The organism is Microcoleus sp. S13C4 (assembly GCF_036700865.1).
Lineage (GTDB): Bacteria > Cyanobacteriota > Cyanobacteriia > Cyanobacteriales > Microcoleaceae > Microcoleus.
On sequence record NZ_JAUBPS010000049.1, the window covers coordinates 1 to 50092 of the forward strand.

General features: G+C 46.3%; 41 protein-coding genes and 1 pseudogene. 27 read left to right on the plus strand and 15 right to left on the minus strand.

Translation table 11 applies throughout. The features are described 5' to 3' along the window. Both QT996_RS19635 and QT996_RS19640 read left to right on the plus strand, forming a co-directional pair. A pseudogene (locus QT996_RS19635) lies at positions 1-135 on the plus strand (photosystem II q(b) protein); the annotation flags it as partial. A 437-nt stretch (positions 136-572) separates the two neighbouring features. Further along, positions 573-1343 (plus strand): GerMN domain-containing protein, encoded by a 771-nt coding sequence (locus QT996_RS19640; RefSeq protein ID WP_333048443.1) that lies wholly within the window; start codon positions 573-575, stop codon positions 1341-1343. Between the two features lie 115 nt (positions 1344-1458). Here QT996_RS19640 and QT996_RS19645 read toward each other — a convergent pair whose 3' ends face one another. From QT996_RS19645 to efp, 3 genes are all read right to left on the minus strand, one after another. Then, on the minus strand, positions 1459-1851 hold the full coding sequence (locus tag QT996_RS19645; protein WP_242718113.1) for an ArsR/SmtB family transcription factor: 393 nt from the start codon (positions 1849-1851) through the stop codon (positions 1459-1461). A 30-nt stretch (positions 1852-1881) separates the two neighbouring features. Continuing rightward, positions 1882-2439, minus strand: coding sequence for an acetyl-CoA carboxylase biotin carboxyl carrier protein (accB, locus tag QT996_RS19650; protein ID WP_333048444.1), 558 nt, complete (start codon positions 2437-2439; stop codon positions 1882-1884). A 199-nt stretch (positions 2440-2638) separates the two neighbouring features. Next, positions 2639-3196, minus strand: coding sequence for an elongation factor P (efp, locus tag QT996_RS19655; protein ID WP_333048445.1), 558 nt, complete (start codon positions 3194-3196; stop codon positions 2639-2641). A gap of 433 nt (positions 3197-3629) precedes the next feature. Between efp and QT996_RS19660 the strand changes: the two genes are divergently transcribed. The 3 genes from QT996_RS19660 to thiL all read left to right on the plus strand — a co-directional run bounded on the left by QT996_RS19660 (position 3630) and on the right by thiL (position 6335). Continuing rightward, the gene (locus tag QT996_RS19660) at positions 3630-4754 is read left to right on the plus strand and encodes a peptidylprolyl isomerase (RefSeq protein WP_333048446.1); all 1125 of its coding nucleotides are present in this window, start codon (positions 3630-3632) and stop codon (positions 4752-4754) included. A 238-nt stretch (positions 4755-4992) separates the two neighbouring features. Further along, the gene (locus QT996_RS19665) at positions 4993-5307 is read left to right on the plus strand and encodes a hypothetical protein (protein WP_333048447.1); all 315 of its coding nucleotides are present in this window, start codon (positions 4993-4995) and stop codon (positions 5305-5307) included. Positions 5308-5339: 32 nt separating this feature from the next. Continuing rightward, positions 5340-6335, plus strand: a complete 996-nt coding sequence (gene thiL / locus QT996_RS19670; protein WP_333048448.1) for a thiamine-phosphate kinase — start codon at positions 5340-5342, stop codon at positions 6333-6335. 299 nt (positions 6336-6634) lie between these two features. On the opposite strand, the gene QT996_RS19675 is transcribed toward thiL, so the two are convergent. From QT996_RS19675 to QT996_RS19685, 3 genes are all read right to left on the minus strand, one after another. After that, positions 6635-7657: a tetratricopeptide repeat protein gene (locus QT996_RS19675; protein ID WP_333048449.1), complete on the minus strand. Its 1023-nt coding sequence runs from the start codon at positions 7655-7657 to the stop codon at positions 6635-6637. A 174-nt stretch (positions 7658-7831) separates the two neighbouring features. After that, positions 7832-9004, minus strand: a complete 1173-nt coding sequence (locus QT996_RS19680) for a cysteine desulfurase family protein (RefSeq protein WP_333048450.1) — start codon at positions 9002-9004, stop codon at positions 7832-7834. Between the two features lie 120 nt (positions 9005-9124). Then, a complete protein-coding gene (locus QT996_RS19685) occupies positions 9125-9526 on the minus strand; it encodes a DUF7682 family zinc-binding protein (RefSeq protein ID WP_006631653.1) in 402 nt (133 codons plus the stop codon). 191 nt (positions 9527-9717) lie between these two features. Here QT996_RS19685 and QT996_RS19690 point away from each other — a divergent pair, with 191 nt between their 5' ends. Together QT996_RS19690 and QT996_RS19695 are read left to right on the plus strand one after the other, a co-directional pair. Continuing rightward, positions 9718-11382, plus strand: a complete 1665-nt coding sequence (locus QT996_RS19690; protein WP_333048451.1) for a DUF655 domain-containing protein — start codon at positions 9718-9720, stop codon at positions 11380-11382. Positions 11383-11582: 200 nt separating this feature from the next. Beyond that, entirely contained in the window at positions 11583-12233 is a 651-nt protein-coding gene (locus tag QT996_RS19695) for a hypothetical protein (protein ID WP_333048452.1), read from the plus strand. 133 nt (positions 12234-12366) lie between these two features. On the opposite strand, the gene cax is transcribed toward QT996_RS19695, so the two are convergent. Next, a complete protein-coding gene (cax, locus tag QT996_RS19700; RefSeq protein WP_333048479.1) occupies positions 12367-13467 on the minus strand; it encodes a calcium/proton exchanger in 1101 nt (366 codons plus the stop codon). A gap of 194 nt (positions 13468-13661) precedes the next feature. Here cax and QT996_RS19705 point away from each other — a divergent pair, with 194 nt between their 5' ends. Further along, complete coding sequence (locus QT996_RS19705; protein WP_333048453.1) at positions 13662-14411, plus strand: Uma2 family endonuclease; 750 nt, start codon at positions 13662-13664, stop codon at positions 14409-14411. Positions 14412-14639: 228 nt separating this feature from the next. Here the strand turns inward: QT996_RS19705 and QT996_RS19710 are convergent, their stop codons facing one another. The 4 genes from QT996_RS19710 to QT996_RS19725 form a co-directional block, all read right to left on the minus strand. Next, positions 14640-15260 (minus strand): DUF6391 domain-containing protein, encoded by a 621-nt coding sequence (locus tag QT996_RS19710; RefSeq protein WP_333048454.1) that lies wholly within the window; start codon positions 15258-15260, stop codon positions 14640-14642. 177 nt (positions 15261-15437) lie between these two features. After that, positions 15438-16154 carry an MORN motif-containing protein gene (locus QT996_RS19715; protein WP_333048455.1) on the minus strand — a complete coding sequence of 239 codons (717 nt, stop codon included), beginning with the start codon at positions 16152-16154 and terminating at the stop codon, positions 15438-15440. 102 nt (positions 16155-16256) lie between these two features. Beyond that, complete coding sequence (locus QT996_RS19720; protein WP_333048456.1) at positions 16257-17021, minus strand: MORN motif-containing protein; 765 nt, start codon at positions 17019-17021, stop codon at positions 16257-16259. A 216-nt stretch (positions 17022-17237) separates the two neighbouring features. After that, positions 17238-19076 carry a hypothetical protein gene (locus QT996_RS19725; RefSeq protein ID WP_333048457.1) on the minus strand — a complete coding sequence of 613 codons (1839 nt, stop codon included), beginning with the start codon at positions 19074-19076 and terminating at the stop codon, positions 17238-17240. 364 nt (positions 19077-19440) lie between these two features. On the opposite strand from QT996_RS19725, the gene QT996_RS19730 reads away from it, so the two are divergent. The 6 genes from QT996_RS19730 to QT996_RS19755 all read left to right on the plus strand — a co-directional run bounded on the left by QT996_RS19730 (position 19441) and on the right by QT996_RS19755 (position 25721). Next, a complete protein-coding gene (locus tag QT996_RS19730) occupies positions 19441-20631 on the plus strand; it encodes a transposase (protein WP_333048458.1) in 1191 nt (396 codons plus the stop codon). A gap of 211 nt (positions 20632-20842) precedes the next feature. Continuing rightward, the gene (locus QT996_RS19735) at positions 20843-21514 is read left to right on the plus strand and encodes a retropepsin-like aspartic protease (protein ID WP_333048459.1); all 672 of its coding nucleotides are present in this window, start codon (positions 20843-20845) and stop codon (positions 21512-21514) included. A gap of 429 nt (positions 21515-21943) precedes the next feature. Next, positions 21944-23545, plus strand: coding sequence for a 2,3-bisphosphoglycerate-independent phosphoglycerate mutase (gene gpmI / locus QT996_RS19740; protein ID WP_333048460.1), 1602 nt, complete (start codon positions 21944-21946; stop codon positions 23543-23545). Positions 23546-24101: 556 nt separating this feature from the next. Continuing rightward, positions 24102-24341 carry a preprotein translocase subunit SecG gene (gene secG, locus QT996_RS19745; protein ID WP_006631642.1) on the plus strand — a complete coding sequence of 80 codons (240 nt, stop codon included), beginning with the start codon at positions 24102-24104 and terminating at the stop codon, positions 24339-24341. A gap of 91 nt (positions 24342-24432) precedes the next feature. After that, positions 24433-25164 (plus strand): peptidase, encoded by a 732-nt coding sequence (locus tag QT996_RS19750; RefSeq protein ID WP_333048461.1) that lies wholly within the window; start codon positions 24433-24435, stop codon positions 25162-25164. Between the two features lie 89 nt (positions 25165-25253). Next, positions 25254-25721: an NUDIX domain-containing protein gene (locus QT996_RS19755; protein ID WP_333048462.1), complete on the plus strand. Its 468-nt coding sequence runs from the start codon at positions 25254-25256 to the stop codon at positions 25719-25721. Positions 25722-26130: 409 nt separating this feature from the next. On the opposite strand, the gene QT996_RS19760 is transcribed toward QT996_RS19755, so the two are convergent. Next, positions 26131-26643 (minus strand): rhodanese-like domain-containing protein, encoded by a 513-nt coding sequence (locus QT996_RS19760; RefSeq protein WP_333048463.1) that lies wholly within the window; start codon positions 26641-26643, stop codon positions 26131-26133. 378 nt (positions 26644-27021) lie between these two features. On the opposite strand from QT996_RS19760, the gene QT996_RS19765 reads away from it, so the two are divergent. The 3 genes from QT996_RS19765 to QT996_RS19775 are packed head-to-tail and all read left to right on the plus strand — an operon-like array spanning position 27022 to position 31258. Further along, positions 27022-27741 (plus strand): hypothetical protein, encoded by a 720-nt coding sequence (locus tag QT996_RS19765; protein ID WP_333048464.1) that lies wholly within the window; start codon positions 27022-27024, stop codon positions 27739-27741. A gap of 54 nt (positions 27742-27795) precedes the next feature. Next, positions 27796-29781, plus strand: coding sequence for a hypothetical protein (locus QT996_RS19770; protein WP_333048465.1), 1986 nt, complete (start codon positions 27796-27798; stop codon positions 29779-29781). Positions 29782-29785: 4 nt separating this feature from the next. Beyond that, positions 29786-31258, plus strand: a complete 1473-nt coding sequence (locus QT996_RS19775; RefSeq protein ID WP_333048466.1) for a DUF1802 family protein — start codon at positions 29786-29788, stop codon at positions 31256-31258. Positions 31259-31317: 59 nt separating this feature from the next. Here the strand turns inward: QT996_RS19775 and QT996_RS19780 are convergent, their stop codons facing one another. From QT996_RS19780 to QT996_RS19790, 3 genes are all read right to left on the minus strand, one after another. After that, on the minus strand, positions 31318-32088 hold the full coding sequence (locus tag QT996_RS19780) for a Uma2 family endonuclease (protein ID WP_333048467.1): 771 nt from the start codon (positions 32086-32088) through the stop codon (positions 31318-31320). 133 nt (positions 32089-32221) lie between these two features. After that, positions 32222-35233 carry an EAL domain-containing protein gene (locus QT996_RS19785; RefSeq protein ID WP_333048468.1) on the minus strand — a complete coding sequence of 1004 codons (3012 nt, stop codon included), beginning with the start codon at positions 35231-35233 and terminating at the stop codon, positions 32222-32224. A gap of 269 nt (positions 35234-35502) precedes the next feature. Continuing rightward, positions 35503-36327, minus strand: a complete 825-nt coding sequence (locus QT996_RS19790) for a prohibitin family protein (RefSeq protein ID WP_333048469.1) — start codon at positions 36325-36327, stop codon at positions 35503-35505. A 742-nt stretch (positions 36328-37069) separates the two neighbouring features. Here QT996_RS19790 and nfi point away from each other — a divergent pair. The 10 genes from nfi (at position 37070) to QT996_RS19840 (ending at position 49946) form a co-directional block, all read left to right on the plus strand. Then, entirely contained in the window at positions 37070-37723 is a 654-nt protein-coding gene (gene nfi / locus QT996_RS19795; RefSeq protein WP_333048470.1) for a deoxyribonuclease V, read from the plus strand. 455 nt (positions 37724-38178) lie between these two features. Next, on the plus strand, positions 38179-38409 hold the full coding sequence (locus QT996_RS19800) for a KGG domain-containing protein (RefSeq protein ID WP_006631632.1): 231 nt from the start codon (positions 38179-38181) through the stop codon (positions 38407-38409). 761 nt (positions 38410-39170) lie between these two features. Next, a complete protein-coding gene (locus QT996_RS19805) occupies positions 39171-39701 on the plus strand; it encodes an FHA domain-containing protein (RefSeq protein WP_333048471.1) in 531 nt (176 codons plus the stop codon). Between the two features lie 106 nt (positions 39702-39807). Further along, the gene (locus tag QT996_RS19810) at positions 39808-41811 is read left to right on the plus strand and encodes an FHA domain-containing protein (protein ID WP_333048472.1); all 2004 of its coding nucleotides are present in this window, start codon (positions 39808-39810) and stop codon (positions 41809-41811) included. Between the two features lie 431 nt (positions 41812-42242). Continuing rightward, on the plus strand, positions 42243-42671 hold the full coding sequence (locus QT996_RS19815) for a hypothetical protein (RefSeq protein ID WP_333048473.1): 429 nt from the start codon (positions 42243-42245) through the stop codon (positions 42669-42671). 171 nt (positions 42672-42842) lie between these two features. Further along, a complete protein-coding gene (locus QT996_RS19820; RefSeq protein WP_333048474.1) occupies positions 42843-43982 on the plus strand; it encodes a DNA cytosine methyltransferase in 1140 nt (379 codons plus the stop codon). Between the two features lie 195 nt (positions 43983-44177). Beyond that, positions 44178-45518 (plus strand): tRNA (N6-isopentenyl adenosine(37)-C2)-methylthiotransferase MiaB, encoded by a 1341-nt coding sequence (miaB, locus tag QT996_RS19825; RefSeq protein ID WP_333048475.1) that lies wholly within the window; start codon positions 44178-44180, stop codon positions 45516-45518. 193 nt (positions 45519-45711) lie between these two features. Then, on the plus strand, positions 45712-46782 hold the full coding sequence (locus QT996_RS19830; protein ID WP_333048476.1) for a D-alanine--D-alanine ligase family protein: 1071 nt from the start codon (positions 45712-45714) through the stop codon (positions 46780-46782). Positions 46783-47043: 261 nt separating this feature from the next. Continuing rightward, the gene (locus tag QT996_RS19835; protein ID WP_333048477.1) at positions 47044-48126 is read left to right on the plus strand and encodes an AI-2E family transporter; all 1083 of its coding nucleotides are present in this window, start codon (positions 47044-47046) and stop codon (positions 48124-48126) included. A gap of 578 nt (positions 48127-48704) precedes the next feature. Then, positions 48705-49946, plus strand: a complete 1242-nt coding sequence (locus tag QT996_RS19840; protein ID WP_333048478.1) for an HhoA/HhoB/HtrA family serine endopeptidase — start codon at positions 48705-48707, stop codon at positions 49944-49946. Positions 49947-50092: the final 146 nt, after the last annotated feature.

The following is a 50092-nucleotide window of genomic DNA, read 5'->3' on the forward strand; positions in this document are numbered from 1 at the left end:
TGGGCTGATGTCATCAACCGCGCTAACTTGGGTATGGAAGTAATGCACGAGCGCAATGCTCACAACTTCCCGCTTGACTTGGCTGCAAGTGAAGTCACCCCAGTGGCAATGGTTGCTCCTTCTATCAATGGCTAAGTTTTAGTCTTTGATTACAAAAAGCGCTCCTAGTAATAGGGGCGCTTTTTGTTTGGGGCAAAATATTTTTATAGACCTGCTTCTATCCGCTAAATCCCTTAAATCCGTTACCCCCCTTACGGCCGTTACATCCATTCGTTGCTTTCCTTCTTCCTTTTTACTTATTTTTTCTTCCTTTATTCTTTAATTTTTTATGATTACTATAGAATATAGCCACTAGGCCGATCGAGATACTGTGACATACTCCAAGGGCGAAATCTTATATTATGGTCTAGGATTCCAATAGTCGGATTCAGAATATGTTGGGCTTGCTATAAAGTGTTCGCTAGCAGCAATGCAATTGTGTCAATTCCAGAATCTAACCATAGACAAATGTAGCTGATCAGGAGTCGCTCCTCACCGTCCCAAGCGCTCTATCTCTAAGGAGAATTTGTATTATGAAAGATGGACCAGAAGTACGCCGCGTCTCCACCGCAGTGATTGCCGGTGTTTGCGGGTTAGCTTTAGTGGCGGGAGGGGGCATTGCCTGGTGGACGGCGAATCATTCGCCAACTCCCGCAGAAACACAGTCTTCCGCTCCGACTAACGCTCCGGCGCTGTCCCCAAGTCCTGCGGAATCCCCTGTTGTAATTATCCCGGTGCCCCCTCCAACTCCTTTCCCAGCCCCTACTGCTCAGACGCCTAACGCTCAGACGCCTAACGCTCAGACGCCTAACGCTCAAACGCCTAACGCTCTGGTGCCAAAGTCGCCACAGCCAAAGCCTTTGCAGCAAACAGATGTCCAGACAGTGCAAGTTTACTGGGTTAAAGATGCCAGCGGCAAATTTGAGGGAGTTCCTACGAAAGTAGCTGTCAAACAAGCTGACAAGCCTGATGCAGCTTTACAAGCTGCTTTTAACAGTTTGTTGGCTGGGCCCAAGGATGGAACTGTTTCTAGCGAAATTCCTAATGGGACAAAACTTAGGGGTTTGAGTGTTAAGAATGACGGAGTTTATGTCGATTTGTCGGCCGAATTTACTTCGGGGGGAGGCAGCAATTCGATGACTGGTAGGTTAGGACAAGTTATCTATACGGCTACGAGTTTACAACCGAATACCAAGGTTTGGATTTCGGTGGAAGGGAAGCCTTTAGAACTTTTAGGCGGCGAAGGTTTGGAGGTGGCTCAGCCGAGTACCCGCCAAAGTTTTGACAAAAATTTTCCCCTTTAGTAATTATGAGTCATTAGTTACAAGTCATTAGCCATCGGTCTGAAGGCCGAGAATAGGAATTGATAACTGATGACTCATGACTGAGGATGGAGGATTGAGGACGGGCAACTAATTTTCAGTGCTTCGTAGTTAGGCTAAATGCCCGAAAGTGTAGGGCTTGCTGTTCGATCCTGCTGGCAAGCCGATCGCACACCATATTACACAGCTCAAAAATTAACTCGTCTTGCACCCTATAATAAGCTGAAGTCCCTTCACTCCGGCGAGTGAGGATACCAGCTTGGAGCATGAGTTTTAGGTGCTTAGAAACATTGGCTTGACTCGTTTGAGTAGCTTCCACCAATTCTTGCACGCATTTTTCGCCGTCGCGAAGCAAGTTCAAAATTCGTAAACGCATGGGTTCGCTCAAAATACTGAAATACTCAGCAACTTGTTGCACAACCTCTTGCGGGACAGGCTGGGATGACTTCATCAAACTCACCGGAGAGAAGTGATCGGGAAATATTAGCATTTATTCTGTCCATAACAATAAAGTAATCCTTCAATCCGGATTAATTCGCATCAACACTTGACCGTATTCGACAGGTTCGCCATTTTGAACTAAAATTTCCATCACTTGACCGGACACTTCATCAGCATCGATCTCGTTCATCAGCTTCATCGCTTCGATAATACAGACTGTCTGGCTGACCTTGATGCGATCGCCCACATTGACAAAAGGCGGCTCGTCAGGAGCAGCAGCGCGATAAAAGGTTCCTACCATCGGCGAGATAATTGGCACCCATTTCGTATCGACCGAAGCAGCTACGGCAGCAGGTACGGCGACAGGGGCGACGGGTACAGGGGCAGCCATATCCGCTGCTAAATTTTGGTCAACAGCCGGAGGTGACGCTAAGGTGGGGCTACTAACAGCGCCTAACGCGATCGGAGCCACAGTCGCCACGGCAGCAGGGATCGCAGCAGAGGTGCCTGGTGAACTTGCCAGACTGCCTTTGCGTACTGTCAGTTCAATATCCCCACTTTTTAACGTCAGTTCCGAAATGCCAGTTTTGTCTAATACAGTTAGCAGGTCACAAAGCTGGTTTAAGTCTAGTTGCACAGCAGATTCAAGGGTAATTGAGAATTGAAAATTGAAAATTGAAAATTGAAAATTCAGAATCAGGCGAAGCTAGGAGCATCAACGACTTTGAAGGCAAAAGGGATAGTTTTTAAGCTGTGAGCAATGAGTATTGAATTTGGACTTCTTTAACTCATAACTCAGAACTAAAAACTAAAAACTCCCTTTTTCTTCCTCGTTTCTACTCTCGGCCGAGGTACTTGTCTTCACGAGTATCAATCCGAATCCGTTCTCCAATGGAAATAAATAGAGGCACCATAACCTGAGCTCCGGTGGAGACGATCGCGGGTTTGCTGCCACCGGTGGCAGTATCTCCTTTGACTCCGGGATCGGTTTGCAACACTTCCAAGACGACAGAGTTGGGCAGTTCCACTTCCAGGATTTGGTCGTTCCAGCGAAGGATGTTGACTTCCATTCCTTCACTCAGGTACTTGACACGATCGCCTATTTGCTTAGCACTGAGGCGACCTTCCTCGTAAGTTTCCATATCCATAAAGACGAACTCGTCGCCTTCTTTATAGGTATGCTGCATCACACTCTTTTCCAGGTTGGCTTGAGGCATAGTCTCGCCCGCCCGGAAGGTTTGTTCTACTACGTTTCCGGTTTGGACGTTTTTTAATTTGGTCCGCACGAAAGCCGAGCCTTTTCCTGGCTTGACGTGGAGGAATTCGATAACCCGCCACACGCCGTTATTCCATTCAATTGAAACACCTGGTCGAAAGTCGTTACTAGAGATCATATAAATTTTTGCGGGCAATCCCGTCGCCTTGCGGGCACGGGGGAACTACAGTCAGTCGATTTTAGATTTTAGATTTTAGATTTTAGATTTACTCCACAGATGAATTTGGGAGATTGAACCTTGGTCTAAAATTTTGATCTCTCCACGACAGGAGTCTGGGGATTGTATCCGTTTTTGAGCGGGTCAGGTTAAAGTCGCAGTCTAGCTGACGGCATCAAAAAGCAATTGGCATTTTATTTTACCGTTCAAAGGGAGCAAGTGCTTTACTGAAATGTTAATGGCAGTGGGCAGTGGGCTGTTGTCAGTTGACTGTTGAGTGTTGTTAGTTGGCAACTCCCTCCCGGGCCGAACGAACAGCCACTTTAGATGGGTAGCAGCACAGGCGGGCAGGCAGCGCTGTGGGAAGATAAGAGAGGCAATAAAAGTTAAAGTTATGTTGCATTGGCCTAATTTCTCGATCGATACGTGCAAGCGCTGGGTCAAAACCGTCGCTTTAGCGCTCTTGCTGTTCACTCTCTCCTTGAGTTTCAGTGCAGTCTCCCATGCCAAACGCCCCAGCAGCAGTATGCCTGCGGGGAATGCGATTACGGACGGCCGGGCGCTGTTGCGCTTCGCTTTACCTATTGACAATCAGAGTGTGCGAGAGTTGCAAATTAGTCTCGAAGACATTGGCAACCACATACGCTCTAAACGTTGGGGGCCGATTAGCAGTGATGTCAGCAAGGCTTCTAGGATTCTCAACCTTCGGGAATCTGACCTTTTAGAGAGTATTCCCGACACCAAAAAGCCGGAAGCTGAAACTCTAGTGGCAGCAGTCAAGGACGGAATCGCTCAACTGGAAAAGGCTGTTGAGGCTAAAGACAGGGACAAAGTGATTGACTTGAAAGCCACAATCCTAGGTTCGGTAGGCGAAATCGAAGAGTTGATGGTGACAAAGTTTCCGTTTGAAGTGCCTGCTAAGTATGCTAATCTGCCTCAACTGAAAGGGCGCGCTACTGTGGCTGTACAAACTGAAAAAGGGGAAATTACTGTTGTGGTTGACGGCTACAGCGCTCCGGTTACGGCTGGTAATTTTGTGGATTTGGTCGATCGAGGTTTTTATGACGGTTTGCCGTTTATTCGATCGGAAGAATCCTACGTTTTGCAAACAGGAGACCCCGAAGGCAAGGAAGTCGGTTTTATTGACCCAGGTACTGGCAAATACCGGAATGTGCCACTAGAAGTGCTCGTCAGGGACGAAAAAGAACCTATTTACGGGATTACTCTAGAAGATGCGGGGCGTTATCGCGACGAACCTGTTTTGCCTTTTTCTGCTTTCGGTACTGTGGCCATGGCCCGTACAGAAACTGAGCCTGATAGCGCTTCTTCTCAGTTTTTCTTTTTCTTGTTTGAGCCTGAACTCACGCCCGCCGGTCTGAATTTGTTGGACGGCCGATATGCTGTTTTTGGTTACATGATTGAAGGAAAAGAAGTGTTGGAGAAACTAAAGCAGGGAGACAAGATTCTATCTGCTAAGGTAGTTAAAGGAATCGAAAATTTGGTGCGACCTCAAGTTTAATTAATGACGGCAATTGAAATCGCTGCTTGTCAAAAGTGACGGCGATTGAAATCGGTTTTACACAAACAAAGCCCGCCTGTGCGGGCTGAAAAAATCAAGAGTGACTGCGATTGAAATCGTTTCGAGATGCTGAAGGAGATTGAAATCGCTTCTGCACAGACAAAGGCCGCCGGATCAGGCTGGAAGAATAGATAATTTTTATAGTTTCGTTATTGACATCAGGAATTTAATCGAAAATATGGCAATTTTAGAATTTTTATTGGTAATAGGTTTGGGCGGATTCGCCGGGTTGTTGATTGTAAAAAATGTGAATGAAAGCAAGCAAAAGCAGCGGTTAGATGAGGCTTTTTATGAGTTGTTGGAAACTCAAAACAGTCAAATTTCGTTGATTCAACTGGCGGCTAATGCTAGGGTTGAGGCTGAAGTTGCTCAGCAGTATTTAACTCGGCAAGTGAAGATTTTTTCGGCGATTTTAGAGGTAGATGATGAAGGGGATACTTTTTATAGGTTTCCTAGGTTGCGCTTGCCGCCAAGTTCGGGTAAGGAATGGTGAAGTGAGAAAGTGCGATCGACTAATTCCAAATTATGAAAGTTAAAGATATCGGTGAACAAGGTCTTTTAAGAATATTACAAAAATTCTGCCCCGCAGAGATAGTGGGTGATGATTGCGCTGTCATGGCTACAAATCCCCACAAATCTCTCGCTATCACTACAGATATGTTGGTGGATGGAGTGCATTTTAGCGATCGCACTACGGGGCCCTATTACGCAGGATGGCGCGCCGCAGCAGCGAATTTGTCGGATCTCGCGGCTATGGGAGCAAAGCCTCTGGCGGTGACTGTAGCCCTCGCTGTGGCGGCGGATACGGCTGTGGAGTGGGTTGAAGAGTTTTATCGAGGGATGACGGCTTGCTTACAAGAATATCAGACGCCGATCGTCGGTGGCGATGTTGTGCGATCGCCCGTGGTGACTGTGGCGATTACTGCTTTTGGGGAGGTTGAGTGCGATCGTACCATTAGTCGGTCAAATGCGCGATCGGATTGGGCGATTGTGGCTACTGGGGTTCACGGAGTCTCCCGCGCGGGATTAGAATTGCTGTTAAATCCAGAATTCGGGCAAAATCTGGAAAAGGTCGATCGGGCTTCTTTAATTCTCGCTCACCAGCGCCCTAAACCGAGGCTCGATGTTGTGTCGGTTGTTTGGGAAATATGGGGTTGTGAAGGTGAATTTTTAATCGCCGGAATGGACAGCAGCGACGGTTTAGCTGATGCGATTATTCAAATTTGTCGGGCTAGCGGTATTGGCGCAAAGGTCGATCGTACAAAAATACCAATTCCCGATATTTTCAGCGAAATAGTATCAACCGAAAAAGCTTTAGATTGGGCATTATACGGCGGGGAAGACTTCGAGTTAGTGCTGTTTTTGCCGATGGCGAATGCTAAGTTATTAGTGGAAAAAATAGGAAACGGAGCCGCAATTGTGGGAATGGCTACCGAGAGCACCGATATCTGGTTGACTGATAGCAGCGGTATTTATCCTGATATTGTATTAAAGCTCGATCGAGGATTTCAACATTTTTGAATTATCTCTTAGTCCGCATAGGCGGACTTGGTTTGTGTAGACGCGGTTTCAACCGCCAGGTTTTTGCCCGTTACATATTTTCCGCCAGCGAACCCTTGACTCTGTTATTGTAGGCCGTTCTGAATAACACCGGATTTTATTTGATCATGGTTGGGTTTGGTTTGATGGGGGCGAGAAACCGGGTTTTTGCGAAGATATTTAATCGGAGGCTAAGATATCGGAAAAAACCCGGTTTCTGAGATGGTGCGCGAAGATGTCGGAAAAAACCCGGTTTCTTAGATTGTTAAAGCTGCATCACTTTAAGCATGAGCTAGCTTCTTTTGAATCATTGCCCAATATTCAGGGAAATCCTCACGGGTATATACTGTTAATGCTGCTTGATAAAAGGATCTCGCCTTTTCGAGATTTTCATCCCGCGAACCGTTGATTCTGTCATTATAGGCATTACCTAGATTATATTGAATCATGGCCCAATCTTCAGGAAAGTGTTCAGAGGTACGAACAGTTAAAGCAGCCTCAAAAAATGCGATCGCGCGATCGATATTTTCCGCCCGCGAACCGTTGATTCTGTTGGCGTAAGCAGCAGCTAAGTTATTTTGAGCCATAGCCCAATCTTCCGGGAAAGCCTCAAGGGTATATACTGTTAAAGCAGCGCCATAAAGGGCGATCGCCATTTCCACATTTTCGGCCCGCGAACCCTTTATTCTGGTAATGTAGGCAGCAGCTAAGTTGTTTTGAGTTTGAGCAAACTTCTCGCTTCCGGGTTGCCGATTATTTAAAACAAGTTGATAAGCGGCAATGGCAATTTCAATATTATCGGCTCTATTCCCACCGGAAAAATTACTAATATTAATGCTCAAGTCTTCAACGAGACTGACAAGTGAATCAATAGTTTGTGCATTTTCGCCACCAATTAATCTCTGCATTATTTGCTCTAAAATGTCCGAAAAGCGAGCATTTAGGAGATTTTTTCGTTCAGCTAGCATCTGGTAAATTACTGCTGTATTACTATTGCTACCATCTTCGGCTTGCAATAATTCTAGAATAAAGTTTGCATACTCTTGGGGATTTTCATCGGCGGAGATATCACCATCGTTGATATCGATTAATTGTGCTAGCTGGCCGATCAGCTTCCGCAGGAAATTAGCGCCGTTTTGTCCTCCTTGCTGTGCCATTTTTTCTGCTACTAACTCGCAAGTTTCCAGAAATTCGACATCCAACAATTCTGAGTTATCTTGTAATATCTGCGGTTCTTCGCCGTTGGGGCAATTCAGCAGGGTGTGAATTAGTTCTAGGTAGGCTTGGGCGCGGCTTTCTTCCATTGTTGGGGAGTTGTGAATAATATGGGGTTTATTGTAGCATGGTTGTGGGTTTTGGGACTTGTTGTACGAGATGCAGACGGCGGTTGAAACCGCCTCTACAGAAACGATGTCCACCGAGGCGGAATGAAGACAAGACGCGGTTTCCAACCGCCCAATCTTCAACCGCCCGGTTTTCTAATTCCGACACAATGCTACTTTGGGAATTAATCTATCTAAAATTTGCTCGATCGCAATTACTGTCCAATCAATATCAGCTTCTGTGGTTTCTCGTCCCAGACTCAAGCGAATTCCGCCAACTGCCATAGTTTTGCTATATCCCATTGCCAATAAAATCGGACTGGGAGTTATTTTGCCGCTGTTACAAGCAGAACCAGAACTAATCCCTATTCCTGCTAAATTGAGCTGTCGTACTAAAGTTTTGCCTGTCACTTTCCCTGTGTCACCGTCGGGAGAAACAATGCAGAAACTGACGTGGTGGGGGAGTCGAAAATATCGATCGCCTGTTGGTACTAAACTGGGTACGTGGGATAATCGGTCAAAAAGTCGATCGCGCAATTCAATTAATCTCGCCGTTTCCCCATCTATTTCTTGCAAGGCCAATTCCGCCGCCACGCCAAAACCGACAATTATCGGCACTGCGGGCGTCCCAGAACGCAGTTTCAATTCTTGACCACCACCGGTCAATATTGGCGCTAATTCAATGCCCTGACGCACGTAAAGCGCCCCCGCACCTTGTGGCCCGTAAAGTTTGTGACTGGAAAGAGAAAGCAAGTCTACGGGCAGTTTCTGTATGTCTATCGGCAGTCTGCCGGCAACTTGAACTGCATCGGTATGAAACAGGATATTGCGATCGCGCGCAATCTTTCCCAAGGCCTCAATTGGTTGCAGTGTCCCAACTTCGCTTTGTCCGTAAATGATTGAAATTAAAACTGTATTCGATCGCAGCGACTCTTGCAAATCCAAAGGGTGAACGCGCCCAAATTTATCCACTGGTAGGCGCGTCACTTCCCATCCCCATTGTTCAAGTTGTCGCACGGTTTCTGCTACGGCAGAGTGCTCTACGCTGGAGATAATAATATGCTGCGGTTTTGTATAAAGACGGGCAATTCCGATTATGGCCAAATTATCCGCTTCAGTGCCGCCACTGGTAAAAATCATCGATTCCGGTAGTGCGTTAATCAAGCTAGCAACCTGCATTCTTGCTAATTCTAAAGCTGTCGCCGCCCTTTGTCCCCACTCGTGCAAGCTGGAAGGATTTCCCCACTGCTGAGTCAGGGCTTTTTGCATGGCTTGAATCGCTTCTGGGCGTGCGGGTGTTGTGGCGCTATAGTCGAGGTAAATTTGCATGATAAATAACTAATTAATGACTGTTGACTGTTGACCGCTGACTGTTGACTGTTAACTGCTGACTGTTGACTGTTGACTGGTGTGAGTGGCTACCAATAGCCAATAATTAATAACAGATTACTAACTTCCTGGTTTGCAGACGTTGTAGTCTTCGTGCGACAATACTTTTTGGGGAATTAAGAAAGTGCCGCAATCTTCACAAAGCATTCTGTAGTTGCGAGTTACAGGAATACTGATTATCAAACGGTTGTGACGCAGGCGTTTGCCACCGAAATCTCTGTAATTCTTATTTTCGCCCAAAGCTGCTATAATTGCCCGGGCTTTAGTGACTACGTGATCGGGCAGACCTCTTAGATCGATGATATCTCTAGCAAATGATGCTTCCCTCTCTTGTTTTTTGGTTTGTTTTTCTGCGAGCACTTCAACGTAATGCTGCTGCGCCACCAACTCTTGCGTGCAGCGATGGCACGCTTTACCATATCCTTTGTGACCGCACGGAAAAATTGTTTTTCTTTTAGCCATAAAGCAGCGGTATAGGGTTTGACCCACGCCCCTGAATGCTGCTACCCTACCAGTGATGCTTCCGGCATCGAGGCAGTTCTACAAGACGCAAAATCTATTCCCTTGCATAAATTTAATAAGTTGTAACTTTACTTAATCCAATAGATTTGAACTGTGGGAAGGCTAATAACCTCTATATTTTTTAAAATTTTGTGACTGTATTATATTATCATTTACTCGGTTTCTGTTGTGCTGGTCTGGTAGCGCTCAATCTGGTGGGCTGCGGACAAACAAAGCAAGACGTGCAGAATTTACCTCTGAGTCTGGCTCCACTGCCTCAAGACCCCTTGTTGCAAGTATACTTCAATCAGTCGATCGCTTCGAGTTATACAGAGCCTTACCGCCAGCAAACTAGACCTGGAGATGATTTAGAAAACTTGATCGCTGTTGCGATCGCTCATGCTGGATCGACGGTAGATGTAGCGGTTCAGGAGTTTCGCTTGCCCAGTATTGCGAGGGTTTTGGCCCATCGACAGCGCTCGGGAATTAAAGTTAGATTAATTGTCGAACATATCTATAGTCGCCCTTGGAGCGATTTTACAGCTCAGGAGTTAGCTAAATTACCGGAAAGAGAGCGCGATCATTATAGTGAATTTGTGCAACTTGCCGATCGCAATAAGGACGGTAAATTAACGGTCGATGAAATCAAGCAAAATGATGCTTTGGTAATTGTCAAGGATGCGGGGATTCCTGTAATTGATGATACTGCTGACGGCAGTAAAGGCAGCGGTTTGATGCACCACAAATTTGTGGTGATTGACGGCAAAACCGTAATCGTTACTTCTGCTAATTTTACCACAAGCGATATACACGGCGATTTCAAGACAGCAGCAACTCGCGGCAATGCGAACAATTTGCTAAAAATTCAAAATGCTCAAGTAGCGCAACTGTTTACTCAAGAATTTAACCTGATGTGGGGTGACGGGCCCGGAGGCAAACCGGATAGCAAATTTGGCATCAAAAAGCCGTTTCGTCAAGTGCAAAAAGTAAGAGTAGGGAATGCGACAGTTGCAGTGCAATTTTCGCCGACAACTGCGACTTTGCCTTGGGAAAAAAGCGTCAACGGTTTGATAAATCGAACTTTGGGTAGTGCGAAAAAGTCGGTTAATTTGGCATTGTTTGTATTTTCGGCTCAGCGGTTGTCAAATACTTTGGAAATTGAAGCAGGGCGAGGAGTTGCGGTGCGAGCTTTAATTGACTCTAATTTTATTTATCGCCCTTACAGTGAAGGTTTGGATATGATGGGTGCGACTTTGATGCAAGATTGTAACTTAGAAGCTGACAATCGCCCTTGGAGAAAGCCGATCGCTACGGTGGGAGTGCCGCTGTTAGCAATGGGCGATCGCCTACATCACAAATTCGGCGTTGTAGACGGCAAAACGGTGCTTACAGGTTCTCACAACTGGAGTGAGGCTGCAAATCACGGCAATGACGAGACGCTACTGGCGATCGAGAGTCCGGTAGTTGCAGCCCATTTTGAGCGGGAGTTCGATCGGCTTTACAAAGGTGCAATCTTGGGAATTCCAGCCCGAATTAAACAGAAAATTGACGCTAAGAAAAAAGAGTGCGATTCACTACAAGCAGCATCAAAATCTGCGAGCACTAAACCTCAAATTGCTGCGGGTAAAAAGTTAGTTAATTTGAATACAGCGAGTCAGGAAGAATTAGAAACTTTGCCAGGGGTTGGCCCGAAGTTAGCCGAGAGAATTATTGCAGCGCGGCAACAGCAACCTTTTACCTCTTTGGACGACGTGGCGCGGGTTCAGGGAGTCGGGGACAAGATTTTAGGGAGATGGCGCGATCGAGTAACTTGGTAATTAGGTTCGCAGCATCGGACTTCAGTCCTTCCTCCCCCTGGTTCGCAGCATCGGACTTCAGTCCTTTCTTTATAAACTAAGCAGGAAGGACTAAAGTCCGAAGGATCAAACCTATTTTATCGATCTTGACAACAGATATGCTCTCTAGTTAAAATCACGATTAAAAAAATGCTATCTCTTCAGATGGAAGGTATAAAGAGATGAAAGGCGCCAGATATTTTACGGGGCAGCAACCAATCAAATTCCTAGCTCTTTTGGTGGGAGCAATTTTTGTGACACTAGCAGCTTTCACAGTCAGCGCGCAACAGACTAACGAAGCACAATTTCGGGTAAAAAACGAAAACAGTTTTAATATTAACTTGATTCAATTTAAGCGTGCTGAATATGTAGGTCAGTGTCCCGGAAGTGTCATCTCCCCTGATTCGCAAAGCGCTCGATTTGTTTCCAGCAAAACTCCCCCCGCCCCTAACAGAAGAGTGCTGATTAAAAATGTGACCGATGGCATGGAAACTAACCCCTATCCTTACACGGATAGAAGTTATGACAAAGGTGAGTTTTCCGAGAGTTTTGGATTTAAGTTAGCAAACAGTCACAAAACAAGAACTTTTTCGGTTTTAGAGGGCGAAAATAAATTTGCTTATGAAATCAAAGAATATAACCAAGTTATAGAACAGGGTGGGCTTACCGCTCAAGTTTCTGTACAAAATTTAGGTACTTTTCCGCGTCAGCAAATTTGTGAGAACAAAGTCACCTCACAATGTCAGGATGATGCTGATTGTCGCGATAGGAGACGCAGAGGAAAAAGTTGCAAAATAGAGTGTGTTACTGTTCAAGAGTGTCGATGTCCGTAACTATTTCCTGCCCTAAAATTACTTTATTTAATTAGTGGCAGAAGACACAGCAGAAGAAAAAACAAGAGAAAAAATAGGTTATTTTCTTGGAAGGACAACCACGGGAGATTGCCCCTCCAAGAAAATCGTAGGTTTAAGTAATGGGGTGAAAGTAAAATGCAGCTCCCAACACGATATATGTTGCTAAAAGCAGCACTCCTTCGAGCCAATTAGAGCGCCCGTCGAGACTAATTAGATTAGCAATTGTCACGGCAATGGCAACTGCAACTACTTCAAAGGGATTGAAGTTTAAATCCATCGGCTGATGAATCACTAATCCGATAATCACCAACACCGGCGCTACCAGCAAAGCAACTAGCAAACTCGAACCCATTGCGACAGAAACTGACAAATCCATATTGTTTTTCATCGCCACTCCCACCGCAGTTACATATTCGGCAGCGCCGCCAACAATCGGCAACAGAATTACCCCTGTAAACAGCGGCGTCAATCCCAATCCTTTAGTAGTTTCTTCGACAACGCCAACGAAAATTTCTGATTCAAAGGCAACAGCAAGAGTTGAGGCTACTAGCACCCCTATCCACAGCCACAAATTCGGTTTGTGGGTAGTAGATTCCTCTTTTGTATTTTGAGGATTTTCTGACTCAAGTTCTAGTAACCCAACATCGTAAAGATAGCTGTGAGTTTTTAATGAAAATAAGAGAGTTAGAGCGTAAACTGCAATTAGGACGATCGCAGTTATTAAGGAAAGATTCTGAATGGCTGCGGGTTCGACTCCATTGGAGGTGTAAATTACCATTGTCGGCAGTAGAATTGCAATCACTGCTAGAGTCATTGTGGAACCGTTCACCCGCGCGATTATTGGCTTAAATTCCTGTTCTTTGTAGCGGATTCCTCCTAGCAGCATGGAAAATCCCATGACTAAGAGCAAGTTGCTGATAATTGTACCGGTTATGCTGGCTTTCACAATGTCAATTAAGCCAGCTTTAAGAGCCACTATGGCAATAATTAATTCTGTAGCATTGCCGAAGACTGCATTTAATAAGCCGCCTATGGAGGGGCCTGTAACGATCGCCACTTCTTCTGTTGCTGTACTCAACCAAATCGCCAGAGGTATAATGCCTAAAGCAGATGTGATGAAAACTGCCAGGGAACCCCAGTGCAAATACTCAGCGGCGATGGAAATGGGGATGAAAATTAACAGCGCTATGGAAAGAATCTTTTTTATTGACATAGGAACTCGGATGGTGTAGTGAAGGGTGAGGTCGAGTTGTCTGGGCGATCGCAAAGTTGATTTTACACTATTCAACTATTCTCTGACAATTCTGGTGGCGAGTGCGATCGATAATTGGGAATTTTTAACCGCAAATGCACGCCGTTCGAGGCAGATTGAATATAATAGAATTATATCGACATCGGTGAAAAGATATGTCTCAATCTGTAGTGCCAGTTGTTGAATCAAAGCAAATTAATACTTCACCCACCTTGACTTTTGAAGAATACCGATTTTATCAAACTGATTCCGATCTAAAATATGAACTGTACAAAGGCAAATTAATTCCGATGCCAACCGCAACAGTTTTACATATCAAAATTTGCGAATATTTAGTTTACAAATTGCAGCGTTACCTAGCTGAACACAATCTTGACTTAGTAGCAAAAACAGGCCTGGGAGTAAGAACAGAAGAAGATACCTCTCGGATTCCCGATGTAGTTGTTTGTACTCAAAGTCTTTTGGAACAAGCTGCTGCTAGACCAGGTTCTGGCATCCTCGATTTTGAGGAAAAGCCGCTGTTAGTCATAGAGGTAGTGAGTCAAAATCGGCGCGCCGATTATGTGATTAAACGAGCTGAGTACGAACTAGCTAACGTGCCAGAATATGTAATTGTTGACCCTACACCTAACAAAGAACTGGTGCGAGTTTTAGCCTTTCCTGAAGGTGAAGACATCTATACCCAAACTGATTTTAGGGCGGGACAACAAATAGTGTCTGTAGTATTTCCCAATCTGACATTATTAGTAAATGAAATACTGTCTCCGCCATTAGTTGAAGGGTTGATTAAAGCGGAACAAGCTCGGTTCCAGGAACTTGAGCAGCAAGCTGCGGTGGAGCGCCAACGGGCTGAAAGATTGGCGGTGAGGTTGCGAGAATTAGGAGTAGATCCCGATCGCATTTAGGAGCTTGGATGACCCAGAAGTCATGAGTTAATTGTTATTAGTTATATCAAATCCGCGCTGCATCGGAATTATTCAGATATCTATTCTCTGCATCTGCGTGAATCCACGTCAATCCCTTGTCATCTGCGGTTAATAAATTCTCTTTTTTTGACCGCCGATACAGGCAGATTAACACAGATTAACGCAGATGAGTTAGATCTTCTATGGATCGGGCTTGATACTGTGCAACTATTCAACCCAACGCACTCGCACAAAATGAGCTTCTCGTCCCCAGAAGTCGTGACTTACGGTAATATCAACAACACTCAAATTAAACGGAATAGCCGTTGTGACGTACCGCTGAGCCAGAGAGCCCACATCAGGAGCTAACTGAGCAGCAGCAGCAGCCGCTGCACCCAAACCTAACAGTTGTAAAATCGGCCCTCGCGGTAAGGCTAAATTAATGCCAACAGCAAGTCCAGCAGTCAGTAGCATTGCCACCGACAAATTCGTGCCACAGCGGGGATGTACAGCTAAATCCCACTCTCCGCTGGCAATCCGCTGCAAAGCCTCGCGCACTGCCTGACGCAACTGTGCAATGTTAACGTGGCCATAAAGAAAAAACCCTTGGTCTGTGGACATCCCGCCCAATAACTCATTATCGGTTCTTGCTGTCGTCGCACCAACCGATTGGCCCAGTACCCAAACAGTAGCGTGTTCCAAAGCATGAACTTGGCGCAAAGCCAAAACTTCCTTCAAACCGGGCACAAAATTGAGTTGTCGCAACAAATCAGCATCTTGAGTCCGCTGCGGGGCAAAGTCGAAAGGAAACTGGCCGGTGCGGTCGGAAGCAGAAGCAGTAGTTGTCATATCAAAACGCCTCCATTAACTCCATTAAGTGGATATTTAAGATTAGCAATTCGGTTGAGAAAAAGCGGGTCATAAATTATCAATAGTTTTGACTTTAAAACCTAGCAAGGGCAGGTTTTGTGCAAAAATTCTTAGCCCTCTACCTGCCCTTAGTAACAGATCCCACTTATTCCCAGTTTATCGTTCTAGCCGCTGGCCATCGCGGAACACTCCCGGAAACCGTCGGCCACTGGTATCGATAATTGTGCCTTTGCCGTGAGGCAATCCCTTGCGAAACTCTCCCTGATAGCGGATACCGTTAGAAAACGCGCAGCTACCCCTAGCATCGAGTTCTTGATTAAAGAACTGTCCCGAACACCGGGTACCGTCAGCGCGGGTGAATACGCCCGTACCTAAAGGCTTGCCCCCTAAAAATTGACCGACAAAGCGATCGCCGTTAGCAAAAATGAATTGCCCCTGTCCAGTCGGCGTACCCACTTTCCAATCCAGAGAAAACGGCCCTATATAGCGATCGCCATTAGTAAAAATAGCTGTCCCGGAGCTGATTCTGCCATCTCGGAATATGCCCTCGACGCGGGCGTCGTCCTTAAATATAAATTGTCCTCGACCGTTTGGCTGGCCTTGACGGAACAGCCCCTCATAGCGATCCCCATTGGAATATACGTATACCCCCGTGCCACTCGGCAAACCGTTAACGAACTGTCCGATGTAGCTATCGCCACTGTCGTAATCGCACCTAACTCTACCTGTAGCGATAGCTGGGACGCAACGACCACTCGGAGATCCTACCCTTACTTGCGCCATTGATGGCAAGGTATAAGTCGCGTAACTACCAATTCCCAACACTGATGCAACTAATAGAGCGATTCCACTGGTTTTAAAACGGGAAATCATTAACTAAGTCTCTCCTATACGCTTCTGGATATTATTTTCCTTCGTCATTTGTCTTTTGTCCGATTTCTGGTCAAAAGTGGCCTGAAAACCTCAATTTATGCTTTACGAAACTCCGGGTTTGCCGTTGCGATATACCCCCGGAAAGCGCCTGCCGCTAGCATCTATCATCGTTCCGACACCGTGAGGCACTCCCTTTCGCAATTCTCCTTCATAGCGCGTACCGTTGGGGAAAGTGCAGGAGACACTAGCGTCAAGTTCTTGATTAAAAAATCGGCCGGAACAGCGAGTGCCGTCTTTGCGTACTAATACCCCTGGGCCAAAGGGCGAACCTGCAAAGAATTGTCCTTCATAGCGATCGCCATTGGAGTAAAAAAATTGACCCCGCCCTGCGGGTTGGCTGCTAATAACATCAGTCTGAACGTTCCTGACGACTGCGAAGTCTCCAACGTAGCGCTCGCCGTTGGGGAAAACGACCGTCCCCGATCTCATAGTGCCGTCTTGGAACACGCCTATGTAGCGGCCATCATCCTTAAAAATGAATGTCCCTCTGCCATTTGGTACTCCATTCCGAAATTGTCCTTCGTAGCGATCGCCATTAGCGTACACGTAGACGCCACTGCCGTCGGGCAGGCCGTTGACGAAATTTCCCTCGTAGTTATCGCCTCCCTCGTAATTGCATTTCACTCTTCCCGTAGGAGGGTTTCCTTGGCAGAAGGGAGGGCGTTTTCCTTCTTCGGGTTTTGGCTGTGGTGTTGGCTCTGGTTTTGGTTGAGCCATTGATGGCTGGGGATTCAAGAGATTAGTGGCGCTTCCGATACAAGAAGCAACTAATATCACCATCCCTAATTTTTGAATTGAACCGAGCATGAGAAATCTCCTTTGACTTCCATTACTAATAGGGATTTTCTAGAAGCTAAGACTCGCTGAAAAGTCTTCTATTTTTTAATCCCTAATGTTTCTTCCCAGAAGCGACTAACTCACTCTATATTAATTTTACCTTCAGATTCGATATCAGCCATAAATGCAAAAAGGCAAAAATTAGAGTTTTTGCCTTTAGCATTTTTCCTGCTTTACTGTCAATTTTCAGCGTCGCGCTGAGCTATTTGGATTTGGGAGACGGCTAATAACTGCATTTGCTGGTTGTGCTTGGCGACTGGCGGGTTTTTCGCCAACAGCTTTGGCTACCTCAACGCCGTTTTCCTCCAGAACCACGATGGGATCGGCTCCGGGCTTGATATCCACCCGCTTCACCAACACTTGCCCGTTAGACAACCGCTGCCCGACTTTGACATATCGGCTGGTTGGTTCATTCGGTACTTTGACAATCACTTGCGTCTCGTTCCCGACTTTTACCACCCCGCTGACTTCAGTGCCTGTAGCAAGGTCAGTAGAAGGCGGTGGCGGTGGTGCAGGAACTACTGGGATCTGCGGAGGAGGTGGGGGATTGGGGTCTCTCCACTGGGGAGGGCGCTTGTCTACTGGCAGTTCCGGCAGATCAGGCACTCCTATGGGTCTAGCTGCAATTGGCTGGGGTGGGCGCGGGGGTGCTGGACGGCGCGGATTCCTACCGGTAGTTGTTGCTGGAATGGGGCGACCGCCCAATTGAGGCGTATTCAGCCCCGGAACTTGGCGCGGCGAGCCTATTTGTGCTCCATCGCCTCCTGAAAAACCAGGCTGTCCTGGACGACGGCCCAATTGAGGCGTATTCAGCCCCGGAACTTGGCGCGGCGAGCCTATTTGTGCGCCTTCGCCTCCCGGCAGAGAAGCATCTCCGGGGCCCGCTGCTATTAACGGAGATCCCCCTGGGCGGCGCCCTATTGGCGGGGGGCTTAGCCCAGGTACTGGTGGCAACGAGGCTACTTGCCGACCCAAAGCCTTCTCGCCTTCTGGCTTAGGATTTTCCGTGCTTTCGGATAGAACTGGCAGAAGAGGCGCTTTTGCGAGTGTTCGCGCGTTATAGTCTTGATCGCGGAGGGCTGCATCAAGTCTATTCTTGCCCTGTCGCCAAATTGCTTGCAGCAAATTTGTTCGCGTCACGCAGGAAAGTTCCCCCCTTCTTTCTGTCGGCGGTCGATATATCTCAATTGCCTCTGCAATTTCCGGCACTAGGGAACACCGGACAGCATCAGGAGGTGATTTATCTCCGTAAACCCTCCAAAAGCTTGAGGCTGTCTCATATTCACCCAGGGCACTTTCTATTCTTCGGAATAATGGTCGGTTAGTTAGGAGTAACTCTCGTCTGGTTGAACCATCATCTCCGTAAATAGTCCCTCTTAATGTACTCACATCGTCATTGTACTCAGAATATTTTGTGGTCTCATCTAGCAAAGCCTGAAGCGTCCTGAATTCCCTGACAACGCCTCTTGCTGTCGGGCTGAGATTGATTTGGGGAGCGGCCGGGCCTTTAAGCTTAGTTCCTCCAATTTGGACTGGGCGGGATAGTTCTGGCAGTTTGGGTATCATCGCCACCTGTCGCTGTGGCAGTTTGGGCAACGGATTGACTGTCATCGGCCCTGCTGGGAATGCGCCCGGCGCTGGGTTGGCTCCTGGAGGGTTTTGAACTGCGATCGGCGGCAGCGGCCCAAAGGGGTCTAACTGAGAAGGATTGGCTGTCAAAGGGCCTTGTGGCACCGGCTGAAGCGGAAGCGTTGGATTCCTGTTTTTGTTGTCGCCGATTCCTGTTTGAGCCTGTCTTGCTCGTTCGTCTGGGTTGGTCGATCGAATTAACCCTGGAGGCTGGGCCGCTACTACTGGAGACTGGAATGTCTGAGTTCCTGGGGTGGGGCTGGCCGAGGCTGCCGGAGACGGAGAAGCTGCACTAGGGCTGGGGCTGGGGCTGGCTGTGTTGCTGCTCTCGCCACCGCAGCCTGCGATCGAGAAAGCTAGTAGTCCTATAGTCGCAAAATATAAAAGTTTGTGCATTGCCGATCGCCCCCAAATGCTTAATTTCAAGATATCCAACCAGGCTCTGCAATTACAGCCTGTTGCCGTTTATAAGTTTATCAAAAATTTGGATTTTCAACCCCGTCCTTTTAGGACGGCTTTAATTGTAACGTATTAATAACTTACTGAACATTTTATGCTGGAACCTATAGTAGACCTCTTGCAAAATAATTTTGTGCTATTATGGAAACTTTAGCCAATTTTATAATCTAGCAGGCTGGGCAAGTTTAAGGAGATGCCAATCAACCCAATAATTCAAAGTTTGACCTAAACTTGAGCAAACTCTTAAGGATAACACATATTTTTTTTGCAACAGGTCTAGTATAAGATGGGAGGTAAGGCCATGTTAGTTTTTGAGTTTAAGGCATACGGAAAATCGAATCAGTTCAAAGCAGTAGACGAAGCAATTCGTACCGCTAAGTTTGTCCGCAATAGCTGTTTGCGTTATTGGATGGACAACAAGAAAGTGGGCAAAAACGACTTAAATAAATACTGCGCCGTACTAGGTCGCGATTTTCCCTTTGCCGACGAACTCAACTCAATGGCAAGACAAGCTAGTGCAGAACGGGCATGGTCTTCTATCTCCCGATTTTACGATAACTGCAAGAAAAATATTCCTGGTAAAAAAGGGTATCCACAATTTCAAACAGATGGCCGTTCGGTGGAATACAAAACCACTGGATGGAAACTTGCTGACGATCGGAAATCAATCAACTTTACCGATAAAAAAGGAATTGGACGATTAAAACTCAAAGGCACACGCGAGCTACATTTTTACCAAATTAGCCAAATAAAAAGGGTGAGATTGGTCAAACGTGCTGATGGCGTGTACGTCCAATTCTGTGTGGATGTCGATAGAAAAGAAAACACAGAACCCTCTGGTACTACGATCGGATTAGACGTGGAATTGAAGGAATATTACACCCATTCAAACGGAACTACGGTTGAAAACCCGAGGTTTTTAAGAAAAGGTGAGAAAGTCCTCAAACGCTATGGGCGTCGCGTATCCAGGAAAGTGAAAGGTTCAATAAACAGGGGCAAAGCTCGGCAGATTCTAGGTAAGCGCCATCTCAAAATAAGTAGACAACGTAAAGACCATGCTGTGAAATTAGCAAGGTGCGTAATCTCATCAAACGATGTAGTCGTTTACGAAGATTTGAGAATCAAAAACATGGTGAAGAATCATTGTCTGGCTAAGTCCATTAATGACGCATCTTGGTATCAATTTCGTGTTTGGCTTGAATACTTTGGGAAAGTGTTTAAGAAAATCACGGTTGCGGTGAATCCCCAATACACCAGTCAAGAATGCTCTAGCTGCCGTCAAATCGTGAAAAAAACCCTATCTACAAGAACTCATGCTTGTCAATGTGGTTGTGTCTTGGATCGGGACGAAAACGCAGCTAGAAATATCCTTAGTCGAGGATTAGGTACGGTAGGGCATACCGGAACCTTTGGTCTTGAACCAAGCAACTCTTTGGGAGAATTAGTCTCTACTGTTGCTGGAGAAATCCTGCCTCAGCAAACTGGCTCGTAGATCAAAGAATCCCCACGCCTTCAGGCTGGGGAGTGTCAAGTGTGTTCGATGTTATACGATCGCTTGAAAATTGCCAAGTTTTCCTGATGAGCCGATCGGTCGATTCCCTTCGGGATAGCTCCGCTTCACGAGCGATCGGTTTTTGGGAGCGGGTTAGGATATCAGTGGCGGTTGTTGTTCGACATATTGAATCAATTAAGGTATTTAGATAATGGCAAAAGTGATTCTCAAGCGAATTTGGCGATCGGGCTTGGTTTGTGCGAGCGTTGTGGTTGGTCTGGGATCGGTGGGGGGGGCAGAGGTACATTCTCGTTCACATCAGCCAGAAACCCAGGTGATGACATTGGTGCCCGATGTGAGTTTCCAGTCGCTCGTGAAGCGGAGCTATCCCGAAGGGAATCGCACGATCGCAGGTTCGGGATTGACAACTGGGGAATTGTACTCTCAGTTTTGGAACCCGTCAAATGCTGGTGCCAAACCGCGAGCAAATCAACCGGCGAAGCCACCGGGGAATCCACAGGTATTTCAAGCTAAAATTAAGCGCCGCGCTGGCGGGACGCCGGTGATTGATGTGGTATTTAACGGCAACAAGACTTTTGAAATGATTCTCGATACCGGGGCGAGCGGCACTTTGATTTCTCAGCAGATGGCTACTGCACTGGGAGTGAGGCCGGTGCGTACTGTGAGAGCGGGGATCGCTGACGGTAGCGTTGTCGAGTTGCCGATCGGCGTAGTGCGATCAATTCGGGTTGGGGGTGCTGTGATCCAAAATGTCGAAGTGGCGATCGCCAAACAAATGCAAATTGGTCTGCTCGGTCACGATTTCTTTGGCAATTACGATATAAAAATTAAAAAAGATGTTGTAGAATTTTATGTCCGCTGAGAGTGAGCTGAGTCGGAAACCGATTTTTGCTCAACTCCTGTCCTGTAAAGTTATTCGCAGCCCCGTCAAGGCTGTTAAATTTATTTTTTGAGGCAGTAGCAAAACCCAACCAAGTATGGTATGGTTTCTAGTGTTTCAACAGCCACCGACGGTTAAACTATCCGTGAAATCTGGCCGCAAAAGCACGGCCGCTGTTGGTGAGATCGGTAACAGTCTTCGACTGTGGATTCACAGTTCAAGCCCAGGCAACCCATTAAACAATTCGCAAAGCAGTCGCACTTAGTTCCCAAAATGCTGTGACTGAGGGAAATTTGGTTGGCTTTGTTCAGCGGGAGCTTAGAAAATATGTAAACTGATTAGCGGCAGATGTTCCGCAAAATCGGAAATCATGACGATCGAGAAATTAATTATTGTAAATAAGGTATTCACATGGCACAAGCGTCTGTATCTCCTGTAGTGCTGATTATTCTAGACGGCTGGGGTTATCGTGAAGAAAAAGACGGAAATGCGATCGCCGCGGCAAAAACACCCGTGATGGACAGTCTCTGGGCCGCTTATCCCAGAACTCTGATTAAAACATCGGGTCGGGCGGTAGGGCTGCCAGACGGGCAAATGGGTAACTCAGAGGTTGGTCACTTGAATCTGGGCGCAGGCCGCGTCGTTCCTCAAGAGTTGGTGCGGATCTCGGATGCCGTCGAAGACGGTTCTTTGCTCAACAACCGGGCGCTGGTTGGGCTTTGCGAGAAAGTGCGGCTTCGAGGTGGCAAGTTGCACCTGACTGGTCTTTGTTCCGAGGGCGGGGTTCATTCCCATCTCAGTCATATTAAGGGTTTGCTGCAATTAGCAAAGGCACAGGGAATTTCTGAGGTTTGCATTCACGCGATTACAGACGGCCGTGATACTACTCCGAAAGAAGGTGTCGAAGCTTTAGGCAAAATTGAAAGTTATATCGAAGAGGTAGGGGTAGGTCGGATTGCGACAATCAGCGGCCGCTACTACGCGATGGACAGGGACAAGCGCTGGGATCGGGTGCACCGCGCTTACGAGGTGATGACGACGGAGGGCGCGCCTGACGGTCGATCGGCTGTTGATGTGTTGCAGGCCTCCTATGCTGAAGGAGTGACCGACGAGTTTGCAGTTCCGACTCGGATTGCGCGGGGGGCGGTGGCATCCGGGGATGGGGTAATTTTCTTTAATTTTCGCCCGGACAGGGCTAGAGAATTGACTCAGGCTTTTGTATCTCCCGATTTTAAGGGATTTGAACGGCAGTTAATTGAGCCGCTGACGTTTGCGAGTTTTACTCAGTACGACCCGAAGTTGTCGTCGGTAATGGTGGCTTTTGAACCGCAGAATTTGAACAATATTCTGGGCGAGGTGATTTCTAAGCACGGTTTGCAGCAGTTGCGGACGGCGGAAACTGAAAAGTACGCTCATGTGACTTATTTTTTTAATGGGGGTCTGGAAGAGCCTTTTCCAGGGGAACACCGCGAGTTGGTGCAGAGTCCGATGGTGGGGACTTACGATGAGGCGCCCGAGATGTCGGCGGCCGTGGTGACGGATGGGGTGGTGACGGCTTTGGAAAAGGGGATTTATTCGTTTATGGTGATTAACTACGCTAACCCGGATATGGTTGGTCATACGGGGATGATGGATGCGACGATAATTGCGATCGAAACTGTGGATAAATGTTTGGGGCGGCTGTTGAGTAGCATTAGTAAAGTTGGGGGAACGGCAATTATTATTGCTGACCACGGAAATGCAGAGCAGATGTTTGACGAGGACGGGAATCCTTGGACGGCTCACACTACTAACCCGGTTCCGTTTATTCTGGTAGAAGGCGAAGGTCGGAAGATTCCCGGTCACGGAACGGATGTTCCTCTGAGGACGGATGGTTGTTTGGCGGATATTGCGCCGACGATTCTGGAGCTGTTGAGGTTGCCTCAGCCCCCGGAGATGACGGGACGCTCTATGATTGAACCCGCTAATTTTGAAGTTCGCGCCAATCGAACTCCGGTGCGAGTTCGACTTTAGTAGGGACGCAGCAGTAGGGAAAAAGGCTCTCGCCCTTCTTCGTGTCAATTTAACGTCAAACCCAGTCACAGAATGCTGTTTGACTATTAAGCCTAGATCCCCCCTAGCCCCCCTTAAGAAGGGGGGCACCGGAAATGGATCAAAGTCCCTCTTCTTAAGGGGGATTTAGGGGGATGGAAACTTGACTACAACAACGTAGTAGGGGTCTGCTGTTTGACGATTAGGATTCGATCCCCCCTAGCCCCCCTTAATAAGGGGGGGACAAGAGTCCGGTCAAAGTCCCCCTTATTAAGGGGGATTTAGGGGGATCTGGACTTAAGATTCGATCCCCCCTAGCCCCCCTTAAGAAGGGGAGGACAAGAGTCCGGTCAAAGTCCCCCTTCTTAAGGGGGATTTAGGGGGATCTGGACTCAGGTAAAAGCGATATTTATCAAGGGTTTTAGTCTTAAGTTGACACCAATGGGCTCTTGGAGTGTCCGTGCATAAATTGTGTGCGATCGACCGAATTTGATATGATGATTGATTACCGATTACTAATTACCAATTACCCCTGATTATGAATATTATTTCTGTGTTACAAGTTATCTGGTCTTTGTCTGCTTTAGGACTTGTGATTTTTGTATTGCTGCACAGTCCTAAAGGCGATGGCATTGGAGGGATTGGCGGACAAGCTCAATTGTTTACCAGCGCCAAGAGTGCGGAAACGAGTCTGAACCGGATTACTTGGGGTCTGTCTATTGTTTTTATGGGTTTGACTGTGATTTTGAGTGCTGGTTGGTTGGCGCCTAAGTTATAAGATTTGGATTTTTAACCGCAGATGAACGCAGATAGACGCAGATAATATCAAGTTCATCTGCGTTTATTTGTGTCTATCTGCGGTTGCAAAAATGCGGTTGTGGAAAGTTACGCTAAAACCTCGATTTCTGGCTGGTTTGGAATTGGCTTTATGTTGTTTTAGCCTGATAATTTTTAGTCAGGTTAATACTCCGGCGGCGAGTCTTTCTCCTCTCCCGAATAGTTTGCCGAATCCACAGGTTCATCCTTTGCCGCCAACGCTAGCAAATTGGCAAGATTCCACGGATAGCGGTGATTATTTTGACCAGGTTAAGCCACCGAATTTCGGTCATTTGTTGTGGTCTAAGTTTCCGATTCAGGTTTATGTTGAGCGTCCCGTTGATGCTAATAAGTCTGAAGAATGGGTGGCGGCTGTGTTGGATGTTGTCCGGGAATGGGGGGTTTATTTGCCTTTGGAAGTGGTGGATAGTTCGGAGGTGGCTGATATTAGGATTTTACGTCGGGCTCCGCCTTTGCGTCAAGGGGTTTTGCGATCGCGCTCTGGAGAGGCCACCTATGAATTGTACGCCCGTCGGGATGGGGAGAAAACGGTGTTATCTCATCGGTTTTCGGTTTATTTGAATCCGAATCAAGTGGGTAAGTATGTTCCGGCGACGGCGCGGCACGAGTTGGGTCACGCTTTGGGAATTTGGGGCCACAGTTTGATGGAAACTGATGTGCTTTATTTTTCTCAGGTGAGAAATCCTCCGCCTATTTCAGCCAGGGATGTTAATACTTTGAAGCGGGTTTATGAACAGCCGACTCGGTTGGGGTGGGAATTATAGTTACGGGCGAATGGAATTGGCTTCTACACAAACCAAGCGCGTCTTCGCGGACTTTAAGAACACGATAGTTAATAGGAAAAGGAAGAAAGATGAAAGATGAAGCTTTTGGGATTGTGCCAGTTTTTGCAACTGAAACTGATAGTTTGTTTTTGTTGATTCAACATCAAGCCGGACATTGGGCGTTTCCCAAAGGTCACGCGAATCCGGGGGAATCTGCGTTAGAAACGGCGAAGCGGGAGTTTGAGGAGGAAACTGGCATCCGCGATTGTGAAGTGCTTGCGGAGCCTAGTTTTGTGGAACGTTATTCCTTTGTTAAGGAAGGGAAGCCTAGTTCTGTGGAACATTATTCCTCTGCGAAGGAAGGAGAATCAATTGAAAAGACTGTTACTTACTTTTTGGCTTTTGTAAAGTCAATGGAAGTTCAGTTGCAAGTAGAGGAAGTTCAAAATTCGGCCTGGAGTTCCTTTGAGGATGCAGTTAAGCTGATTACTTTTGATGGGAATCGGCAAATTTTAAGGGAAGTCAAAGCATTTTTGGACGCGAGGAAGCAGTCTTAATCATTGTTGGATGCACACAGTTGTTTATGTAGGGTGCGGAATGCGAACCTTACACTATAAGTCAATACGGTTCCGTTAAGCTCGATCTCCCTGGCGCCCCCCTTAAAAAAGGGGGGGACAAGAACTTGCTCAAAGTCTCCCTTCTTAAGGGGGATTTAGGGGGATCTCCGAGGAATAAATAGTTTTAACCCAAGCGTATTGCGCTATAAGTAGCGTGTCAAAGCACTTTTTGCGTCCACGACTGTTAATATTTAGTCGGGTTATACGATCGCAATTAAGTTTGTAGTAAGGACGTTAGTGCTTAGTGGCCACAAGCTTTAAGAGAGGGCTCCAGTCCTTACTACAAACGAATTGTTTTGTTAGATACCCCACCTCTTGAAAAAGTCGGGTATCTAGGTATTCTGTGGGATTATTTGTGGGTTTTCTGGGCTTCGGCGTGGTGTTGCAAGCGAGAGAAAACGTTGTAGGCATCGGGGCCAGGAGTATCGTGTTCGACAGCGCCATCCATGGGGCCGTCAATGGCTTTCCAACCAGCAATTCCGCCTTTTAATTCAGCTACTTTTTGAAAGCCTGCTGCGCGGAGAAGATTAGCAGCTTCGGCAGTTTTTTGGTCATTTTCGCCGTAGATGTAGATGTCGCGGACTGGTTCTAGGCTGGATTTTGCTCGCTCTACTAAGTCGTCTATTGGCATCATTGCGGCGCCGGTAATGTGGCTTTTGGTGAAGCTTTCAAAATCACGAGCGTCGATGATTGTGAGTCCGGGTTCGCCCCAATCTAAACGGGCTTTAAGGTCGTGGCTAGATGCTTGAGCTTTTAAACCGGGAGGGGTGGGAGTCAAATCGGGAAGTTTTTCTTTGATGTCGGAAATTTGGTCGGGAATATTTTTCATGGGTAAAATGTTGTTCAATGTTTTGATTGCCATTGCAATGTAACAAGATGTTTAGGTTGAATTCGTCTTTCTAAAGGCTGAATCTGGCATTGAACTAAAGTCGCAGTTAAGCTGGGTTGCAGGTGGTTGATTAAGGTTGGGATCGCTAGATTTGTTGAGTTTGCTAGAGGAAAGCGGGCTGTGCTTCAGATGGTTTTATCGCATTTGCTGTGGAGAATTTGAAGTGCGATCGCTGGTTAGATTAGCTATTATATCAAACGATTTTCTTTTAGTCAATCACAATTATTTTAAAATAAAATTTGCCTAATTTGTGTACAGCCGCGCGCGGGATTTTGCTGAAAAGTTGAAATGTTTGTCAGCAAAGTTTATGATAAAATTTGATACTAAGAACAAGTATTTAAAGGTATGAAGATGTCTGAGAAAGATGAAATTGCGGTGTCTAAGACTTTGACAGCCGAAGAGCAAGCGGTGTGGGATGCTAAGGCAAAAGTTCGGGTACTGCTGAATTTGTGGGATTTGGGTGGCGGCAAAATGATGGTGAAAAAGGGGGATTTGACTAAGCGGATTGTGCGGACTAATGAGACGAGTCAGAGATATCTGGAAGTGCTGGGCGAGTTGCAGGCGACTGGGGCGATCGAGTATTCGCTGGTAAATCGGGTGACGCTGGTGGAATTGAGCGCTAAGGGGAAAGAAGTTTTAGCGCAGGGGCTCAAAAGTCGGGATTCTTTGTTTGAGTTTGATGGTTCTCAAATTGGTACTCGGCTGGGAAATTCTTTGTTGAAGTGGATTCGGCATCAGGATGGTGCGGCGAGTGTTGGGGTTGAGAAGGGGAAGGGGGATGTAGGGGCGATCGCATCCTATGACGATTTTAAGGCTGTGGCATTGGATGTATATGACAGCTTGAACCGGGATTATAACTTAGACGATTTAGTGCCGATTTATCGGATGCGGCGGGCGATCGGCGAAAGGGTAGGGCGATCGGAGTTCAATGAGTGGCTGTTGGAAATGCAGGCTCAAGATATTCTCCAACTTATAGGTGGCAGTGTAGAAGACAGTGCCCCCGACAAAATCGAAGATTCTATCACCACAAAAGTGAACGGTTTGCGCTGCTATGTCAAGCGTTTAACCTAATTAACTTGAGTTAGTAGTGCATTCGCTCCTTTATCTTCACACTCACACAAAACGATGAATGACTTTCACTCCTCAATCGCATATCTCGATCAAGCTATTGCAAGTCACAACCCTTTTGACAGATCGTTAATAGTCAGGAGCAATGATATTTGGAAGCCAAGTTTTCCTGATGTTCCTTCTATCAATGCTCATGCCTCTGATGGTGTTTTTCAAGCAATCGAGCAAATTCGTGCCGGGTATCGCACAGTTAGTGGTATCACGATCAGAGCTGAAAAAGGTCTAGGAAAAAGCCACTTAATGAGTCGGATTCGCACCCGCCTTCTAGAAGAAGGTGGTTCTTTCTTTGTTTATATGAGCGACGTAGACTATGGAAACTTAAACCGAGTCAACGCTAACTTTCTAAACACTTTGTCTTTAAGCCTGAAACAGATTGGTAACGAAGGCGTAATGCAGTGGCAAGAATTAGCAACTGCTTTGATAAATGAGGCATTAGGAAAAAATCACATACCTCAAAATTTAGTCAAGCAATTTTCGGGGGCATTGGCTAAAAATCCTAAATTAGTTGATCGCTTAACTGAAAAAGTGCTTCAAGTCAAGTCAAACATCGAAAATCCTTATTTGATCCAGGCTATTCTGTGGACACTTTCTTCAGATAAAGTGAGCTTTGCAACCAACTGGCTGTCTGGAAAAGCCTTGGCACAGGGACAAGCTGATGCAATGGGTTTACCAAATTCTACAGAAGAGGATAAAGAAGGCGAAGCATTGCAGACTGTTTGCCAAATTTTAGACTTAATCGGTGATTACAGAACTCTAGTAATTGGCTTTGATGAGTTAGAGAGTGTAGATCGGAATGAAGCTGGTTTCAACAGGGCGCAGGTCGTCGCACTCTTAGTAAAAGACCTGTACGGTAAAATAAAACGAGGTGTCTTAATGACAGCTATGTTTGATGAAACTTGGTTTAACATTAGAGCATTACCGCAGGCAGAGTCAGTCACAGCTAGAATGGGTGAAAAGATTTTTGATTTAAAGTATCTCAATGCTGATGATGTAGTGACTCTAGTTTCTCAATGGCTCCAAGAATTTTATGACAGTAAAAGTTTAATTCCACCTTATTCCGTTTATCCTTTTGATGAAGCTGAACTGAGAGAACTGGGAAAAGAAAAGTTAATTGTCAGAAAGGTTTTAGAGGAGTGTGCTAAGAATTGGAAAGTGCCTGGTGAGCCTCAACCGCCAACAGCAGCAGATCCACTCCATCAAGTTGAACTTGCATTTAACAAGGAACTAAATGCACTTGAGACAACAATAGAGAAATATTTTGACGATAGCGATATTTTAGCCGAGGCTCTATATTTTGGCTTCCTTTCAGTAAAAGGCGAGATCTTGGAAGAAGTGCAAGTTGAGGAGATTGAAAAAGTAAAAACTAGAGCGGCAGACAGAGGTTATCTCCACTTTAGAATTCGAGGTAAAGAAAATGGACGGTCTGTCAAGATAGTAGTAGCAGTAGTTCAAGAATCGCGAGCAAAATTTGTGACCGCGGCATTAAAGCGGTTAATTCAGTATCAAAAGTTTGATATGACTCGTGGTTGTTTAGTTCGTTCTACAGATGTTAAGTCGAATACTGTAGGCAAACAGTGTTTAGACCAACTTCTTTCTCCAGAACTAGGTGGAGAATTTGTCAAACTCACAAGTGAAGATATCAAGCCTTTATTAGCCATTTATTTTGTCAACAAGGCTCGCGAAGATTACGAGGTAACAGAAGAGCAAATACAGCAGTTTATTGTTCATAAAAATCTTACCCAAGAAAATTATTTAATTAATGAAATTCTTAGCGCTCCGTCGGGTCAGATTCCTGATGGGTTGCTTAGCGCTCAGTGGGGTCAGATTCCTGATGAGTTGCTTGAGAAATGTGAGATGGCTGAACTGGATGGATGTGAGATGGCTGAACTGGATGAAGAAAGTATGGCTGAAAATACCTTCCTGCCTGATACAACGGAAATTAACAACCTCGACGAAGCACTTGATAAATTATTAGGTCAATAAGTGGATGAGTTATTCTGTTTTTGTTGATACGGCTTTGCAGTTACCTGCCCCAGATGTGGAAGCCTTAATCGAAGGGCGAGTGATTGCAGCCATGCCTCGAATTTTCATCGAGCCTGGTAGGTCATTTGCCCTATATCCAGCCAATATCTCGATTAATTTGCTCCCCCATCAGCAATACTACCGATCGAGTTTTTTACCAATTGCTAAAACTTCATTTTCTCAGTTAACTTCTGAGACGATTTTGATAAAAGCTTGGGCTAAATGCGAATGGTGTCAAATACTAAACGATCCAGAATCATTAGAGGCTTTGTCGCAGTTAACAGTCTGGACAACAGAGGCATTACAGCAAACTCTCCTGCAACGACGTAATATTTTTCTAACTCATCTTCGCGTTTATCTGCTACCTCAGCCGTTGGAAATGCCAGTGCATCCCAGCGGCAATTTTGTATCTTTGCCAAAGTCTCTAAATGTTACTGATTCAACGCCAGTGTTGAGCGACTCAATCTTTGCCAAACGCCGTCAAAAGCTGGAAAAACTAGAGCCGCCAGAACATCCAGAATGGGAAGAGTTGCAAAGTGCATTAGTGCATTTATCCACCACCAACCCAAAAGCCAAACAACTAGACGCAGAAATCAAAATGTTTCTAGGTTGGTCGGAAAAATTACCCACAACACAACCAGACCCGGATTTAGCATGGATAAGTGCGATCGCACGAATTGGCAACTCTAGCGATGGTAATACATTTGAAAAATTAGTCCGCCAAAGTTTTGTCAAGCTAGGTTTTGCCAATTCTAACACCAATCCGAAAGCTAGTCTCAATCCAGAATCAACAGGCGGCGCTGGTGGTTTGGACTTTTATTGCGAGACTCCCTATCCAGTAGCGGGAGAGTGCAAAGCTAGCAAACATGAAAGTGTACCTAATAGTGTCACCGCTCAATTGGTTCATTTAGGTTTGACTCACTTGGGTCAAGATAAGTTCGATCGATCGGTTAAAATTATTTTGGCTGCTGGGCCTTTAACTAATCCAGCTAATCAAGCAGCTATTGGTAGTAAAATGAATGTAATTCGCCCGGAAACATTGCAAAAGCTGGTTGAACTGAAAGCTAAGCAACCAGGTTCGATCGATTTATTACAGTTAAAACCTTGTTTGGAACAACAGCCGTTTGGTGAGGAAGCCGATGCTAAGGTTAATCGCTATATTGACGATGTGCGGGAAAAGCTTAAAGTGCGATCGCACTTAATCAAAATCGTGAAAAATCGTCTAGAAATCACAGGTGTTGAAAATGCTGGAGTTGAGGTTCTTCATGGGGCATATTATGCTAATCCCAATCCACCTCAGCCATTGAATCTGCAAGAAATGCACGAAATTTTAATAGAACTTGCCTCGCCATTGACGGGTTTTTTGGGGCGAGTTAAAGAAGATGATTGGCGGCGCGATCGCTTTTATTTCCTGCGCGACTTGCCACTAGATGATTAAGATACGTCAAGGGTGATTCCCTGCGGGATAGCTTCGTCGCCCTTACTTGATCCAATTTCCTACACAGCATCAGGATCTACGCCCAATTCCCGCAACTTCGCCGCCAATCTTTCAGTACGTTGATGCTCATCATCAGCTCGTTCACGCTGCGTTGTAGTTTGGTGTCTAAGTTCCTGCAATCGCGCTTGTTCTGCCTTAATTAACCCCTCTACCAATGGCGGATCTAAAATTTCATTGACTGATAATCTCAGATTGGGAAATACTACAGATCCCATTTCCTCACCCGGCAAGTAATTTACCTCTGTATAAATTTCATCACCTTCGAGAAATGCCATAACTCGCACCCGTTGTCTGTTTTCTGTTGGGTCAACAATCACATATTCCGGTACGTTAGCTAGTTGGTACTCTCCTCGTTTAGTTATATAGTCTCTCCGCCGATCTTGGGTAACTACTTCTATTACTAATAAGGGCGTTTCATCCAAGTCAAGGATGCCCCCTCCGGGTCTAGCACCAGCTTGCTCCAAAAGACTTTGAGTGCAAACAACTACATCAGGAACACGCGAGGAATTTTCTTCTGTTCTCACTCCTAAGCCTGTTTTTACTACTAAGTCAAGATTGTATTCAGCTAGGTAACGCTGCAATTTGTAAACTAAATATTCGCAAATTTTTATGTGTAAAACTGTGGCTGTTGCCAGCGGTATTAATTTGCCTTTGTACAATTCATATTTTACATCGTCATTGCTTTGATAAAATCGGTACTCTTCAAAAGTTAATGTGGACGAAGTATCGAGCTGTTTTTCTTCGACTGCTGGCACAACAGATTGAGACATATATTTTTACCTATCTCTATAGTTTGCTATTATACTAAATTTTGATTTTAACACTCAAGGCATTGAGTACGAAAAGCTCGATCGCCCTTATTGACAATCAAGCAATTTGATCCGGTTAAATATTTAGTTCAGTTCACCATTTGGGCGATCGCCTCAACAACGCTGTAGCTGCCTCACTGTCGAGAGGTTTAGAGAAAAAGAACCCCTGACCGTACTCACAGCCGATCGCCCGCATTTGAGCCAATTGGACGGCGGTTTCGACCCCTTCTGCCACTACCTCCATCCCCAAACTGCGCGCCAGCATGACGATCGCCCGCACGATTTCCAAATTTTCGCCCATTTCCCCGATGCGACTGACAAAAGAGCGATCGACCTTCAAAATATTAATCGGGAACTTGTGCAAATAACTCAGAGACGAATAACCAGTGCCGAAATCATCAATACACAGCCCGATACCCAAGTCTCTCAACTGCGAAAGCATCCCCGCCGCCGCTTCTCCATCCTCCATCACCACACTCTCAGTAATCTCCAACTTCAAACAGCGAGCGTCAACACCTGTTTCCAGCAAAACTTGCTTAATTTGCTCGATCGATTCCGGTTCCGCAAACTGCCTTCCGGAAAGATTTACTGCAACTGTCAGCCGCGAATTTCCCACAGGTAAATTCAAACTCTGCCACTTAATAATTTGGCGGCAGCTTTCGTTCAAAACCCACAAACCCAAAGGCGTAATTAACCCTGTTTCCTCCGCCATCGCAATAAATTCCATCGGGGAAACTAAACCCCGTTCCGGGTGCAGCCAGCGCACCAGCGCCTCAAATCCGATAACTGAGCCGCTTTTTAAACAAACGATCGGCTGATAATAAACAGTAAAAGGACATTCCAATTTAAAAGGAGCCAATGGCGACTTCGGACGCTCCAACTTGCGATCGATTTCGCTCATCGGCGAGTTGTCCTCCACCGCCACACATCCGAAATCCAATATGGAATATTTCAAATTTAGTTCTTCAACCGACTCCCGCAAATCGTGTTCCAAGTGCATCAAAGCCACAGCCTGAGTGTGCATCGCACTGGTAAAAACTTCGTAGCGAGCTTTACCGAGAGCTTTTGCCCGGTACATCGCAATATCAGCATCGCGCAAAATATCTCCCGGCCACTGATATTTGTCGGTACTTAAAGCAATGCCGATGCTAGCAGTAATTAAAACTTTATTACCTTCCAAAGAAAGCGGTTGCTCGATTGTTTTGAGAATTTCCTTTGCTTGGGCGATCGCCTCATCAACACCGTGAATTTCTTCTAGCAAAATCACAAATTCATCTCCCCCCAGACGAGCGACTGTATCCCCTGGCCGCAAACAAGTCAAGAGACGGCGAGCCACAGCCACCAACAGCCGATCGCCCGTGCGGTGTCCCTGACTGTCATTAATCACCTTAAACCTGTCCAAATCCAGAAACAGCACCGCAAACTGATCGCTCGGATGCCGTTGGGCGCGGGCAAAAGCTTGCCCTAACCTGTCAGTCAACAAAGCGCGGTTCGGCAACTCCGTCAGCGCATCGTGTAAAGCATCGTGTAACAGTTGTTCTTCAGCCACCTTGCGCTCAGTCACGTCGTGACAGTTGACCACAATTCCCCGCACCGAAGGTTCGTCAAGCAAATTCGTCGCCACCGCTTCCAACACGCACCAGAAACCTTCCTTGTGCTGCACTCGGTATTCCGCCATTCCCAGGCTAACTTTCGGCGTTTGCATGACACCTTTGAACACTTGATCCACCATCGGCAATTCGTCAGGGTGAATCAAGTCAAATATAGACCTGCCGAGGACTTCCGCCGTCGGGTAGCCCAAAATCCGCTCTAGGGAAGGAGATACATAGCGGCAAAAGCCTTTCTCGTCGAGAATCACAATAATGTCTCTAGCATTTTCAATCAACGATCGAAAGCGCTTCTCGCTTTGTCGCAGCTCTTGTTCCGTGCGCTTGCGGTCGGTAATGTCGGTATTAATGTAAATCAGACCAATAATTTTCCCTGTGCGGTCTTTAATCGCATCTGCCCGCAGCAGCATTGGCAAAATTTGGCCACTTTTAGTGCGGTTAGTAACTTCACCTGACCAAGAATAACCCTGGGCGATCGTGTCGAGTACCTCCCTTGCGACTGTGGCGTCAGCAAAAACTGCCGATATACCTCCGGCTAGTTTGAATTCCTCTGCGGTGTCCCATTCAAATAGCTGAGAAAACGCTTGATTTTGATAGATGTGAGTGCCGTCCGCATCGCTGATGCCGATCGCGTCGCTCGAACTTTCCAGGGCCTTGCGAGTCAGCACCAGAGCTTGTTCGGCCCGCTTGCGCTCGGTAATGTCAATTCCTACCAGACAAGCTGCTTTGCCCCGATCGTACTTTTGAGCCACAATCAAATAGTATCCATCCGACTGTCCCCCGTCAGTTTGTAGCTTAACGTTGAGTTCTTTAACCGCTTCCGTAGCGTCGCCGGCAAAAAACTCCACCACAAAAGAGTTAAAATCCGAGCTAGCGCCCAGAAAACCAATATCTTGACCGACAAAAGCCGACGGCCGCAAACCATGCAGTTTGGCTAAATGCTGGTTAACCCCCAAATAGCGCAAATCCGAGCTGATCCAAGATACTGTTCCCGGAACTGCGTCCAAAATCGTTTGCAGTTTGTCGTTAGCTTGCTGCAATGCTTGCTGCACTTCACCGATGGGTTCCGACAAGTCAGACTGAACTCCTACGAAGTGAGTCAAATTAGCGCTGTCGTCTCGCACGGGAGATAGCGATAATTTGGTCCAAAAAGGAGTGCCGTCTTTGCGGTAATTTTTGATTGTTGTCTGGATTTCTCGACCTTGGCGCAAGGCGTCGCGGATTTTAGCTACAGTAGTTCGATCGGTATCCGGGCCTTGCAAAAATCGGCAATTGCGCCCCAAGATTTCATTGGCGCAGTAACCTGTCATCCGTTCAAAGGCCGGATTGCAATAAATTATGGGACAGTCGGGTGCATTGGCGTCAGCAATAACAATGCCGCTGCTAGTAGCGGCCAAAGCTCGATCGCTCAGCCACACGGCTTCTGACGCAGTATGGCGATCGCCGACACCCCCCACTTCACCTAAATTAGAAATTGACTGGTTCTCGCGATCTCCCATCAGCCGAAGTTTCAAGCTAACCTTTACAATTTCCGAGTTGCTTCTTACTTTAGCGTTTTTCAGGGTTCGCGCCACGTAAATTCTATAGTGATACTTAAGTAAGCGGAAATTAACCTTAGTTGTTAGTTGTATTTTCTACGCTTGCTGTTGGGCATTTAAAAAAGCACATCTTCACTTCCCCAGTGAAAAACCCTCTATTCTTCTCCCCCTCAGACTCTCTCCCCCTCTCCCCTTCTCCCCGCGCTCCGTTAATCGGGATGTCGAGCAGCTTATTTAGCAGGAGTTGCAGCTTGAGAGCTCGGCGGCGCAATATTAATTAACGGCAAAGTTCCGCCTCCTCCCATTACTGTTGGAAACTGGCCATTCCATTTTTCAATCGCTTGCTGCTGCAAAATTTCGGCTGTTAAAGTTTGTCGCTGCAAGCGTTGAGCTTCAGCTTTACCTTTAGCACGGTTAATTTCAGCTTGAGCATCTTGGGTGGCTTTTTGAACTGTAAATTCTGCTTGTTTAGCTTCTTGTTCTGCTATTTGCTTGGCTTCGATGGCTTTGCTAAATTCGGGAGAAAAGCCAAAATTTATTAACGAAACATCTCTGACGATGACGCCGTAAGGTTCCAAACGCTTTTTGAGGGTGTTGTCTATTTCTGTTTTTAGTTCCGTGCGCTTAGTGATAATTTCTTCTGCGGTCTTTTTAGAAGTTGCTGCTTTGAGGACTTCCGAAATTGCCGGACTAAGAATGCTGGTAACAATTTGTTCTTCGTCTCCTATTTGTTGGAAAACTTGATTGACGTGGGCGGGGTCAACATTCCAGTTGACTGCCAAATCTGTAGTAATTTTTTGCAAGTCTTTGGATGCTGCATCTGCTTGCAGGTCGGTTTTTTGTACCCGCACGCTGAGAGTTTTTACAGAAGTGACGATCGGTAAAATCGGGTGGATGCCTTCATCTAAAATCGCGTCTTGAATTTTGCCGAAGCGCATCATGACGCCCCGTTCCCCTGCACCGACGATCGCAAAAGGTCTTAAAATTAAGGCGGCGATGATGAAGACGATGCCACCGACGCTGTAGAGAGCTAGGTTGTACCGAACACTTTGCATGGTTTTCATATGTTGCTTAACCTATGTGGTGTTACTTGATGTTAGTTTTCTATTCGATATTATCTAAGATTATAACTTCATCTTAAGGGGGCAACAACTCATAAATTGATTGATTTTTTTTCATAAAACTCATATAGTTGCGAGGGTCTGGGAACCTCTTAGCTCGATGAGCGGGGATGAACAATGAATGGCACTTATATAGCAATCCTTGCAGGAGTCGTAAATTTTTACCCTACCCCAACTCTCCCCGCGGGTTTGGGGAGAAAGTAAGAAATTCACAAATGATGCGAGGATTGCTATAGCTGGGTGAGATTATTGATGAATAAATGTTTCACTTATCTTGACAATGAGGATTTTTTTAGATAGAGAAGAAGTAAATAGATAGCTCGATCGCTCTCCGACAAGGAATAAAATGGCGATCGGAAAGATAAAGCTTTCTAGAAAGCTAAAAAATCAGCATCAAATAGGTATTTTTTGTGAGTTTTGAGTAGAAAATTAGAGGTGCGTGCCGGTAAAACATTTGGGGGTTGGTGCAAGCACAAGCGAAAGATAGAATTTCACTCTCCCACCTACAGACTCTATTGGTAGAATTGGCATCGCCCCCCTTCCTCAACCCTCCTGACTAGAAAAAAAGACTCCTTGGGCAAGTTAGGAATTTATAGTTACAAACGATAAAAATCTGAGTTTAAAAATGCCAGAAAATAAGTTAAGCTTAGATGAGAACGCTTGAAGAAAAATCAAAATGTTGCAGCGACACCCTTGGCCGCAGACAGTTGAAGAGGCGATCGTCATTCAAGAACAGCTTCGGTCAGAGGTTATTACCGAAAATCAACTGGAGACAGTTCGGTACGTCGCAGGCGTAGATGTCGGCTACGACAGTGCAAACGACGTATCGCGGGCCGCTGTAACAGTTCTGAGCTTTCCCCACTTGCAGTTGCAGCAGCAAGCTGTAGTTCGTAGTCCTACAACTTTTCCTTATATTCCGGGTTTCCTGTCTTTTCGAGAAGTGCCGGCAGTTCTCGAAGCTTTGGAAAATATCAGTTTGATACCAGACTTGATATTGTGCGACGGTCAAGGACTAGCGCATCCCCGCAGATTCGGTCTTGCGTGCCATTTGGGGGTTTTGACAGGGATTCCCACGATCGGAGTTGCCAAAAATCGATTTATTGGAGAACATTCAGAAGTCGGGCTCGACCGAGGCAGTTGGCAACCCTTGCTGCTGGAGGGATCAACCGTAGGGGCAGCGTTGAGGACGCAAACAGGGGTAAAGCCGATTTATGTTTCGATCGGTCATAAGGTAAACTTGATAAGCGCGATCGCGTACGTCCTGCGCTGCGCCCCAAAATATCGCTTACCAGAAACAACTCGATCGGCCGACCAACTAACATCGGGATAACTGGCAAGCGCGGAAGGCATCAAAAAAAAAGTAAAAAGACCAAAAAAGCATCCGTCTTTGGACTTTTAATTTTCTGAGGTGGCGCCACCCGAGTCAAAAAATCCTCTGAGTCTACCGCCGATCAGCTTTCGGTTCCATCCTTCCAGCGAACTAAAGAATTACTATACCTGAGAAAGAGGTATAAAAGTTGGGGCGGTTTATAGAATGATTGAAAGACAGTAACAATCTTAAAACATTGGCGGCTCTAACTATAGTGCCCGGGCGTGAACTATTTTTAGTTCACATTTGTAAATTATGAAAGAGTCATCCTGCGAGTTAAACCAAAAGCTTAGATTCGTGTGATGAGGTTTCATAATTTACCGTCGGATATCTCACCACTGACTGGGAGTAACCACGACAGTGGGAGGCGAAGGCGCGATCGAGCTAAAAAATCAGAAACAAACAAGGAGACAGTCATGGCTGAGAAAAGCAAACGCGGATTCGCTTCTATGGATGCAGAAAAACAGCGCGCAATTGCTAGCAAAGGCGGAAAAGCTGCACACGAGAAAGGCACTGCACACGAATTCACCCCTGAAGAAGCCAGACAAGCTGGCCAAAAAGGCGGTGAAGCTGTCAGCAGAAATCGCGAACACATGGCTCAAATTGGTCGCGAAGGCGGTCGGAAAAGCCGCAAGAGCGAAGCTTAAGTCTCTCAAGCCTGGCCTTGTAAGGAAAGATTGCACAGCTGCAGCGTGAGAGATAGCACTAGGACAGTGAACGTTTGAGGAGGTGGGGCGATCGAAGTTACCGAGGTACTTCGATCGCCCCACCTCCAAAATTCGTCCCTAGCGCACCAAAGCTTCGCAAATGTGAAAACCCCACAGGAATGAGTTTTTAATAATAGCTGGCCAATCTTGAACGGCAATTTTTTAACCAAGCTGCACTGCGGTCAATAATTTTGCGGGACAGAAAAGCTGGCAAGCGCGAGTCAGTATCTCAAAAAAAGCCAATACGAGCACTAAAAGCCCCGAACTCAGGGCTTTTTTGTTTAGCTGCACATAATATTTTTATATCAATTCCGGTTGCACTCCTCATGACTGTTGACTGTTGACTGTTGACTGTTGACGGGCGGGTCGAAAAACTGAATAGTTGATACCAATTTTTTATGAGGCTGCATAGAATCCGATCCCCCCTAGCCCCCCTTAATAAGGGGGGGACAAGATTCCGATCAAAGTCCCCCTTCTTAAGGGGGATTTAGGGGGATCGAGATATGTGCAACTTCGCATTAAATTGGTATGAGTGTTAACTGTTGACTCGATTTTATTATTCCGATGCAACCGGAAACGATATTAGAAGTTCGATCGAGTCTGCGTCAATAATTCTAATTAAGTTTTTTGGTGAGGAACTCCGTCCTCCAAATAAATCAGCTAATATTTTTTTATTATATTTTTGAGCTAACTATAAAATCATGACAAACCAGCTCACTTTAGCATGGACAGAAGCTGGAGTGCGTCAAACTCAGACAATTCAAAACGGACAGCCGAGCAAAAATCCGGGAACCGTGAGGCTCGGGCGCGATCCGGCGAAGTGCGATATAGTATTTTCGCATCCCAGCGTATCGGGGCTGCACGTTGAAATATTTTTTAATCAGGAATTGCAGGAGTATGCAGTGCGGAATTTGCGCGAAAGCAATCCGCCCCTGATAGACGGAAAAATTCTCACCCAAGGCGAAGCAACATTGAGATCCGACAGCCACCTCCATTTAGGTCAAGTGGAAATTGAGGTGCTGAAGGTGACGGAGGTAGAGGTAGCCCCGCCGCTGACTGTTTTGCTGTCCGGGCCTCCGGTTCAAAGTTCTTCCCCGCCGACGGGGCCTTCAAGCTACGGTTTGCAGTGTCCGAAGTGCAGCCGAATTTCGCCTTACGCACAGTTGAATGCGGGGTGTCCGTGGTGCGGTACTTCTTTGGCTGCGGCGGCGAGTGTGATGCTGTCTCCGTGAAAGTGTTTGAAAAAGGGAAAATTGGGCTATCCGCTAAACACTCTCAAATTCAAAAATCTTTTTTGCAGAAAGCTCAAAGCCGACGGCTGATGTTTAAAAAATAATCATGAATTCTCCACCCTTGCGCCTGCGACTGACTTGGACAGATACAGCTACGGGGGATTGTCGATCCCCGATACTCGACTTACCCATCGCTTTGGGACGAATTTTTGAAGCTATGCCGGCCACTATCAATGGGAAACGAGTTTCTCGAATTGCGCTCAGCAGCAGTCAAGTTTCTCGCTTTCACGCAGTCATTGGCACCGAAGGTAACAGTATTTTACTCACTGACACGGGTAGTCGCAACGGTACTTTTGTTAACGGCGTTAGCCAAACCCGTTGCGCGCTGGCAAACGGGGATATGCTGCAAGTTGGGCCCTACGCGATCGGCATTTCTTTTGCTGTTAATTCCCCTGAAACGCTGTCGGTCAATTCTCACATTTTCTTTAACCCGCAGACGAATGGGCCAGACCCCGCACTGGGCCAGCAAATAATGTTGCAGCTTCCTCAAACAAGTAGTAGGGGAGAATTTCCGCCGATCGCATTTTTGCACGCTTCTCAAGTGTCAATGCGATCGCTCGAATCTATGGGACTCCCTGTGACAGAAGTTGATTGGGCTGCTGTTGGCGGCGGTTTGGGCAGCTTTATTTGGGTGGATTTGCTGAGAATTTGCGGCGTGAAAACCGATCGAATTGCGGTTTTGGGCATGGAAAACGAGCCTTACGCCCGCTATCTACGTCTATGCCTTAATTCCCAAATTCCGCTGCGGGAACGCCTACGATCGAATTCTGACTCTTGTCCAGACAACATTTGGGGGTGGCCTCCCTATGCTTTGCGGGAAGCTTGGCAGGAATTGCTCAAAGGGCGTTTGGGGATGTCGTTGAAGTTGATGTGGCAGGTGTTTGCTGAACCGACTTTTGCCGAAACTTATACGCCTCGCGCGGTGAATGTGTTTGATTCTATTGATAGGGAAGTCGATCGAATTGGGTGGAATCAGATGTTTCGCTACGGTAGAGTGCGGGGAATTCGCAAAACAGATGACGGCAGGTACGCGATCGCTTATTCTCGATCGAATGCCGATCACCGCGACCACGCTTTTTTAATCGCCAAATACGTACACTTAGCCACCGGCTATCCCGCCATTCAATTTCTGCCCGACTTGCAAGCTTACCGCGAAAAAACCCAGGATTTTGAGTCGGTTGTCAACGCTTACGAAAGCCACGACGGCGTTTACGAAAAATTGGAGGCCAAGGGCGGCAGCGTGTTAATTAGAGGCCGGGGAATTGTGGCTTCGCGGGTGGTGCAGCGAATTTACGAAGCGCGACAGCGGAACCGCAATATTCAAGTATTGCATTTGATGCGATCGCCCAAACCCCAAGGCAACAAATTTAACCTCGCTCAGCGCAGCGTCGAAAATCACTACGAATTTCAACCTTTCAACTGGCCGAAAGCTTGCTGGGGCGGGGAACTCCGCGTACTTTTAGAAGAAGCCGCGCCTGAATTGCGGCCGCAGTTGCTCACAGACTGGGGTGGCACTACTACAGCCAAGCGTAGCGACTGGCGGCGGATTGTGAAAGAAGGTTTAAGTCAAGGATGGTATCAAATTACCTTCGGGGAAGTCGAGCGAGTTGAGCGCGACAGTCAAAACCGCACGGTGACGTACATTCAGGAGAAGGAACTCAAGGGGCAAATTAAGTTAGAAGCTGATTTTATTATTGATGCTACGGGTTTGGACGCTAAGGTAAAAACCAGTCCCCTGTTAAACGATTTGGTAGCTCAATATAATCTTCCCCTTAACGGTTTGGGCCGGCTGAGTGTTAACAACAATTTTGAAGTGCCCGAATTGCGGAATTCTTCTGCTAGCAACGCAGAAGGGCGGGTATACGCAGCAGGCGCGATTACTTTGGGGGGGCCTTACGCGCCCGTAGACAGTTTTTTGGGCTTGCAATACGCCGCCTTGCGATCGGTTGAAAGTCTGGCCGCCAACCGGGTTGCTGGTGTGCGGAAATTGAGCGTTTGGCGATCGTTCGTGCAGTGGTTGAAGTGGATTTTAAATAAATCCCCCGACTAACTTGAAGGAGGAAGTTCGGCAACAAGCAATGTACAGGATTTAACTGAGATATTGCAGTATTTCAATAGGTTTTTTACGGGGGGCATCCTGCCCACCTCACAATAAAACTCACTCTTTGTGGAACAGGCATCTTGCCTGTTCTTGAAAATGGTAAAAGATGTAAGATTTAACTGATTTAAACGAACTTCGCCTTCAATCTAAAATCTAACATCTAAAATCGAACAACCTTCCCATTCAATCTAAAATCTAAAATCCAAAATCTAAAACCGAACAACCTTCCCATTCAATCTAAAATCTAAAATCTAACATCTAAAATCGAATAAAATTCCCATTCAATCTAAAATCTAAGATCTAAAATCTAAAATCGAACAAACTTCCCATTCAATCTAAAATCTAAAATCGAACAACCTTCCCATTCAATCTAAAATCGCATGACCCCCACTTTATTCGGCCGTTGGCAAACTCGGTTATTGTTATTTGCAACCGTAGGCGTTTTAGTAACGCTGCCCTTTTGTTTGGGTTTAATTACCTCCCAATCAGGCTCAATCTTTTTCTGGATTTTAGGGTATGTAGCGATTTTTGGCATCGGCTGGGATGCCTTATATATTTACATCCAGCAGTTTCGCTGGGATCGAGATTGGCCCGGCGCGTTTCAATTGCTCGCTGGAATTTGGGAAGCACTTTTTGTGTTATTTTTAATCAAAATTATTGGTTTGCCCGGGATACCTGCACAAGATTTTGACTTGGGAGCTTTTGCTTTGCATTATAGTTTAGTGTGGCTAGCTATTTATCTGGCGTCGCAAACACTGATGCGGATTTTGTTTCCCCACTGGCGTTTCCGAGGCGGCCAATGGTTGTAATAATACCTGTAGGGGGGGTTTTTACCAACAATAATCGTCTCAAACCCGCCCCGGGTATTCTACCAATTCCCAATTCCCAATTCCCAATAAAATTTATTGTAAGGTGTAGCCCTCCCTGGGCACCCAACATAATTTATAGTAAGCTCAACTCAAAATTGCTGTGATCCTTCAATGCACCGTCCTCCTTGTATTTTCTCATTTTTTTCGGGTTCTGGCTTGCTCGATCTGGGTTTTGAGTCGATCGGCTTTAATGTAGCGTATGTCAATGAAATTTTCCCACCTTTCATGCAAGCATACCGCTATTCTCGGCAGTGCCTGAATTTGCCGCTACCAGAATACGGATATTGCGAAGGAGAGGAAGCAGATGTAACTCGACTTGTAGGGGGAGAACCAGCTTTTCGCCTGCGGGAATTGATGCAGGATGCCCGCAAGCATCACGATATTGTGGGATTTATCGCGGGCCCGCCTTGTCCTGACTTTTCTATTGGTGGCAAAAACCGGGGTCAAGAAGGAGATAAAGGTCAACTTTCAGCTTCATACATTGAATTAATTTGCCAGCAGCAGCCGGATTTCTTTTTATTTGAAAATGTCAAAGGTTTGTGGAGAACCAAAAAACATAAAGCTTTTTACGACGCACTCAAAAATCAGTTGGCTGATTCGGGATACGTTTTTGTCGAACGTTTAATTAATGCGATAGAATACGGTGTCCCACAGGATAGAGACAGAATTATTTTGATTGGCTTTAGAAAAAATATTGTCAAAGATATGGGTATTCCCCTAGATGAAAAAAGCCAAATGTTACCCGAAAGTTTATTTCCTTGGCAAAGTCAGGTATTATATCCCAAATCAGAAATTTTTTCTCATCCTTGGCCGGATAAAACTGCCTTTGCAGGTGATGGTTTCGTGCCTTGTCCTGATGGCATTCCCCAAGATTTAACGGTAGAATTTTGGTTCCAAAAAAATGACGTTCTCAACCATCCCAATGCCAAACACTATTTCAAACCAAAAGCTGGCATTAAGCGGTTTGCTTCCGTTGATGAAGGAGATGATTCAAAAAAATCTTTCAAGCGATTGCATCGGTGGCGTTATTCGCCGACCGCTTGTTACGGCAATAACGAGGTTCACTTGCACCCTTACAAACTTCGTCGGCTTTCTGTTGCAGAAACACTGGCTGTTCAGTCACTGCCAAAAGAGTTTGCACTGCCGGCTGAGATGACGTTGACTAATATGTTTAAAACTGTTGGCAATGGGGTTCCTTATTTGGCTGCACAAGGTATTGCCAAAACAATTTTACAGTTTTTATATAACTAAAAAAAACGAATAGCCAGATACCCGACTTCGCCGAATTTGTCGGTTATCTAAAACTCTTTGTAGCGGTAAGGGGCGCATGGCGCACCCTACAATTACTAAAAGTCTCAATTACTAGACGTATCTCCTTTAACATAGAAGTGTTATAATAAATTGTTAAGGTTGAAAACCTATATTTTTATTTGCCTGCAATTCGCCATGACCGTTAAACCCCGCCGCTATCACATCACTACTTTCGGATGCCAGATGAATAAAGCCGACTCGGAACGGATGGCCGGCATTCTGGAAAATATGGGCTTTGAGTTCTCGGAAGACCCGAACGAAGCTAGCTTGATTCTCTACAATACTTGCACGATTCGCGACAATGCCGAACAAAGAGTTTATTCTAACCTCGGAAGGCAAGCTCATCGCAAGCGCCAAGAACCGGGTTTAACTTTAATTGTAGCTGGATGCGTGGCGCAGCAGGAAGGTGAAGCGCTGCTGCGGAGAGTGCCGGAATTAGACTTAGTAATGGGGCCACAACACGCTAACCGACTTGAAGATTTGCTGGAACAAGTTTTTGAGGGCAATCAAGTTGTGGCGACTGAAGCTGTTGAAATTATGGAGGATATTACTAAGCCGCGCCGCGATAGCAAGGTGACTGCTTGGGTGAATGTAATTTACGGCTGCAATGAACGCTGCACTTATTGTGTTGTGCCGAATGTTCGTGGCGTTGAACAGTCGCGAATGCCGGAGGCTATTCGCGCGGAAATGGAGGATTTGGGCCGTCAAGGTTACAAGGAAGTAACTTTGTTGGGGCAAAATATTGATGCTTACGGACGCGATTTGCCGGGGACAAAAGCGGACGGCAGCAACCAGCATACTTTGACAGATTTGCTTTATTTTGTGCAGGATGTGCCTGGTGTCGATCGCCTCAGATTTGCTACTAGCCACCCGCGCTATTTTACAGAAAGATTGATTAAGGCTTGTGCGGAATTACCGCAGGTTTGCGAACATTTTCACATTCCTTTTCAGTCGGGAGATAATGATATTTTGAAGGCGATGTCGCGAGGCTATACTCAGGAGAAATACCGCAGGATTATTGATACAATTCGCCGTTATATGCCGGATGCTTCGATTACTGCGGATGCGATTGTCGGTTTTCCTGGCGAGACGGAAGCGCAGTTTGAAAAGACTTTGAAGTTGATCGAAGATGTTGGTTTCGATTTGGTGAATACTGCGGCTTATTCCCCTCGCCCTGGGACGCCCGCGGCTTTGTGGGAAGATCAGTTGAGTGAGGAGGTGAAAGCCGATCGCCTGCAACGGCTCAATCATGTGGTGACAACAACGGCGATGGAACGATCGCAGCGCTATTTCGGACGCACTGAAGAGGTTTTGGTGGAAGTCCAGAATCTTAAAGATCCAACTCAAGTGATGGGGCGCACTCGCGGCAATCGTCTCACATTTTTTAAGGGAGATATTGCGGAATTGGCGGGTAAAATTGTGCGGGTTAAAATTACAGATATTCGCGCTTTTAGTTTGACAGGAGAAATGCTCTAAGCTGTTGGGGCATTTAAATTGTATGTCAAGAAATAATCCAACTATGACTGGGCAGTTTCTTCGAGGCCGCCCGCAATATACAATTTAAATTCGCAACAGCTTATGCTTAATTCTCAGTTTCGGTCGCATACTTCCTGTGATAGCTGCGCTAACTGCGTGTATATTTGTCAAAAAGTACCGGGAGTATTGAAAAATGACAAAGATGCGGATCGGGCTATTGTTCGGGGGGCGATCGGGCGAACACGAAGTCTCAATTAGTTCGGCGCGGGCGATCGCCCGTGCCCTCGCTGCTGACGAAAATGCCTCTAAATACGAAGTTCTGCCCTTTTACATCCAAAAAAACGGCCGCTGGCTGTCGGGAACATTACCTCAACAAGTCTTAGCCACCGGAAAACCTCTCGAAATAGAGCAAGAACCAGGACAAAACGACTCTCCCGCGGGACAGTTTCCTAATTTTAATGCCGTAGATGTTTGGTTCCCTGTTTTGCACGGGCCCAACGGCGAAGACGGTACGGTGCAAGGGTTGCTGAAATTAATACAAATTCCTTTTGTCGGTTCGGGGGTTTTAGGTTCGGCGCTGGGAATGGATAAAATTGCGATGAAAATGGCTTTTGCTCAGGCTGGTTTGCCACAGGTAAAATACATCGCTGTCAACCGTTCACAAATCTGGTCTAATCCTTGCGTTTTCCCCAAACTGTGCGACCAAATTGAAGCTGAGTTGGGCTATCCTTGCTTTGTAAAACCCGCTAATTTGGGATCGTCAGTGGGAATTTCTAAAGCTCGATCGCGCGCTGAATTAGAAGCAGCTCTCGACAGCGCCGCCAGCTACGACAGGCGGATAATTGTCGAAGCGGGTGTGGTTGCTAGAGAATTAGAATGTGCAGTTTTGGGTAACGATAATCCCCAAGCTTCAACGGTGGGAGAAATTACTTTCCAAAGCGATTTCTACGACTATGAAACTAAATATACCCAGGGACAAGCCGACTGCTCAATCCCGGCAAAAGTCAGCAGTGCGATCGTCTCGAAAATCCAAGAAATGGCAGTACAAGCATTTTTGGCTATAGACGCGGCAGGTTTAGCGCGAGTAGACTTTTTCTACATTGAATCAACCGGAGAAGTTTTGATTAACGAAATCAACACTTTTCCCGGCTTTACAGCTACCAGTATGTATCCGCAAATGTGGGCAGCAGACGGCATTTCTTTCCCTGAATTAGTAGACCGTTTAATTCAATTAGCTCTTGAACGGCACGGGGAAAAAGGTTGAATCCTGAGCTGCAAACCGCTGCCGCGCCAACAGAAAAAAAATTATTTCCGCAGGTAATCTATCCATACCAGCGGAAACGATATAACATGGTTGTGGCAGGCAGTGCCTGCCCGCAGCCTTATTTCTGCTGCTGGTCGAGCAACTGGGAGTTTTTAGCAGGCTGATATAAATTAAATGCAGCATAAAATGTTTAAGGGAGAATGGCGAATAGCAACGTCAATCTCACATCTTGCATCTCAAAATTTAACTCGGTTAACTTAGATGAGACGTTTCACTCAACTGTCGCATTGGTGGACTTACGGACTGGTATTTCCCCTAGCGGTACTCAACTGCTGGTTAGCCCTCCTAGTCTTTGAATATTTTCGCGCTCTGATTACAGTTTTGATCATCGCTACAGTGTTCTCTTTTTTGCTAGATTATCCAGTGCGATTTCTGCGGAAATACGGCCTGAAGCGCGATCGAGCAGTTTTGTCGGTATTGTTTTTGACTTTACTGGTATTGGTGGTTTTAGGTGTCACTCTGGCCCCGATTCTGCTAAACCAAATTACTGAACTCGCCACCCGACTCCCAACTTGGATAGTTTCCGGGACAGAACAGATTGAAGCATTTCACAAATGGGCGGAAAATCGCAATCTCCGCATTGATGTCAGGGGTTTGACTATCCAATTGAGCGAGAGACTTTCAGCTCAATTGCAGTCTCTCACCGGCGAAATCCTCAAATTTGGCTTGGGTGCGGCAGACAGTCTGTTGAATTTCCTGCTGACAATAGTTCTGACATTCTACTTGCTCTTGCACGGCGATCGCCTGTGGGAAGGCTTGTTTAAATGGTTTCCATCCAAGCTGAGCTTTAAATTGCGAGAGTTACTGGCCCGAAGCTTCCACAACTACTTCGTCGGGCAAGCAACTTTGGCGGGTTTGATGGGACTGTCGATGACTGTTGCTTTTTTAATTTTGCGAGTTCCCTTCGGACTGCTGTTTGGTTTAGGTGTGGGTGTAATGACCATCATTCCCTTCGGGGCACCTTTCAGTATTTGCATTGTCAGTTTGCTGATCACATTAAACAACTTTTGGCTCGGCGTCACAGTTTTAGCTGTCGCTACAGTCATTGAGCAAGTAATTGAAAGCGGGGTTGCTCCTCGGTTATTAGGCGGTTTTATTGGTCTCAATCCCGTGTGGATTTTAGTCTCGCTGTTGGTGGGGGTTAAGGTGGCGGGAGTAGCAGGTTTGATAGTTGCTGTGCCGATGGCAGGTTTTATTAAGAATACTGTTGATGTTTTGGAAATTTCGAGGAACAAGTCGAGGGAAATCGATTCGGTTAGTTCCATTGAAACTATGGAGCAATAAAATTCCTCCTTACGTTCAAATTTTAGAGTTGGAGAGAGTTTTGGCCGGCTATTTTGACTTAGGTTTAGTGGGTACTTTAGGTTGAGGCTTTAGAGGTTTTTTACTTCCTGCTTTAGGGTGAGCCTTTCCGGTGCTTTAGCTGCTATCCTTCCTGGATGCAGGCGGGGTCAAAAACCTCGTTTCTAGGTTAACGTCGATCGCTCACAACGAAGATTTTGCGTAGAAACCTGGTTTTTTTGAGTGCAGGATTGTTGTTGACTTCGGATATCAATCCTGTGAAAAGTTTGCGGAAAATACGGAATATGCGAGCTGGCTAGCGTAGTTTGTATTATCCCACTCAGACAGCAATTCGCCAGTGCAGACCCAGTTCGATCGCACTCAAAAGCTCGAATCCACAATAGACCTGCGAGTGTCGGGTTTCTCCCCCACCAGGTAGGGTAAACCCCACCAGTCAAGCAGATATCATCAATGCTTGAATTAAAATTAAAGAGCCTGTAGTTCTAACTTAATTCCAGTAAGTGCTAAAAATGCAAAACCCTAATTATAACTATCGCTCTAACTCCCCCGCAATCAATACTATGTCAACCAAAAATATGCCTGCTACAACTGTGCGTTATCGCCGTTTTTCGTTGCCGAAAAAACTGGCTTTTTTATCCCTTGTTTTGCTCGGCTCCACCGCAACTGTGGGGTGCAACGCCCTAACTTCTAAAGTTCCTGGAAGTTCTAACGCCATTCAAGCTGAACCTTCAAGTACAGCGCCAATCTCAGCATTGCCTGCAAATATACTGCCCTCTCAAGACTCTAATTTTGTTACTAAAGTTGTGCAGGCAGTCGGCCCGGCAGTGGTGCGGATCAATTCGTCTCGCACGGTAACGAACCAAGTTCCAGATGAGATACCTGAGCAACTCCGCCGCTTCTTCGGTTCGGAATCTCCCATTCAACCGGGAAGTCGGGTAGAACGGGGTTCCGGTTCGGGTTTTGTTTTTGGTTCCGACGGCCGCATTTTGACTAACGCTCACGTTGTTGATGGCGCGGATACGGTGACGGTAAAACTGAAGGATGGCCGCGAATTTGTCGGCAAAGTTTTAGGCGTAGATACAGTTACTGATGTGGCTGTTGTTAAAATTGAAGCTACCAATTTGCCTGTGGTGAGTTTGGGCAAATCTGAAGAGTTACAGCCGGGAGAATGGGCGATCGCGATCGGTAATCCCCTCGGTTTGGACAATACTGTGACTGTGGGCATTATTAGCGCTACAGGCCGTTCTAGCGCCGATGTCGGTGTTCCTGACAAGCGCGTCAGCTTTATTCAAACCGACGCTGCGATCAATCCCGGCAATTCCGGTGGTCCGCTGCTGAACCAGCGCGGTCAAGTTATCGGCATGAATACAGCTATTATTCAAGGCGCTCAAGGATTGGGTTTTGCTATTCCGATCGATCGAGCACAACAAATTGCCGACCAATTAGTAACAACCGGAAAAGCCGAACATCCTTATCTCGGCGTTCGCATGTTGAGCATTACTCCCGAAGTCAAGGCAGAATTCAATAAAAATCCCAACCCCAAATTGAGGCTGACTGAAGATAAAGGCGTGTTAGTTTTGGGGATTGCCAAAGATTCTCCGGCGGCACAAGCTGGAGTTCGCGTTGCCGATGTGATCAAGAAAATCAACGGTGCAGAAGTTAGCGATGCTGGCAGCGTACAGCAAATTGTCGAGAAAAGTACAGTGGGCAGCGATCTGCAGCTTGAAGTGAGTCGCGGGGGACAACCTGTTACTGTGGCGGTGAAAGCGGGTGCTTTTCCAGCGGCCCAGAAGCAGCAGTAGAATTGTTAATATCGTGGGTTAAGTTAAGCCAGGGACTTTAGTCCCTGGCTTATTGTTTAAGTTGGTTTGAACTGAGATCTTGCACCATTCTCAATTAGCCATACTGCCAACCACTAACAGTGATGTCAAAACCCTGCTGACGAGCT

Excerpts from the sequence above, each read along its gene's own strand:
- QT996_RS19640 (WP_333048443.1), top strand. The coding sequence starts at position 573 with ATGAAAGATGGACCAGAAGTACGCCGCGTCTCCACCGCAGTGATTGCC.
- QT996_RS19645 (WP_242718113.1), bottom strand. The coding sequence starts at position 1,851 with ATGCTAATATTTCCCGATCACTTCTCTCCGGTGAGTTTGATGAAGTCA.
- efp (WP_333048445.1), bottom strand. The coding sequence starts at position 3,196 with ATGATCTCTAGTAACGACTTTCGACCAGGTGTTTCAATTGAATGGAAT.
- QT996_RS19660 (WP_333048446.1), top strand. The coding sequence starts at position 3,630 with ATGTTGCATTGGCCTAATTTCTCGATCGATACGTGCAAGCGCTGGGTC.
- QT996_RS19665 (WP_333048447.1), top strand. The coding sequence starts at position 4,993 with ATGGCAATTTTAGAATTTTTATTGGTAATAGGTTTGGGCGGATTCGCC.
- thiL (WP_333048448.1), top strand. The coding sequence starts at position 5,340 with ATGAAAGTTAAAGATATCGGTGAACAAGGTCTTTTAAGAATATTACAA.
- QT996_RS19675 (WP_333048449.1), bottom strand. The coding sequence starts at position 7,657 with ATGGAAGAAAGCCGCGCCCAAGCCTACCTAGAACTAATTCACACCCTG.
- QT996_RS19680 (WP_333048450.1), bottom strand. The coding sequence starts at position 9,004 with ATGCAAATTTACCTCGACTATAGCGCCACAACACCCGCACGCCCAGAA.
- QT996_RS19685 (WP_006631653.1), bottom strand. The coding sequence starts at position 9,526 with ATGGCTAAAAGAAAAACAATTTTTCCGTGCGGTCACAAAGGATATGGT.
- QT996_RS19695 (WP_333048452.1), top strand. The coding sequence starts at position 11,583 with ATGAAAGGCGCCAGATATTTTACGGGGCAGCAACCAATCAAATTCCTA.
- cax (WP_333048479.1), bottom strand. The coding sequence starts at position 13,467 with ATGTCAATAAAAAAGATTCTTTCCATAGCGCTGTTAATTTTCATCCCC.
- QT996_RS19705 (WP_333048453.1), top strand. The coding sequence starts at position 13,662 with ATGTCTCAATCTGTAGTGCCAGTTGTTGAATCAAAGCAAATTAATACT.
- QT996_RS19710 (WP_333048454.1), bottom strand. The coding sequence starts at position 15,260 with ATGACAACTACTGCTTCTGCTTCCGACCGCACCGGCCAGTTTCCTTTC.
- QT996_RS19715 (WP_333048455.1), bottom strand. The coding sequence starts at position 16,154 with ATGATTTCCCGTTTTAAAACCAGTGGAATCGCTCTATTAGTTGCATCA.
- QT996_RS19720 (WP_333048456.1), bottom strand. The coding sequence starts at position 17,021 with ATGCTCGGTTCAATTCAAAAATTAGGGATGGTGATATTAGTTGCTTCT.
- QT996_RS19725 (WP_333048457.1), bottom strand. The coding sequence starts at position 19,076 with ATGCACAAACTTTTATATTTTGCGACTATAGGACTACTAGCTTTCTCG.
- QT996_RS19730 (WP_333048458.1), top strand. The coding sequence starts at position 19,441 with ATGTTAGTTTTTGAGTTTAAGGCATACGGAAAATCGAATCAGTTCAAA.
- QT996_RS19735 (WP_333048459.1), top strand. The coding sequence starts at position 20,843 with ATGGCAAAAGTGATTCTCAAGCGAATTTGGCGATCGGGCTTGGTTTGT.
- gpmI (WP_333048460.1), top strand. The coding sequence starts at position 21,944 with ATGGCACAAGCGTCTGTATCTCCTGTAGTGCTGATTATTCTAGACGGC.
- secG (WP_006631642.1), top strand. The coding sequence starts at position 24,102 with ATGAATATTATTTCTGTGTTACAAGTTATCTGGTCTTTGTCTGCTTTA.
- QT996_RS19750 (WP_333048461.1), top strand. The coding sequence starts at position 24,433 with ATGCGGTTGTGGAAAGTTACGCTAAAACCTCGATTTCTGGCTGGTTTG.
- QT996_RS19755 (WP_333048462.1), top strand. The coding sequence starts at position 25,254 with ATGAAAGATGAAGCTTTTGGGATTGTGCCAGTTTTTGCAACTGAAACT.
- QT996_RS19760 (WP_333048463.1), bottom strand. The coding sequence starts at position 26,643 with ATGGCAATCAAAACATTGAACAACATTTTACCCATGAAAAATATTCCC.
- QT996_RS19765 (WP_333048464.1), top strand. The coding sequence starts at position 27,022 with ATGTCTGAGAAAGATGAAATTGCGGTGTCTAAGACTTTGACAGCCGAA.
- QT996_RS19770 (WP_333048465.1), top strand. The coding sequence starts at position 27,796 with ATGAATGACTTTCACTCCTCAATCGCATATCTCGATCAAGCTATTGCA.
- QT996_RS19775 (WP_333048466.1), top strand. The coding sequence starts at position 29,786 with ATGAGTTATTCTGTTTTTGTTGATACGGCTTTGCAGTTACCTGCCCCA.
- QT996_RS19780 (WP_333048467.1), bottom strand. The coding sequence starts at position 32,088 with ATGTCTCAATCTGTTGTGCCAGCAGTCGAAGAAAAACAGCTCGATACT.
- QT996_RS19785 (WP_333048468.1), bottom strand. The coding sequence starts at position 35,233 with ATGGGAGATCGCGAGAACCAGTCAATTTCTAATTTAGGTGAAGTGGGG.
- QT996_RS19790 (WP_333048469.1), bottom strand. The coding sequence starts at position 36,327 with ATGCAAAGTGTTCGGTACAACCTAGCTCTCTACAGCGTCGGTGGCATC.
- nfi (WP_333048470.1), top strand. The coding sequence starts at position 37,070 with ATGTTGCAGCGACACCCTTGGCCGCAGACAGTTGAAGAGGCGATCGTC.
- QT996_RS19800 (WP_006631632.1), top strand. The coding sequence starts at position 38,179 with ATGGCTGAGAAAAGCAAACGCGGATTCGCTTCTATGGATGCAGAAAAA.
- QT996_RS19805 (WP_333048471.1), top strand. The coding sequence starts at position 39,171 with ATGACAAACCAGCTCACTTTAGCATGGACAGAAGCTGGAGTGCGTCAA.
- QT996_RS19810 (WP_333048472.1), top strand. The coding sequence starts at position 39,808 with ATGAATTCTCCACCCTTGCGCCTGCGACTGACTTGGACAGATACAGCT.
- QT996_RS19815 (WP_333048473.1), top strand. The coding sequence starts at position 42,243 with ATGACCCCCACTTTATTCGGCCGTTGGCAAACTCGGTTATTGTTATTT.
- QT996_RS19820 (WP_333048474.1), top strand. The coding sequence starts at position 42,843 with ATGCACCGTCCTCCTTGTATTTTCTCATTTTTTTCGGGTTCTGGCTTG.
- miaB (WP_333048475.1), top strand. The coding sequence starts at position 44,178 with ATGACCGTTAAACCCCGCCGCTATCACATCACTACTTTCGGATGCCAG.
- QT996_RS19830 (WP_333048476.1), top strand. The coding sequence starts at position 45,712 with ATGACAAAGATGCGGATCGGGCTATTGTTCGGGGGGCGATCGGGCGAA.
- QT996_RS19835 (WP_333048477.1), top strand. The coding sequence starts at position 47,044 with ATGAGACGTTTCACTCAACTGTCGCATTGGTGGACTTACGGACTGGTA.
- QT996_RS19840 (WP_333048478.1), top strand. The coding sequence starts at position 48,705 with ATGTCAACCAAAAATATGCCTGCTACAACTGTGCGTTATCGCCGTTTT.